53 protein-coding genes (1 of these 53 cut by a window edge) are annotated in these 55,570 nt (G+C 70.4%); 26 read left to right on the plus strand and 27 right to left on the minus strand.

The genetic code is table 11. The features are described 5' to 3' along the window. Positions 1-164 precede the first annotated feature (164 nt). Positions 165-2,570: an endopeptidase La gene (lon, locus tag ABZS64_RS28480; RefSeq protein ID WP_355835595.1), complete on the minus strand. Its 2,406-nt coding sequence runs from the start codon at positions 2,568-2,570 to the stop codon at positions 165-167. A gap of 569 nt (positions 2,571-3,139) precedes the next feature. On the opposite strand from lon, the gene ABZS64_RS28485 reads away from it, so the two are divergent. Then, positions 3,140-3,343: a GNAT family N-acetyltransferase gene (locus ABZS64_RS28485; protein ID WP_355835598.1), complete on the plus strand. Its 204-nt coding sequence runs from the start codon at positions 3,140-3,142 to the stop codon at positions 3,341-3,343. 111 nt (positions 3,344-3,454) lie between these two features. Next, a complete protein-coding gene (locus ABZS64_RS28490; protein ID WP_355835602.1) occupies positions 3,455-3,991 on the plus strand; it encodes a protealysin inhibitor emfourin in 537 nt (178 codons plus the stop codon). Here ABZS64_RS28490 and ABZS64_RS28495 read toward each other — a convergent pair. Then, on the minus strand, positions 3,947-4,825 hold the full coding sequence (locus ABZS64_RS28495) for a rhomboid-like protein (RefSeq protein ID WP_355835605.1): 879 nt from the start codon (positions 4,823-4,825) through the stop codon (positions 3,947-3,949). The genes ABZS64_RS28490 and ABZS64_RS28495 overlap by 45 nt on opposite strands. 340 nt (positions 4,826-5,165) lie before the next feature. Here ABZS64_RS28495 and ABZS64_RS28500 point away from each other — a divergent pair, with 340 nt between their 5' ends. The 4 genes from ABZS64_RS28500 to ABZS64_RS28515 all read left to right on the plus strand — a co-directional run bounded on the left by ABZS64_RS28500 (position 5,166) and on the right by ABZS64_RS28515 (position 11,938). After that, positions 5,166-5,846 carry a spermidine synthase gene (locus ABZS64_RS28500; RefSeq protein WP_355835751.1) on the plus strand — a complete coding sequence of 227 codons (681 nt, stop codon included), beginning with the start codon at positions 5,166-5,168 and terminating at the stop codon, positions 5,844-5,846. 91 nt (positions 5,847-5,937) lie between these two features. After that, positions 5,938-6,675 (plus strand): response regulator transcription factor, encoded by a 738-nt coding sequence (locus ABZS64_RS28505; RefSeq protein ID WP_355835608.1) that lies wholly within the window; start codon positions 5,938-5,940, stop codon positions 6,673-6,675. A gap of 5 nt (positions 6,676-6,680) precedes the next feature. Continuing rightward, complete coding sequence (locus ABZS64_RS28510; protein ID WP_355835754.1) at positions 6,681-7,808, plus strand: HAMP domain-containing sensor histidine kinase; 1,128 nt, start codon at positions 6,681-6,683, stop codon at positions 7,806-7,808. Between the two features lie 290 nt (positions 7,809-8,098). Further along, complete coding sequence (locus tag ABZS64_RS28515; RefSeq protein ID WP_355835611.1) at positions 8,099-11,938, plus strand: multifunctional oxoglutarate decarboxylase/oxoglutarate dehydrogenase thiamine pyrophosphate-binding subunit/dihydrolipoyllysine-residue succinyltransferase subunit; 3,840 nt, start codon at positions 8,099-8,101, stop codon at positions 11,936-11,938. A gap of 69 nt (positions 11,939-12,007) precedes the next feature. Here the strand turns inward: ABZS64_RS28515 and ABZS64_RS28520 are convergent, their stop codons facing one another. The 4 genes from ABZS64_RS28520 to ABZS64_RS28535 all read right to left on the minus strand — a co-directional run bounded on the left by ABZS64_RS28520 (position 12,008) and on the right by ABZS64_RS28535 (position 18,770). After that, complete coding sequence (locus ABZS64_RS28520) at positions 12,008-15,262, minus strand: SAV_2336 N-terminal domain-related protein (RefSeq protein WP_355835614.1); 3,255 nt, start codon at positions 15,260-15,262, stop codon at positions 12,008-12,010. Between the two features lie 4 nt (positions 15,263-15,266). After that, positions 15,267-16,280: an AAA family ATPase gene (locus tag ABZS64_RS28525; protein ID WP_355835617.1), complete on the minus strand. Its 1,014-nt coding sequence runs from the start codon at positions 16,278-16,280 to the stop codon at positions 15,267-15,269. Positions 16,281-16,371: 91 nt separating this feature from the next. Continuing rightward, positions 16,372-18,366: a trypsin-like peptidase domain-containing protein gene (locus ABZS64_RS28530; RefSeq protein ID WP_355835620.1), complete on the minus strand. Its 1,995-nt coding sequence runs from the start codon at positions 18,364-18,366 to the stop codon at positions 16,372-16,374. Beyond that, the gene (locus ABZS64_RS28535) at positions 18,363-18,770 is read right to left on the minus strand and encodes a CU044_2847 family protein (protein ID WP_355835623.1); all 408 of its coding nucleotides are present in this window, start codon (positions 18,768-18,770) and stop codon (positions 18,363-18,365) included. The genes ABZS64_RS28530 and ABZS64_RS28535 overlap by 4 nt, the downstream gene beginning before the upstream one ends. A 157-nt stretch (positions 18,771-18,927) precedes the next feature. Here ABZS64_RS28535 and ABZS64_RS28540 point away from each other — a divergent pair, with 157 nt between their 5' ends. Further along, entirely contained in the window at positions 18,928-19,110 is a 183-nt protein-coding gene (locus ABZS64_RS28540; protein WP_014176503.1) for a DUF6104 family protein, read from the plus strand. A gap of 89 nt (positions 19,111-19,199) precedes the next feature. Here the strand turns inward: ABZS64_RS28540 and ABZS64_RS28545 are convergent, their stop codons facing one another. Then, positions 19,200-20,006, minus strand: a complete 807-nt coding sequence (locus ABZS64_RS28545) for a hypothetical protein (protein ID WP_355835627.1) — start codon at positions 20,004-20,006, stop codon at positions 19,200-19,202. A gap of 185 nt (positions 20,007-20,191) precedes the next feature. Between ABZS64_RS28545 and ABZS64_RS28550 the strand changes: the two genes are divergently transcribed. Together ABZS64_RS28550 and ABZS64_RS28555 are read left to right on the plus strand one after the other, a co-directional pair. Further along, positions 20,192-21,049, plus strand: a complete 858-nt coding sequence (locus tag ABZS64_RS28550; RefSeq protein WP_355835630.1) for a DUF4097 family beta strand repeat-containing protein — start codon at positions 20,192-20,194, stop codon at positions 21,047-21,049. A gap of 1 nt (position 21,050) precedes the next feature. Continuing rightward, entirely contained in the window at positions 21,051-22,001 is a 951-nt protein-coding gene (locus ABZS64_RS28555) for a helix-turn-helix transcriptional regulator (protein WP_355835633.1), read from the plus strand. A gap of 735 nt (positions 22,002-22,736) precedes the next feature. On the opposite strand, the gene ABZS64_RS28560 is transcribed toward ABZS64_RS28555, so the two are convergent. Next, positions 22,737-23,300, minus strand: coding sequence for a Clp protease N-terminal domain-containing protein (locus tag ABZS64_RS28560; protein ID WP_355835636.1), 564 nt, complete (start codon positions 23,298-23,300; stop codon positions 22,737-22,739). Continuing rightward, entirely contained in the window at positions 23,300-23,509 is a 210-nt protein-coding gene (locus ABZS64_RS28565; protein ID WP_018571396.1) for an HTH domain-containing protein, read from the minus strand. The genes ABZS64_RS28560 and ABZS64_RS28565 overlap by 1 nt, the downstream gene beginning before the upstream one ends. Positions 23,510-23,580: 71 nt before the next feature. Here ABZS64_RS28565 and ABZS64_RS28570 point away from each other — a divergent pair, with 71 nt between their 5' ends. Continuing rightward, positions 23,581-24,426 carry an MBL fold metallo-hydrolase gene (locus ABZS64_RS28570; RefSeq protein ID WP_355835640.1) on the plus strand — a complete coding sequence of 282 codons (846 nt, stop codon included), beginning with the start codon at positions 23,581-23,583 and terminating at the stop codon, positions 24,424-24,426. On the opposite strand, the gene ABZS64_RS28575 is transcribed toward ABZS64_RS28570, so the two are convergent. The 3 genes from ABZS64_RS28575 to ABZS64_RS28585 form a co-directional block, all read right to left on the minus strand. Continuing rightward, positions 24,404-25,810 (minus strand): cellulase family glycosylhydrolase, encoded by a 1,407-nt coding sequence (locus ABZS64_RS28575; RefSeq protein ID WP_355835643.1) that lies wholly within the window; start codon positions 25,808-25,810, stop codon positions 24,404-24,406. The two genes, ABZS64_RS28570 and ABZS64_RS28575, sit on opposite strands and share 23 nt — an antisense overlap. Positions 25,811-25,843: 33 nt before the next feature. Next, entirely contained in the window at positions 25,844-26,809 is a 966-nt protein-coding gene (locus tag ABZS64_RS28580; RefSeq protein ID WP_355835645.1) for a zinc-binding dehydrogenase, read from the minus strand. A gap of 228 nt (positions 26,810-27,037) precedes the next feature. Then, a complete protein-coding gene (locus tag ABZS64_RS28585) occupies positions 27,038-28,255 on the minus strand; it encodes an NADP-dependent malic enzyme (protein ID WP_355835648.1) in 1,218 nt (405 codons plus the stop codon). 529 nt (positions 28,256-28,784) lie between these two features. Here ABZS64_RS28585 and ABZS64_RS28590 point away from each other — a divergent pair. From ABZS64_RS28590 to ABZS64_RS28600, 3 genes are read left to right on the plus strand one after another with little or no spacing between them, the layout of a single operon-like run. Continuing rightward, positions 28,785-29,744: an ABC transporter substrate-binding protein gene (locus ABZS64_RS28590; protein ID WP_355835651.1), complete on the plus strand. Its 960-nt coding sequence runs from the start codon at positions 28,785-28,787 to the stop codon at positions 29,742-29,744. Positions 29,745-29,786: 42 nt separating this feature from the next. Then, positions 29,787-30,737, plus strand: coding sequence for an amino acid ABC transporter permease (locus tag ABZS64_RS28595; protein ID WP_355835654.1), 951 nt, complete (start codon positions 29,787-29,789; stop codon positions 30,735-30,737). A gap of 1 nt (position 30,738) precedes the next feature. Next, complete coding sequence (locus ABZS64_RS28600; RefSeq protein WP_355835657.1) at positions 30,739-31,500, plus strand: amino acid ABC transporter ATP-binding protein; 762 nt, start codon at positions 30,739-30,741, stop codon at positions 31,498-31,500. Between the two features lie 90 nt (positions 31,501-31,590). On the opposite strand, the gene ABZS64_RS28605 is transcribed toward ABZS64_RS28600, so the two are convergent. Beyond that, on the minus strand, positions 31,591-32,340 hold the full coding sequence (locus tag ABZS64_RS28605; protein WP_355835757.1) for a class I SAM-dependent methyltransferase: 750 nt from the start codon (positions 32,338-32,340) through the stop codon (positions 31,591-31,593). Positions 32,341-32,432: 92 nt separating this feature from the next. Between ABZS64_RS28605 and ABZS64_RS28610 the strand changes: the two genes are divergently transcribed. Then, entirely contained in the window at positions 32,433-33,062 is a 630-nt protein-coding gene (locus ABZS64_RS28610) for a CGNR zinc finger domain-containing protein (protein ID WP_355835660.1), read from the plus strand. Here ABZS64_RS28610 and sodX read toward each other — a convergent pair. Further along, positions 32,966-33,385 (minus strand): nickel-type superoxide dismutase maturation protease, encoded by a 420-nt coding sequence (sodX, locus tag ABZS64_RS28615; protein ID WP_355835663.1) that lies wholly within the window; start codon positions 33,383-33,385, stop codon positions 32,966-32,968. The two genes, ABZS64_RS28610 and sodX, sit on opposite strands and share 97 nt — an antisense overlap. 150 nt (positions 33,386-33,535) lie before the next feature. Between sodX and sodN the strand changes: the two genes are divergently transcribed. Continuing rightward, positions 33,536-33,931: a superoxide dismutase, Ni gene (sodN, locus tag ABZS64_RS28620; RefSeq protein WP_215095254.1), complete on the plus strand. Its 396-nt coding sequence runs from the start codon at positions 33,536-33,538 to the stop codon at positions 33,929-33,931. 103 nt (positions 33,932-34,034) lie between these two features. On the opposite strand, the gene ABZS64_RS28625 is transcribed toward sodN, so the two are convergent. From ABZS64_RS28625 to ABZS64_RS28640, 4 genes are all read right to left on the minus strand, one after another. After that, a complete protein-coding gene (locus ABZS64_RS28625) occupies positions 34,035-35,210 on the minus strand; it encodes a low temperature requirement protein A (RefSeq protein ID WP_355835667.1) in 1,176 nt (391 codons plus the stop codon). Positions 35,211-35,319: 109 nt separating this feature from the next. Then, positions 35,320-36,249, minus strand: coding sequence for a hypothetical protein (locus tag ABZS64_RS28630; protein WP_355835670.1), 930 nt, complete (start codon positions 36,247-36,249; stop codon positions 35,320-35,322). 78 nt (positions 36,250-36,327) lie between these two features. After that, positions 36,328-36,924 carry a hypothetical protein gene (locus ABZS64_RS28635; RefSeq protein ID WP_355835673.1) on the minus strand — a complete coding sequence of 199 codons (597 nt, stop codon included), beginning with the start codon at positions 36,922-36,924 and terminating at the stop codon, positions 36,328-36,330. A 63-nt stretch (positions 36,925-36,987) separates the two neighbouring features. After that, positions 36,988-38,178 carry an epoxide hydrolase family protein gene (locus ABZS64_RS28640; protein ID WP_355835676.1) on the minus strand — a complete coding sequence of 397 codons (1,191 nt, stop codon included), beginning with the start codon at positions 38,176-38,178 and terminating at the stop codon, positions 36,988-36,990. A gap of 63 nt (positions 38,179-38,241) precedes the next feature. Between ABZS64_RS28640 and ABZS64_RS28645 the strand changes: the two genes are divergently transcribed. Continuing rightward, the gene (locus ABZS64_RS28645) at positions 38,242-39,210 is read left to right on the plus strand and encodes a YafY family protein (RefSeq protein WP_355835679.1); all 969 of its coding nucleotides are present in this window, start codon (positions 38,242-38,244) and stop codon (positions 39,208-39,210) included. Between the two features lie 6 nt (positions 39,211-39,216). Here the strand turns inward: ABZS64_RS28645 and ABZS64_RS28650 are convergent, their stop codons facing one another. Further along, positions 39,217-40,179 (minus strand): LysR family transcriptional regulator, encoded by a 963-nt coding sequence (locus ABZS64_RS28650; RefSeq protein ID WP_355835683.1) that lies wholly within the window; start codon positions 40,177-40,179, stop codon positions 39,217-39,219. Between the two features lie 202 nt (positions 40,180-40,381). Here ABZS64_RS28650 and snpA point away from each other — a divergent pair, with 202 nt between their 5' ends. Together snpA and ABZS64_RS28660 are read left to right on the plus strand one after the other, a co-directional pair. Further along, on the plus strand, positions 40,382-41,035 hold the full coding sequence (snpA, locus tag ABZS64_RS28655; protein ID WP_355835686.1) for a snapalysin: 654 nt from the start codon (positions 40,382-40,384) through the stop codon (positions 41,033-41,035). Between the two features lie 103 nt (positions 41,036-41,138). After that, positions 41,139-41,606: a group II truncated hemoglobin gene (locus ABZS64_RS28660; RefSeq protein ID WP_355835689.1), complete on the plus strand. Its 468-nt coding sequence runs from the start codon at positions 41,139-41,141 to the stop codon at positions 41,604-41,606. A gap of 94 nt (positions 41,607-41,700) precedes the next feature. Here the strand turns inward: ABZS64_RS28660 and ABZS64_RS28665 are convergent, their stop codons facing one another. The 4 genes from ABZS64_RS28665 to ABZS64_RS28680 form a co-directional block, all read right to left on the minus strand. Next, a complete protein-coding gene (locus ABZS64_RS28665; RefSeq protein WP_355835691.1) occupies positions 41,701-42,141 on the minus strand; it encodes a DUF6304 family protein in 441 nt (146 codons plus the stop codon). 49 nt (positions 42,142-42,190) lie between these two features. Beyond that, positions 42,191-42,460, minus strand: a complete 270-nt coding sequence (locus ABZS64_RS28670) for a hypothetical protein (protein WP_355835694.1) — start codon at positions 42,458-42,460, stop codon at positions 42,191-42,193. A 37-nt stretch (positions 42,461-42,497) separates the two neighbouring features. Then, positions 42,498-43,529: a family 2 encapsulin nanocompartment cargo protein polyprenyl transferase gene (locus ABZS64_RS28675; RefSeq protein ID WP_355835760.1), complete on the minus strand. Its 1,032-nt coding sequence runs from the start codon at positions 43,527-43,529 to the stop codon at positions 42,498-42,500. 109 nt (positions 43,530-43,638) lie between these two features. Beyond that, positions 43,639-45,063, minus strand: coding sequence for a family 2B encapsulin nanocompartment shell protein (locus ABZS64_RS28680; protein WP_355835696.1), 1,425 nt, complete (start codon positions 45,061-45,063; stop codon positions 43,639-43,641). Between the two features lie 243 nt (positions 45,064-45,306). Between ABZS64_RS28680 and ABZS64_RS28685 the strand changes: the two genes are divergently transcribed. After that, on the plus strand, positions 45,307-45,897 hold the full coding sequence (locus ABZS64_RS28685; protein ID WP_355835698.1) for an N-acetylmuramoyl-L-alanine amidase: 591 nt from the start codon (positions 45,307-45,309) through the stop codon (positions 45,895-45,897). Between the two features lie 22 nt (positions 45,898-45,919). Beyond that, complete coding sequence (locus ABZS64_RS28690; protein ID WP_355835701.1) at positions 45,920-46,834, plus strand: pyridoxal-phosphate dependent enzyme; 915 nt, start codon at positions 45,920-45,922, stop codon at positions 46,832-46,834. Here ABZS64_RS28690 and ABZS64_RS28695 read toward each other — a convergent pair. Then, on the minus strand, positions 46,816-48,411 hold the full coding sequence (locus tag ABZS64_RS28695) for a Na+/H+ antiporter (protein ID WP_355835704.1): 1,596 nt from the start codon (positions 48,409-48,411) through the stop codon (positions 46,816-46,818). The two genes, ABZS64_RS28690 and ABZS64_RS28695, sit on opposite strands and share 19 nt — an antisense overlap. Positions 48,412-48,469: 58 nt before the next feature. Between ABZS64_RS28695 and ABZS64_RS28700 the strand changes: the two genes are divergently transcribed. The 3 genes from ABZS64_RS28700 (at position 48,470) to ABZS64_RS28710 (ending at position 50,344) form a co-directional block, all read left to right on the plus strand. Further along, positions 48,470-48,730 carry a UBP-type zinc finger domain-containing protein gene (locus ABZS64_RS28700; RefSeq protein ID WP_355835707.1) on the plus strand — a complete coding sequence of 87 codons (261 nt, stop codon included), beginning with the start codon at positions 48,470-48,472 and terminating at the stop codon, positions 48,728-48,730. Between the two features lie 241 nt (positions 48,731-48,971). Beyond that, positions 48,972-49,385 (plus strand): anti-sigma regulatory factor, encoded by a 414-nt coding sequence (locus ABZS64_RS28705; protein WP_355835710.1) that lies wholly within the window; start codon positions 48,972-48,974, stop codon positions 49,383-49,385. Beyond that, on the plus strand, positions 49,382-50,344 hold the full coding sequence (locus ABZS64_RS28710; protein WP_355835712.1) for an RNA polymerase sigma factor SigF: 963 nt from the start codon (positions 49,382-49,384) through the stop codon (positions 50,342-50,344). The genes ABZS64_RS28705 and ABZS64_RS28710 overlap by 4 nt, the downstream gene beginning before the upstream one ends. 407 nt (positions 50,345-50,751) lie before the next feature. On the opposite strand, the gene ABZS64_RS28715 is transcribed toward ABZS64_RS28710, so the two are convergent. Further along, positions 50,752-51,165 carry a hypothetical protein gene (locus ABZS64_RS28715; protein WP_355835715.1) on the minus strand — a complete coding sequence of 138 codons (414 nt, stop codon included), beginning with the start codon at positions 51,163-51,165 and terminating at the stop codon, positions 50,752-50,754. A 70-nt stretch (positions 51,166-51,235) separates the two neighbouring features. Here ABZS64_RS28715 and ABZS64_RS28720 point away from each other — a divergent pair, with 70 nt between their 5' ends. Continuing rightward, positions 51,236-52,204 carry a diacylglycerol kinase family protein gene (locus tag ABZS64_RS28720; RefSeq protein WP_355835718.1) on the plus strand — a complete coding sequence of 323 codons (969 nt, stop codon included), beginning with the start codon at positions 51,236-51,238 and terminating at the stop codon, positions 52,202-52,204. A gap of 319 nt (positions 52,205-52,523) precedes the next feature. Beyond that, entirely contained in the window at positions 52,524-52,781 is a 258-nt protein-coding gene (locus tag ABZS64_RS28725; RefSeq protein ID WP_003953983.1) for a WhiB family transcriptional regulator, read from the plus strand. 177 nt (positions 52,782-52,958) lie between these two features. On the opposite strand, the gene ABZS64_RS28730 is transcribed toward ABZS64_RS28725, so the two are convergent. Then, entirely contained in the window at positions 52,959-54,431 is a 1,473-nt protein-coding gene (locus ABZS64_RS28730) for a PAS domain-containing sensor histidine kinase (protein WP_355835763.1), read from the minus strand. A 375-nt stretch (positions 54,432-54,806) separates the two neighbouring features. After that, positions 54,807-55,397: a TetR/AcrR family transcriptional regulator gene (locus ABZS64_RS28735; protein ID WP_355835721.1), complete on the minus strand. Its 591-nt coding sequence runs from the start codon at positions 55,395-55,397 to the stop codon at positions 54,807-54,809. Between the two features lie 80 nt (positions 55,398-55,477). Here ABZS64_RS28735 and ABZS64_RS28740 point away from each other — a divergent pair, with 80 nt between their 5' ends. Further along, a protein-coding gene (locus ABZS64_RS28740; protein WP_355835724.1) for an SDR family oxidoreductase crosses the window boundary here: on the plus strand, positions 55,478-55,570 show its 5' portion. It continues 660 nt past the right edge of the window; only the first 93 of its 753 coding nucleotides appear in the window; it begins with the start codon at positions 55,478-55,480; the stop codon falls past the right edge of the window.

Here is a 55,570-nt window from a genome sequence, read left to right on the forward strand (position 1 = left end):
GGGCCGTCGCCGTCCACCCCCGGACCCTGGAGACCTTCGACCAGATGGGCACGGTCGGCCCGATCCTCGAACACGGCCGCCCTCCCGTGCCCGAAGGGCTACGGGAGGTGCCCCCAGCACGCGAGCCCGGCAAGATCGGCCGGACAGGGCCTGGTGGAGCGCGGTCAGGCCGCGGCCTGCACCGGCACCTCCGCCGGAGAGAGCGCGATCTCCAGCACCTGGCGGACATCCGTCACCGGGTGCACCTCCAGCTTGTCGAGGATCTCGGCCGGGACGTCGTCCAGGTCCGCCTCGTTCCGCTTGGGGATCACGACCGTCGTGATGCCCGCCCGGTGCGCGGCGAGCAGCTTCTGCTTCAGACCGCCGATGGGCAGCACCCGTCCGGTCAGCGACACCTCACCGGTCATCGCCACATCCGTACGCACCAGGCGTCCGGAGAGCAGCGAGGCGAGCGCCGTCGTCATCGTGATGCCCGCGCTCGGGCCGTCCTTGGGGACCGCGCCCGCCGGGAAGTGGATGTGGGCGCCCCGGTCCTTGAGGTCGGCGACCGGCAGCTCGAGCTCCGCGCCGTGCGAGCGCAGGAAGCTCAGCGCGATCTGGGCGGACTCCTTCATCACGTCACCGAGCTGTCCGGTCAGCGTCAGTCCCGCCGCGCCCGTCTCCGGGTCGGCGAGCGACGCCTCGACGAACAGGACGTCGCCGCCCGCGCCGGTGACCGCGAGGCCGGTGGCCACACCGGGCACAGCGGTCCGGCGCTCGGCCGGGTCCTGTGCGGACTCGGGCACATGGTGCGGCCGCCCGATCAGACGGCGCAGCTGGTCCGCACCGATCGTGAACGGCAGCTCCTGGTCGCCCAGTTCGTGCTGGGCCGCGACCTTGCGCAGCAGCCGGGCCACCGAACGCTCCAGGTTACGGACGCCCGCCTCCCGGGTGTACTCGCCCGCGAGCTTGCGCAGCGCCGAGTCCTCGAGGACGACCTCGCCGGGCTCGAGGCCCGCCCGCTCCAGCTGGCGCGGCAACAGGTGGTCCCTGGCGATGACGACCTTCTCGTCCTCGGTGTAGCCGTCGAGCCTGACCAGCTCCATCCGGTCGAGCAGGGCCTCCGGGATGGCCTCCAGGACATTCGCGGTGGCCAGGAAGACGACATCGCTCAGGTCGAGTTCGACTTCCAGGTAGTGGTCGCGGAAGGTGTGGTTCTGCGCCGGGTCCAGGACTTCGAGCAGGGCGGCCGCCGGGTCGCCGCGGTAGTCGGAGCCGACCTTGTCGATCTCGTCGAGCAGGACGACCGGGTTCATCGAACCGGCCTCCTTGATCGCCCGTACGATCCGGCCGGGCAGCGCCCCCACGTACGTACGCCGGTGTCCGCGGATCTCCGCCTCGTCCCGTACGCCGCCGAGCGCGACGCGGACGAACTTCCGTCCCATGGCATGCGCCACGGACTCGCCGAGGGACGTCTTTCCCACGCCGGGCGGGCCGACGAGCGCCAGAACCGCGCCCCCGCGCCGCCCGCCGACCACGCCGAGCCCCCGGTCGGCGCGCCGCTTGCGCACCGCCAGGTATTCGGTGATCCGTTCCTTCACGTCCTGAAGACCCGAGTGTTCGGCGTCCAGGATCGCCTTGGCGCCCTGGATGTCGTACTCGTCCTCGGTCCGCTCGTTCCAGGGCAGTTCGAGGACGGTGTCGAGCCAGGTGCGGATCCAGGAGCCCTCGGGGCTCTGGTCACTGGACCGCTCCAGCTTCTCGACCTCCTTCAGGGCGGCTTCGCGCACCTTCTCGGGCAGGTCGGCGGCCTCGACGCGGGCCCGGTAGTCGTCGGACTCGTCCTCGCCGCTCTCGCCGTTGAGCTCGCGCAGCTCCTTGCGTACGGCTTCGAGCTGGCGGCGGAGCAGGAATTCGCGCTGCTGCTTGTCGACGCCCTCCTGGACGTCCTTGGCGATGGACTCGGCGACGTCCTGCTCGGCGAGGTGCTCGCGCAGCTGCTCGGTGGCGAGCTTGAGGCGGGCCACCGGCTCGGCGGTCTCCAGGAGTTCGATCTTCTGAGCCGTGGTCAGGAAGGGCGAGTAGCCGGAGTTGTCGGCGAGCTGCGAGACGTCGTCGATCTGCTGGACGCGATCGACGACCTGCCAGGCGCCGCGCTTCTTCAGCCAGTCGGTGGCGAGCGCCTTGTATTCCTTGACCAGCTCGGTGACCGAGCCGGGCAGCGGGTCGGGCACGATCTCCTCGATGCGCGAGCCCTCGACCCAGAGTGCGGCGCCCGGGCCCGTGGTCCCCGCGCCGATCCGCACCCGGCCGCGGCCGCGGATGAGCGCGCCGGGGTCGCCGTCGGACAGGCGGCCGACCTGCTCGACGGTCCCGAGCACGCCGGTCGCGGCGTACGTCCCGTCGACGCGCGGAACAAGCAGCACCGTCGGCTTGCTGGCACCACTGGAACGCGCGGCAGCCTGGGCGGCCTCCACCGCGGCCCGTACGTCGGTGTCGGACAGGTCGAGCGGCACCACCATTCCGGGCAGCACGACCTCGTCGTCGAGCGGCAGCACGGGCAAGGTGAGCGGTGTGGACGTCGAAGCCATGATCTCCCCTTCGGCAGTCAAGTTGAGCTGTATGGACTCAATGCATGAGCCCGCGGAGATGTTCCCCCGGGACCGTTCGCTCTCAGCGATCAGGCCGCGCACCGACAGCCGGAGTGGATGTAATGACCCCATGCAGAGTTCAGCTATTACTTCCGCGTGGGTCGAAGGCTGGGCGGTCAATCGTGGAACCGGGGCCCCGGTCCCCCAGCCCTGGGGCTACCGCATCGACGTCGGACTGCCCGGGCATGTCTTCCGCCATGTGCTCGCAGAGCCCGACGAGGCGATCGTGCGCAAGCTCGGCGAGGCGATCACCGAACCCGGCGCCTGGATGAAGCTCCTCGCACCACCGGAGACGGTGGCCGACTGGCTCCCGGCCGGCTGGACGCTGCCCGACGACCCCGGCTTCATGATGTTCACCGGGCTTCGCCGCCACGAGCCCGGGACGGCCCCCGAGGGCTACGCCCTCCACACGGAGACCCGCGACGGCGTCCTGCGGGTCCGCGTCCACGCCCCCGACGGCTCCCCTCGCCGCCCGCGGCCAGGTCGCCCCGACCGGCGCCACCGCGGTCGTGGACCAGGTGGAGACCGACCCGTCCCACCAGCGCCGGGGACTGGGCCGCCTGGTCATGCGTACGCTCGAAACCGCCGCGGCCGAGTCGGGCTCCACGACAGGCGTCCTGAGCGCGACCACCCAGGGCCTGGCGCTGTACGGCTCACTGGGCTGGCAGTTCCAGGGACCGCTCACCGGAATTGTCCGCGGCCCCGCCGACTGATCTTTTTCCGGGCGGGGACAGGTCGGGTCCTGCCATGTGCGGCTGCGGCATGCTGCAGTACGTGAAGCAGCTCTGGCATGTACTGGTGCGGTACGGACGGCAGGAGGGCGCGTGCGAAGGCTGAGGCGGGGCGGGTTCGGGGCGGCGGGGGTGCTGCTGGCTGTCCTGCTGGCGGCGGGGTGTACGTCTTCCGGGAGCGGGGACGGTGACGGCGGTTCGTCGCCGCCGGGGACCGGCCGCGGCGGTTCGTCGCCGCCGGGGACCGGCCCGGGGTCGGCCTCCGCTTCTTCCGCCCCGACAGCGACACCGACGACGCCCGCTGCCGCGCGCCCGCTGGTCGCCGTGACGGTCACCGGCGGCATCGCCGGCGTACACAACGAGCTCCTCGTCCGGGACGACGGCACCTACACCACGTCCACGAAGACCGGTCCCGGGGGCTCCGGCCGGATGACGCCCGCAGAGCTGACCGCGCTGCGCCGGGCCCTGGAGAAGGCGGACTTCGCACGGCTTCCCCGCGAGGCCACCGGCAGCCCGGTCGCGGACGGGTTCAGCTACCGGATCACGTACGCGGGCCACACCGTGACCACGGACGAGACGACGCGGCTACCCGCCCTGCGGGACGTATTCGCGGCGCTCCCCGAGGAGTGACCGGCGTCCGCCCCCGCGCCCGTGCGACCAGCGGCGTACGGCGGGCCAGCAGGCGACACCGGCCAGCAGGGCGAGCGGATGGCCCCAGTTGGTGAGCGGGTCCTCGAAGGCCAGCAGGTCCTGGACCTGCATCAGGACGACAAAGCCGAGCAGCGTCCCGCGGGGGACCGGGCCGAGCAGTCCGGCCAGGGCGCCGATGCTGGCCATCAGGCCGAAGCTGATGCCGTAGTCGAGCCGGTGCAGGGACGTGGCAGGCAGATGCCCGGCCACGACGGAGACGGCGACCGGTATCTCCGTGGCCAGGGTCGCCGCGACATGACCGGCGAGGAACACCCCGGCGGTGCGCCAGCCGCCTATGCGGCGCTCCAGCGCGGTGAGGGTGAAGAAGAAGGCGATGGCGTACGGGCTGGCGAGGCCGCCCGCGACCCACAGGGCGCTGGCGCCCAGAACGAGTAGCGGGGTGTGGGCCAAATGGGCGACATCGGTGCTGGAGCCCCGCAGCAGCGAGGAGACGGTGACGGGGTCTCCGTACTCCACGAAGAGCGAGGTCGCGAGCAGGACGAGGGCGTAGCAGAAGGTGAACGGCGTGCCGGTCGGCGTGGGCAGCAGCCGCAGCGCCTGGCGCCAGGCCGGCCGTCGTACAGCGGGCCGTCGCACAGAGGGGGCGGGCGCGGGCGCCAGGGCCGGCGCGGGCGCCAGAGCCGGTGCGGGCGCCAGAGCCGGTGCGGGCGGCGCGAGAGCGGGTGTCGCCGGTCGCGTCACCGTCCGCTGGGCCGGGATACCGCCCAGCAGCTTCTGGCCCGTGACCGGATCGCGCGTCGAAAGCTGGTCCACGCGTGAGGCCCCTCTCGTCCAAGCCCCCGAACGAACCCCCACCCAACGCGATCACCATGACCCCCGTCTATGACCTGCGCCACACGAGGCAACCTTTGCACCACCCCGAACGTCGTGCGCACGTCAGGCTGCGCTGACCAGCTGTGAATCCGCTGTGAATCCACTGAGGCGCGACTATGGAACGCGGCCCCAGCCACCCTGGCCCTAGCGGGTGTCTTTCGGATCGTGCCGGGCTCGCGTGCCCTGATCCCAAAAACCCCCTAACCATTTGTCCCTCTCGCCCCACCCCGACACCATGGCCACCGACACGCGTCCGCCCAGTCGCCCGGAGGTCACCGCCATGCCGCTTCATGCCGACGCACCCCTCACCCTCGACCGCCGTGAGGGGCCCCACGGGGAGGTCGTCCTGCGCCGGCGCGGCGAGCACCACGAGATCATCGCCAACGGGTGCTTCCTGATGGACACCTCCGACGGGCGCTCCGAGCGGCTGCTCGTCGACGCCGCGTACGACGCGCTGACCACGGGCAACGCCGCCCCCGCCCTCCTCATCGGCGGCCTCGGCGTCGGCTTCTCCCTCGCCCGCGCCGCCGCCAACCCCCACTGGCGTCATATCGCCGTCGTCGAGCGCGAGCAGGCGATCATCGACTGGCACCGCTCGGGTCCGCTCGCGCGGATCTCCGGCGACGCGCTCGCCGACCCTCGCAGCGTGATCCTGCACACGGACCTCGTCACGCATCTCCGCACGACCACGGACCGCTACGACGCCCTATGTCTGGACATCGACAACGGGCCCGACTGGACCGTCACCGACGACAACGAAAACCTCTACTCACCTACCGGACTCGCCGCCTGTCAGGGCAGGTTGAAGCCGGGCGGAGTGCTCGCCGTGTGGTCCGCACAGCCCTCCCCCGCATTTGAGGATGCGTTGCGGAATGTCGGATTCACCGGGGTTCGGACCGAAGAGATCCGGGTTGCCCGAGGCGTACCCGACGTGGTCCACCTCGCCGCTCGCCCTGCGTAGCCGGGACGCCGTCAAAGCCCTTACGCTGCTGACCTACACACGGGATCTACACCGGCATGCAGCTCGCGAGAACGCGTACAGGGGCGGGGCCATGGAGCAGACACACACCACGCACAACGGCGTCGCGGCCACGCCCGGCGCCCAGCGCCGGGTGCTGGTCGTCGAGGACGACTCGACGATCGTCGATGCCATCGCCGCCCGCCTGCGGGCCGAGGGCTTCCTCGTCCAGACGGCCGCGGACGGACCCGCCGCCGTCGACGCGGCCGAGGCCTGGCAACCCGACCTGATGGTGCTCGACGTGATGCTGCCGGGCTTCGACGGCCTGGAGGTCTGCCGCCGGGTCCAGGCCCAGCGCCCGGTCCCGGTGCTGATGCTCACGGCGCGCGACGACGAGACGGACATGCTCGTCGGCCTCGGCGTCGGCGCCGACGACTACATGACCAAGCCGTTCTCGATGCGGGAGCTGGCGGCACGCGTGCATGTGCTGCTGCGCCGTGTGGAGCGTGCCGCCCTCGCCGCGGTGACTCCGCGCAGCGGCATCCTGCGCCTCGGCGAGCTGGAGATCGACCACGCCCAGCGCCGGGTGCGGGTGCGCAGCGAGGACGTGCATCTCACACCGACCGAGTTCGACCTGCTGGTCTGCCTGGCCAACACCCCGCGCGCCGTCCTCTCCCGCGAGCAGCTGCTCGCCGAGGTGTGGGACTGGGCCGACGCGTCCGGCACCCGGACCGTCGACAGCCACATCAAGGCCCTGCGCCGCAAGATCGGCGCCGAGCGCATCCGTACCGTGCACGGTGTCGGCTACGCGCTGGAGACGCCGGCGCCATGAGCGCCATGAGACGGCGGCGGCCCTGGAACCGGCTGCTGCCCGGTCGCCATGGCTGGCGGAACTGGCTGCGTTCGGTATCCATCTCGATCTCGATCAAGACCAAGCTGGGCACGCTCGTCGTCGTCTCGGTCTTCATCACCACGGGCCTGCTGCTGGTCGCCGTGCGCACCCAGACCGAGCTGCGCTTCATCACCGTCTTCTCGGTGATCGCCACCCTGCTGATCACCCAGTTCGTGGCGCACGGTCTGACCGCCCCGCTGGACGAGATGAACACCGTCGCCAAGGGCATATCGCACGGCGACTACACCCGCCGGGTGCGTGGCGCCGACCGCCGTGACGAGCTCGGCGACCTGGCGTCCACCATCAACCGCATGGCCGACGATCTCGAGGCCGTGGACCAGCACCGCAAGGAGCTGGTGGCCAATGTCTCGCACGAGCTGCGCACCCCGATCGCCGCGCTGCGCGCCGTGCTGGAGAACGTCGTCGACGGGGTCTCCGCCGCCGACCCGGAGACGATGCGCACCGCGCTGAAGCAGACCGAGCGCCTGGGCCGACTGGTCGAGACGCTGCTGGATCTGTCCCGGCTCGACAACGGCGTCGTACCGCTGCGAGCCCGCCGCTTCGAGGTGTGGCCCTATCTCTCCGGGGTGCTGAAGGAGGCCAATCTGGCCGCCGCGCAGCGGGGTCTGACCTCGGGGTCCGGCCATCACACCCGTACTGACGTCCATCTGCATCTGGATGTGTCGCCGCCCGAGCTGACCGCGCACGCGGACGCCGAGCGTCTCCACCAGGTGGTGGCCAATCTGATCGACAACGCGGTCAAGCACTCGCCGCCGCACGGCCGCGTGACCGTACGGGCCCGGCGCGGCCCGCAGGCGGAGTCCCTCGACCTGGAAGTGGTCGACGAGGGCCCGGGCATCCCTGAGCCGGAGCGCCACCGGGTCTTCGAGCGCTTCAACCGCGGCACCATCATCGCTCCGCACGGCAAGGGGAGCGACGGCGGTACGGGCCTGGGCCTCGCGATCGCGCGCTGGGCGGTCGATCTTCACGGCGGGCGTATCGGGGTGGCCGAATCGTCCCGCGGCTGCCGCATTCTCGTGACCCTTCCGGGGATCCCGTCGGCACGCGGTTGACGTAGGGTTCGAACCGGAAGCGCGCATTCTGCGTGTACGCAGTGAGGGCGCGGCCGGAATCCGGCCAGTACGCCCTCCTGGGTGCGAGTCCATGGGTCGCAGCCGCGGTGAGTCATACCCGCGGTAAACCGGAACCGAGCTTGTTTCCCGCCATTCCCTGCCCCGAAACCCGCCGATCGGTGTGACTTGCGCGACGATGGCCCGCCCGGCCTGCACCTCTCGGCCAGGGAGGCGTAGCCTTTATTTCCGCTGTCCATCACCTTGTGAAGCGGAAGAGGGCGGTTGCCGCCGTGTCGTCTCAGTCCCCCAGTAACTCGAGCATCTCGACCGACCAAGGCGGGCAGGGTAAGAACCCTGCCGCCGCGTTCGGTCCCAATGAGTGGCTCGTCGACGAGATCTACCAGCAGTACCTCCAGGACCCGAATTCGGTCGACCGTGCCTGGTGGGACTTCTTCGCCGACTACAAGCCGGGCGGTGCGAATGCCGCCGCCGGGGCGAAGCCGGTCGCCGATGCCCCAGCCGCGGACGGCCAGGCCGCCGCACAGTCCGGCGCCGTAGCCGCGGGGGCTACGGGTGCCACCACCGCAGCCCCGGCCGCGCCCGCCGCACCGGCGGCCGCACAGCCCGTCGCCGCACCCGCCCAGGCCGCGCCCGCCGCACCGGCGAAGCCCGCGGCCCAGGCTCCCGCACCCGTGGCGCCGAAGCCCGCCGCCGCCAAGCCCGCCGCGGCTGCTGCCGGCAAGGCAGCCGAGCCGGCCACCGAGGGTCCGGAGATCGTGCCCCTGCGCGGCCCCGCCGCCGCGGTCGCGAAGAACATGAACGCCTCGCTGGAGGTGCCCACGGCCACGTCCGTGCGCGCCGTCCCGGTGAAGCTGCTCTTCGACAACCGCATCGTCATCAACAACCACCTCAAGCGCGCCCGCGGCGGGAAGGTCTCCTTCACGCACCTCATCGGGTACGCGATGGTGCAGGCCATCAAGGCCATGCCGTCGATGAACTGGTCCTTCGCGGAGAAGGACGGCAAGCCGGTCCTGGTGAAGCCGGAGCACGTCAACTTCGGTCTGGCCATCGACCTGGTGAAGCCGAACGGCGACCGCCAGCTGGTCGTCGCGGGCATCAAGAAGGCCGAGACCCTGAACTTCTTCGAGTTCTGGCAGGCCTACGAGGACATCGTCCGGCGCGCCCGCAACAACAAGCTGACGATGGACGACTTCACCGGCGTCACCGTCTCGCTGACCAACCCCGGCGGCCTCGGCACCGTCCACTCCGTGCCGCGTCTGATGCCCGGACAGTCGGTCATCATGGGCGTCGGCTCGATGGACTACCCGGCGGAGTTCCAGGGCACCTCCCAGGACACTCTGAACAAGCTGGGCATCGCCAAGGTGATGACCCTCACCAGCACGTACGACCACCGGGTCATCCAGGGCGCCGCCTCCGGCGAGTTCCTGCGGATCGTCGCCAACCTCCTCCTCGGTGAGGACGGCTTCTACGACGACATCTTCGAGGCGCTGCGCATCCCCTACGAGCCGGTCCGCTGGCTCAAGGACATCGACGCCTCGCACGACGACGACGTCACCAAGGCGGCGCGTGTCTTCGAGCTGATCCACTCCTACCGGGTCCGCGGCCATGTCATGGCCGACACCGACCCGCTGGAGTACCGCCAGCGCAAGCACCCCGACCTGGACATCACCGAGCACGGCCTCACGCTGTGGGACCTGGAGCGCGAGTTCGCCGTCGGCGGCTTCTCCGGCAAGTCCCTGATGAAGCTGCGCGACGTGCTCGGCGTGCTGCGCGACTCGTACTGCCGCACCACAGGCATCGAGTTCATGCACATCCAGGACCCCAAGCAGCGCAAGTGGATCCAGGACCGGGTCGAGCGCGGGCACACCAAGCCCGAGCGCGAGGAGCAGCTGCGGATCCTGCGCCGGCTGAACGCCGCGGAGGCCTTCGAGACCTTCCTGCAGACCAAGTACGTCGGCCAGAAGCGGTTCTCCCTGGAGGGCGGCGAGTCCGTCATTCCGCTGCTCGACGCGGTCATCGACTCGGCTGCCGAGTCCCGGCTCGACGAGGTCGTCATCGGCATGGCCCACCGCGGCCGCCTGAACGTCCTGGCGAACATCGTCGGCAAGTCGTACGCGCAGATCTTCCGGGAGTTCGAGGGCAACCTCGACCCGAAGTCGATGCACGGCTCCGGCGACGTGAAGTACCACCTGGGCGCCGATGGCACCTTCACCGGTCTCGACGGCGAGCAGATCAAGGTCTCGCTCGTCGCCAACCCCTCGCACCTGGAGGCGGTCGACCCGGTCCTGGAGGGTGTCGCCCGCGCAAAGCAGGACGTCATCAACAAGGGCGGTACGGACTTCACGGTCCTGCCGGTCGCCCTGCACGGTGACGCGGCCTTCGCGGGCCAGGGTGTCGTCGCCGAGACGCTGAACATGTCGCAGCTGCGCGGCTACCGCACCGGTGGCACGGTCCACATCGTCATCAACAACCAGGTCGGCTTCACCGCCGCCCCGGAGTCCTCGCGTTCGTCCATGTACGCGACCGACGTGGCCCGCATGATCGAGGCACCGATCTTCCATGTGAACGGTGACGACCCGGAGGCCGTGGTCCGCGTGGCGCGGCTCGCCTTCGAGTTCCGCCAGACGTTCAACAAGGACGTCGTGATCGACCTCATCTGCTACCGCCGCCGCGGTCACAACGAGGGCGACAACCCGCAGTTCACCAACCCGCAGATGTACAACCTGATCGACAAGAAGCGCTCGGTGCGCAAGCTCTACACCGAGTCGCTGATCGGTCGCGGCGACATCACGCTGGAAGAGGCGGAGCAGGCGCTCCAGGACTTCCAGGGCCAGCTGGAGAAGGTCTTCGCGGAGGTCCGCGAGGCCACCAGCCACCCGGCCCCGGCGCATGTCCCGGACGCGCAGGCCGAGTTCCCGGTGGCAGTCACCACCGCGGTCTCCCAGGAGGTCGTGAAGCGGATCGCCGAGTCCCAGGTCAACATCCCCGAGCGGATCAAGGTCCACCCGCGTCTGATGCCTCAGATGCAGCGCCGTGCGGCCTCGGTGGAGGACGGCACGATCGACTGGGGCATGGGCGAGACGCTCGCCATCGGCTCGCTGCTGATGGAGGGCACCCCGGTCCGTCTCTCCGGCCAGGACACCCGCCGTGGCACGTTCGGCCAGCGCCACGCGGTGCTGGTGGACCAGGAGACAGGCGAGGACTACACCCCGCTGCTGTACCTCTCCGAGGACCAGGCCCGCTACAACGTCTACGACTCGCTGCTCAGCGAGTACGCGGCGATGGGCTTCGAGTACGGCTACTCGCTGGCCCGCCCGGACGCGCTGGTCATGTGGGAGGCCCAGTTCGGTGACTTCGTCAATGGCGCGCAGACCGTCGTCGACGAGTTCATCTCCTCGGCCGAGCAGAAGTGGGGCCAGACCTCCGGCGTCACGCTGCTGCTGCCGCACGGCTACGAGGGCCAGGGCCCGGACCACAGCTCCGCCCGTCCTGAGCGTTTCCTGCAGATGTGCGCGCAGAACAACATGACGGTCGCCATGCCGACCCTGCCGTCGAACTACTTCCACCTGCTGCGCTGGCAGGTCCACAACCCGCACCACAAGCCGCTCATCGTTTTCACCCCGAAGTCGATGCTGCGTCTGAAGGCGGCGGCGTCGAAGGCGGAGGAGTTCATCAACGGCGGCTTCCGCCCGGTGATCGGCGACGACACCGTGGACCCGAACGCGGTCCGCAAGGTCGTCTTCTGCACCGGCAAGGTCTACTACGACCTGGAGGCCGAGCGTCAGAAGCGCGGCAACACGGACACGGCGTTCATCCGTCTCGAGCGTCTGTACCCGCTGCCGGGTGCCGAGCTACAGGCCGAGATCGCCAAGTTCCCGAACGCCGAGAAGTACCTCTGGGCGCAGGAGGAGCCGGCGAACCAGGGTGCGTGGCCGTTCATCGCGCTGAACCTGATCGACCACCTCGACCTGGCGGTCGGCGCGGACGTTCCGCACGGCGAGCGCCTGCGCCGCATCTCGCGGCCGCACGGCTCGTCCCCGGCGGTCGGTTCGGCCAAGCGCCACCAGGCCGAGCAGCAGCAGCTGGTCAACGAGGTCTTCGAGGCCTGACCGGTCGGTTGTACGTCACGGAGGGCCCGGCCCCGCGTTCAGCGCGCGGGGCCGGGCCCTCCGGGCTGTTCAGGCCCCTTCGAGCCGGGCGACTTCCTGCCGGATGAGACTGGCGGTCTGCGTGCGCGCCGCGCCCGCGGCGGACAGCAGGGACAGCACCGCCCGGTGCTCCTCCAGGGCGCGCCCGGGGCCCGCCGTGCGTTCCAGGCGGGCGACCCGCATCCACTGGGAGGCCGCCGCCCGCTCCAGCAGGTCGCCCGTGCCGGGCTGGGCGGCGGCCCGGCGGTAGTGGGCGGCCGCGTCCTGGAGTTTCGGGTGCGATGCGGTGCGCTGGGCCAGCAGGGCCGAGGCAAGAGCGCGGTACCACCAGGCGTAGGCGGCCAGTTCGGGATCGGCCGCCGCCCGGGCCGTGGCTCCGAGGGCCCAGTCAGCCTCGTGCAGATCGGCGACTGTTTCGTCGGCGCGGAAGCGCTCGATATAGGCGTGGCCCAACAGGGCCCGGCGGCGCGGGAGTTCCGGATCGGCCGCCGGTGTCTGCTCGATCGCGCCGCGCAGGGCTCGTACGGCCGCGTGGATGTCGGCCGAGGAGTGCTTGTCCACACCGCGCTCGGCCAGCTGCCTGCCGAGCGAGGTCAGGACCACGGCACGGCCGGGGTCGTGCCACGGCAGCAGCGGCACCGCCTCGGTCCAGGCCGCGATCGCCGAGTCGCGGTGCGCCCAGCCTCCCGTCGACGCGTACCGCTGCTCCAGGACACGGGCCATCCTCAGCAGGATGTCGGCCAGGGCGTCCTCGTCCTTGCCGACATGCTGGCGCGCCTGGTCCAGGGCCTGGAGGATGCGCAGCCTGTCGTCGTCGTCGGGGTTCTCGTGGGCGAATTCGATGGCGTCGGCGTAGTCCAGCCAGGCGCGGCAGAGCTGCGTCTGGCGGACCGTGTCCCAGTCGAGTCCGTCGATGCCCGCGTGCAGGTCCTCGTCGGCGCGCTGGGCGTAGGCGCGGGAGGCGATCCGGTCCTCCTCGTCGGCGGCCCTGGCGACGGGGCCCTCGCCGCGGTGGTGCCGGGCCAGGTCCAGCAGCAGCCCGCCCTCGACGAGCAGCGCGGACTCCGGGCGCTCGTCCGCCAGCAGCAGTTGTACGACGCTCAGCGCGGTCTGCGTGGTCTGGGTGAACCAGTCCTCGGGCCGGACCGGGCCGCGCAGCCCGTACGGGGCGCCTGTGACGGCCAGCCGCCGCAGCACCTGGATCCTGGCGCCTGCCGCGGCCTCTCTGAGCCCAGGCACGTCGTCGTACCGGGGCTCGCTGTCGGTCAGTTCGGCGAGGCCCGCGTCCGCGGTCGCCAGCAGGATCGACGCCACCAGGTGCACATCACCGGAGCCCTCGGCGGCCTGTACCCGTACCCACTCGGGCATCAGAAGGGTGCTCAGCCGGCCCGACTCCACCTCGTCGGCCATCGCTTCGAGCACCTGCGCCAGCGTCAGATGCGCCTGCGGCTTGCCGGTGAGCGCGTTCTGGGCGGCGTCCAGCGCCTCACGCAGGTCCTCGGGCAGCGGCCGCACGAGCCAGCGCCGCAGCAGGGCGCTGGCCAGCTCTCCGTAGAGCACGGCGCGTTCGGCGGTGCGCCGTTCGGCCTGGGTGGCCGAGCCGAGGAGCCTGATCGCCTCGTCGAGGTCGCGTACGGTGCCGTACTCCCCGAAATGCGCGAGACAGGCGCGGGCCCGCGCCACCAGGCCCGCGGGGCCGTCCTTGGGCAGTCCGCCGGGGGGCGCGGCGGGTTCGGGAACGCCGAGCCGCCGCAGCACCTGGGCCGACACCTGGGCGAAGGCCCACTGGCTGCGGCTGTCGGGGCTGCCGGGCGCCGACGGGTGCGGGTCCACCGAACCGGCGAGAAAGGCGGCGGCCATGGCCGGGAAGTTGCGCACCGTACGCCCGTACCGCGTCTCGACGTACTCGGAGCAGTGCTTGAGCACCAATGCCGCGCTGCTTGTGCCCAGTTGGCCGAGCAGCTCCTCGCGGACGCCGTCCAGGAAGGCATACGACGGGCCGCCCTCGTCCTCGGCCGGCCCGTCGTCGTCCCGCCGCAGCAGCCCGCTGAGCAGTACTTCCGCCAGTACGTCGGGGCCGCCGCGGACCAGCATGGCGCGCTGGACGAGCTGCATCACCGGGAGCACCAGCGGGACCGCCGACAGATAGACGGCGAGCTGGGCGGCCGCGGGCGAGGCGGTCCTGCGGAAGGCCCGGACGCGCTCGGCGGGTTCGATGTGGCGGGCCGTGCGGGACCGGGTCGCTGCGGGTTCGTGGCGGGCCCGCACCAGCGCGGCGGCGGCGTTCAGCGACTGCCCGGTCGCGCCGGCGACCAGCCGTGTCCAGGCGTCGAACGAGGAGCGGCGCAGGGCGAGCACCGGCACCGGTATGCCCCGGTCGAGGCTGTCCGGGACGGCCGGCCCTGGTCGTTTCGGGGTGAACTCCAGCCGTCCCGCCGGTCCTTCGCGCCGCCGCAGCAGCCCGGGCCGCGCGGGCAGATGCGTACGTCCCCACATCCGCTGCGGCAGCGGCTGCACGACGGCGACCGGCGCGGTCGACGCCCAGGTGTACAGCAGCCGCTGCATCCGGCCGCTGCGCCACATGGGTCCCGCGCAGTCGCTGAGCACCAGGGTCAGCTGCCGTCCGGTGGGGTCGCCGAGCTGGGCGGGCACGGGCGCGTCCTCGCGGAGACGGTGCACGGCGACCTCGCGGAACGCCCCCGCGCGTTCGCAGACCTGCCGCAGCTCCTCAAGTGCCGTGTCCCATACGACGTTCGACGAGGAGACGTCCATGACGAAGGCAAGGCGTGCCTCGCGCCGCCGGGCCGTGCGCAGCACGGGCACCACGAGGCCGGTGTCGGCGGCCCGGTCGGCCGTCGCGACCTCGTCGAGCTCACGGTGTACGGGGCGCATGGGCGGGCGGTACCGCTGCAGGGGCCGAAGCGCCCGCTGGAGTGCCGGGGCGTCCGGCAGCGCGGCGGCGGTCGGCACCGGAACCCGGCGCATACCGACGGCCGGTACGCCGCCGGGTGCACCCTCCGTCTGCGCGGGGCCGTACAGGTCGACGCGAGGGCTCGGCGCCGGTCCCGTGCGGAAGGGAGAGGGCGCGGGCGGCTGCGCCGCCTCAAGCGGCGGGCGGTCGGCGGGCTGTGTCCCGGCCCTCTCCTCGGGTATCGAGCCGGGCGGCCTGGACGGCGCGGGCGGCACATGGCGCGCCAGCCACAGCGCGTCCGCCAACTCCTCGGCCGTCGGCTTCAGTTCCGTCTCGCGCAGCCGGCCGACGAGCGCGGTCAGGGCGGGATTCACGACGTCACCGCTGCCGGGTGTCGAGGGGACGGATCAGCAGCTCGGCGATCTCCTCGCGCCGCCCCGCGTCCGCGCGAACCGCCTGCTGCGTGAGGTAGATGGCATTGAGCAGCTGGTCGGTGGGCCGCAGTTCGCCGTCGCCGTCCTCGCGGGTGAACTGCCCGATCAGATCGAGGTTCAGCTCGTCCGCCCCGGCCCCGAAGTGAGCCTGCACCATCGCGGCCAGCCGCTCGTCGCGCGGCGGGTCGAGGTGCAGATGGATACAGCGGCGCAGCAGCGGGGCCGGGAAGTCGCGCTCTCCGTTGCTGGTCATCACCACGAACGGGAAGGCGTGACAGCGCACCCGGCCGTCCCTGACGGGCACCCGGCGGCCGTCGTCGGTGAGCACCCGCACCTCGTCGTGGCCCGGCCGGTCGGCCATCCGCTCCAGCTCCGGAAGGGCGAACTCCCCTTCCTCCACCACATTCAGCAGGTCGTTCGGCAGATCGATGTCGCTCTTGTCGAGCTCGTCGATGAGCAGCACCCGGGGCCGCTCGGCGGGCAGCAGCGCGGTGCCCAGAGGCCCGAGCCTGATGTACCGGCCGATGTCGTCGGATCCCCGCTCGGAGCCGCGCTCGGCGAGCTGCGCGTCCTGGAGCCGTCCTATGGCGTCGTAGGTGTACAGGCCGTCCTTCAGCTCGGTGCGGCTGACGATGGGCCACTGAAGGACCCGGCCGAGTCCGAGTTCGTACGCGACGGAGTGCGCGAGCGTGGACTTGCCGGAGCCGGGCTCGCCCGTCACGAGGAGCGGACGCCGTAAGTACAGGGCGGCGTTGATGAGTTCCAGGGCTTCGGCGTCCTGGGCGGGCGGGGCCCCCACGCGCGCACCGAGCCGCCGCGTCGACGAACTGTCGATCGGCGGCGCCGGGTCGGGCAGCGGCACTCCGGAGAAGGCACGCCAGGGAGGCGGCGGGGGCAGTTGCCGGATCCGGGCGGGATCCGGTGCGCCGACGCCTCGGTAGATCAGCCAGTCGTCCATCGCTCGCTCCTCGGCGGCTGGTGGGAACCGTGACGGACCACGGGGGACATGTACCCACCGCCCCGCCCTCCCATAGCTTCGCGGCGGGCCCTCATGGGGAGTCCACCGGTCCGGAATCGTCGGCGGGCAGAGGGCGGCTCGGGTCGTCGTAGAGAATGGCCACCCCCTCCGCCCAGTGCCTGCTGTTCCTCGATCCGCTGATGTCGTCCCTGATACGGCGCAGCCGGTCGGGAAGCTCAATCGCGCCCCCGCTCTGGGCGATGAGCTGGGCCGCGCCCCGCTGCATCTCCTCGCAGAACTCCGTACAGCCGTGGTCGGGATGGCCGTCGGTGTGCCACAGTGCGATGCCGTGCCCAGCCTGCAGCGCCATGCCGATGGCCCGCCGTCCGACGCCGCTGCCTGCGGGACGGCACAGGACCGGCACGGCGGACGGCGGCATCTCCTCGAAGTGCCGGGGCCGCGGGACCTGCCGCTGCGGCGGAGTGCGGGTGGCGGTGAGCGCGCCGGCGGTCAGCGTCCCCTCCCAGCGGCGCTGCCAGACGGCGTCCGGTTTCCCTCGTCTCGCGAGATCACGCAGCACCACCATCCGCCGTACGCCGACATACGCCGGATGGTGCAGCCTGGCCATCTCGGTGAGCTGCCAGCGGTGCACGGCCGTGTCGAAATGGTCGGCGGGCAGGGCGACTTCGAGGGGCGCCGGGGCACCGGGCGAGTCCACGGAGGCGAAGACCTCCTCCAGCGGGCCGCGCAGTGACTGGACGATCTGCTCGGGCGGGACACCGTCGCCGGTCTGCTCCTCGTGCAGCGGTTCGTTCACGTCCTGGCCGTCGTCGACACGGATCCGCCAGTAGAGGCGGGTGGGCCGGGCGTCGCAGACCGGCTCCAGCTCGACGATGACGACGGCGCACCCCTCGCCCGGCCGCGGGTAGCGGACGACGATCCGGTCCTGACCGTCGGCCGTGCGCTGATGGACGAGCCCGGGCGGCAGCGTCGCCTGGGTGACCACGGTGTGCACGATTCGGGGCACTTCCTGGAGCCGCCGGGCCACCCAGTCGGCGAGCGCGACGGGGTCGCCGCCGCGGCTGCGCTCGTACTCCACGACCAGCTGGAGGTAGTGGAGCGCGGCGATGGCGGCCACGGGCTGCCCCGCCTCGTACAGCAGGCCGTGTCCGTCGCGCCAGGTGCGCGGCAGGAGCTGGCCGGGCGGCGCGGCGACGCCGCCGCGGGCCTTCCTGGCGAGTTCGACGACGGGCCGGATGGCGGCCGGCGGATGCACACCCGAGAGCAGGAACAGCGCCTCACGCCGGTCGCGCGGGCTCCACTGGTCGCCGCCGGCGTGCACTCCGGCGCCCGGCAGCTGGTGCTGGCGCTCGATCCAGTTGTGTCCCGTGACCTTCGGGGACTGGCCGTGCCAGCGGTCGTGCGCGGCCATGAGCGTCTCGTACGTGGGACCGAAGCGGCGCAGTGCGGTGGCCGCGATGGCCATGCCGCCGTCCCGGCCGGACCGCCGGGACTTGAGGACGCCGACGACGGCGCCGGTGTGGGCGTCGAGCACCGGTGATCCGGAGCCGCCCTTGGGGAACTCGGCCTCCGGCCGAAAGCGCATCCCGTAGTCGTCGTCGAAGCCGTTGATCCTGGCCCCGGCCTTCCAGCGCACGGCCCGCCGCGCGGTGCCTTCCTCCGGGGTCCCGGGGCGGTAGCCCTGGACGATCCCCCGGCCGCCGGGATAGTCGGTGCGGTCGGTGAGCCAGACGCACTCGTGCTCGACACCGTCCTCGACGAGGCGTACGAGGGCGAGATCCTGCTCGACGGGCACGCGCTGCTCGGCGCGCGGCTCCCCGTCGAGCAGCCAGCACGCGAGCCGGGCATCCAGCGGCTCGCCGTCGTTCAGCTCACTGCCGCACAGGCGGAAGGTCCTGGTCCGGTCGCCCTTGAGGTGTGGGGCGAGTACGTGTGCGCAGGTCAGGACCCAGCCGGGGGCGACGAAGAAGCCACTGCCCCATATGGCGGCGTCTTCGTGGGCGGATGTGAAGTGGACGGTGGCGGCGCGGGTGAGCGCGTCGATGACGGAGTCGGATTCACTCATGTCGTATGGGTGTCCGGCCGGCCTGGGGGCAGGCCTGCGGGCTGCCCCGTGGGCCGGCCTGTCGGCTCGTCCGTGGGCTGGTCCTTGAGCTGCCACGTGAGGGTGACCTGCACGGATGCCTTGGCCTCCCCCGCGGCCAGTACGGCGAGGGCGACGCCGGACTTGGCGGTCAGTTCGACGCCGAAGGTGACGCTCGCCTCGTCGGGTTCGGCGGCGGCCGCGGCTTCGAGGACGGAGGCGCCGACCTGGGTGATCAGCTGCTGGAGCTGCTGGACCTTGGCGGTGGCGTTCTCGACGAAGCCGACATCCTCGTCGTCCTCGCCGTACCCGCCGCCGGGACTGGACAGCCGGGCGAGCACGACGGCTCCCCCGGGCAGTTCGATCTGCTGGACGCGTCCGTTCACGGTTCCCCCCGTCGTTGCACGGCCAACTCACTCCAGTGTCACCGCACTTGGGCGCTGTGCGAATGGCGACGACGTTACTGGCCTGCGCGGTTGCAAGGGAGGGCCGGAAGTCGCCGTAACCTGAGGAGGTAGACCCCTTCCGTACCAGGAGCATGTCTTGTACTTCACCGATCGCGGCATCGAGGAGCTGGAGAAGCGGCGCGGCGAGGAGGAGATCACTTTCGAGTGGCTCGCCGAGCAGCTGCGCACGTTCGTCGACCTCAACCCGGACTTCGAGGTCCCGGTGGAGCGCCTGGCCACGTGGCTGGCGCGATTGGACGACGAGGACGAGGACGAGTAGGGCGCGCAGCGGCGCCTACGCCGCGGTGGCACGGGTGGACCTGGCCGCGTCGGGGGCTGGGCATGCGGGTCGGGGCTGCGGGCTGGGACCTACCCCCGGCGCCCCCGGACCCTGTCGTAGACCAGCCCCAACCCGCCATGCACCACCAGCACCACCCCCGCCACCGCCCACCCCCCGCTTCGCCGCCGTACACCCCACACCACCATCGGCACCCCCGCCGCCACTTGCGCCGCCCCCAGCAGCCTGGCCCTCGGGCCGCGCAGCCACGGGCCGAGCAGGCCCTCCTCGACCGCGTCGAGTTCCGCTCGTACCGCGTCGCGCCAGCCCGACCACTCCACCGGCTCCGCGCCCAGCTCACGGGCGACCGACCGTAGCCGGTCGGCCGGTTCGCCGGGGGCCAGGCCCGTGGGCAGGGCGAGCCCGGACCGCGCCAGGACCCCGATCAGACCGAGCAGCCGGGCCCGCCCGTCCGACGCCGGGTCGGGGAGCGTGAGCGGCTCCAGCGCCTGGAGATCCAGTACGGGATCGAGCCCGAGGCGCGCCGCGAACGTCCGCATCGCCTCGTCCTCGCCGACCGGCGTACCGTCCGCGAGCCAGACATAGCCGACGGGCCTGCGGAACCCTGACGCGAGCGTGAATCCGGCCCGGTCGCCGTCCCACCACAGTGCCAGCACCGGCCAGTTCGCGCCGACGGCAACCGCCGATGCCCAGCCGCCGAGCACCCGGTCGACCGGTTCACCGCCGTCCAGCCAGGGCTTTCCCTCGGGAACGAGCACGCTCCACTGCTCCCCGGCCGGCGCAAGGAGCTGCTGTTCGCGCAGCAGATGGGCCGGAGGCCGTACGGCGGCAGGCTCGGCCCGGCAGAGCAGCAGCGCCCCCACGGATGTCGCGTTCATAGCCCATACGCTAGGCCAATTTGCCCCCGTACGACCGTTAGCAACCACTCGCAACCAGACACGCGCGACGACACGCGACCACACACACGCCCGCCATCGCGCTTGACATCGCGTATTCGCGATATATCGTATCTACCAAGAGACGCGATATGTTGCGTCACGCCGGACCCAGGGAGGTCAGCACCATGGCAGAGTCGACGTGGGAAGTCGCTGAGCCGAAGAAGCTCACCTTCGACGGCCCCGTGACGGCACTCAATGTGCGCATTGTCAACGGAACGGTCAACGTCGTGGGCACGGACGAAGGTTCCGCCCGCCTCGAGATCTCCGCGATCGAAGGCCCTCCGCTGATCGTCACCCAGAACGGCTCCACCCTCACCGTGGCGTACGAGGACCTGCCCTGGAAAGGCTTCCTCAAGTGGCTCGACCGCAAGGGCTGGCACCGCAGCGCGGTCGTCTCCCTCGCCGTGCCGACCGGCTCGGCGGTCGAGGTCGGCGTCGTCGGCGCGGGAGCCTTTGTGTCCGGCATCCAGGGCACGACGGCGGTACGCGGCGTCAGCGGCGACACGACTCTCGTCGGCGTCTCCGGCGCGGTCCGCGCCGACACGGTCTCCGGGAACCTGGAGGCCCAGGCCGTCACCGGCGATCTGCGCTACAACTCCGTGTCCGGCGATCTCACCGTGATCGACGGCGCCGGGTCATCCGTACGGGCCGAATCGGTCAGCGGCGACATGGTCATCGACCTCGACCCGGGGGGCAAGCCCACCGACATCCGGCTGGCCACCGTCTCCGGCGAGATCGCGATCCGGCTGCCGCACCCCGCGGACGCGCAGGTCGAGGCGAACACCGCGAGCGGCAGGGTCTCCAATGCCTTCGAAGACCTGCGGGTCAGCGGCCAGTGGGGCGCGAAGAAGATCACCGGCAGGCTGGGCACGGGCACGGGGACGCTCAAGGCAACGACCGTGTCCGGCTCGATCGCACTGCTGCGCCGGCCGCCCGCGGAGGACGAACCGCACGACGCAGCCCCCACCGGAAAGGTGCTCTGACATGCCGCCCGTCTTCGCTCATGGCCGACTGCGCCTGTATCTGCTGAAGCTCCTCGACGAGGCCCCGCGCCACGGCTACGAGGTGATCCGGCTGCTCGAGGAGCGCTTCCAGGGCCTGTACGCGCCTTCTGCGGGAACGGTGTACCCACGGCTGGCCAAGCTGGAGGCCGAGGGTCTGGTCACCCATGCCACCGAGGGCGGCCGCAAGGTCTACTCGATCACCGACGCGGGCCGCGAGGAACTGGCCGGGCGCGGCGGCGAGTTGGCCGACCTCGAACTGGAGATCCGCGAGTCGGTCTCCGAGCTGGCCGCGGAGATCCGCGACGACGTGAGGGGCGCGGCGGGCAAGCTGCGCAGCGAGATGCGCGCGGCGGCGACGGAGACGCGGACGACGCCCGGCGCGGAGAAGGACTGGGGCGACAAGGAGTCGTGGCGCGCGGCGAAGGAGGAGCTGCGCAAGGCGAAGCAGGAGTGGAAGGAGCAGGCGCGGCGCGCGAAGGACGAGTCGCGGCGGGCACGCGAGGACGCGCAGCAGGCGCGCCGCCAGGCCAAGGAGGCACAGGAGACGGCCCGCCAGGAGATGCAGCGCATCGCCAAGCAGGTCCAGGACCAGGTGCAGGACCACTTCGCGCGGGGCGACTGGCCGACGGGGGTACGGGAGGGCCTGTCGGAGCTGAGCACGCAGCTGGGCGGCCTGGCGAGGGGCACGGCGTGGCCGCCGTACGTCAAGCCGGACCCGGCGGAGGAGCCCCCGGAATGGGCAAAGGACCTGGGCGGCGACTCGGACAACCCGGCCAGGGACTTGGACCGCCTGCTTGACCGCTTCCGCGACGACATCCGCGACGCGGCGAGGGACCACGGAGTCACCCCCCGCCAACTGGGCGAGACCCGCCGCCACTTGTCGACGGCGGCGGCCCACATCGGGGCACTGCTGCGAAACCCGGAGGTGTAGGGGTCCGGGGCGCGGGTCCCTGCCGGGGTCCGGCCCGGGCGCCGTCTGCCGGGGCGCGGGTCCCGTCGGGGGTGCGGGGTGCGGGTCCAGGCCCGAGCGCCGTCTGCCGGGGCGCGGGTCCCGGGCGCACCCGGGGCCGGGTGCGTGCCGTCTGGGGCCGCTCCGGGGCTCGTGTCCTGGGCTGCTTTCCTCACCGCGCTTCGCGCGAGCTGCGCCGCTTTACGTCCAGAACACGACCACTTTACGTCCAGAACACGACCACTGCGCGTCCCCCTGCTCGCTGAACGAGCCCGGTGCACCCGGCGTACAGCACTGCAGGGCGGATGGCGCGATTTCCCTGCGGCGCGAAGCTGCCGCAGGCAGGGGGCAGGCTTCCCCCGCGGCGCGAAGCTGCCGCTCGGGGGTGTGGGGGGCGTCAGCCCCCTTACCCGTCCAGGCCCGCACCTGCGGACTGCGGTACGAAACCGCCCGCACCAGGCCCCAGGGGCGGCCCACCTCCCCCGCGGCACGCAGCGGGGGCTCACCGTGCGGCGCGAAGCTGCCGCCCCGGGGGGTACGGGGGCGTCAGCCCCCGCAGGTCCCGTCAGGGTTTCGGGAAGGGGCAGGGTGGGGGAACAACCCCGCCCGCGGCCCGAAGCTGCCGCATGGGCCCGGCGTCGGCCCCCGCCTTCCCCAGGGGGCCTGGGGGCACCGCACCCAGTTCGGGAAGGGGCGGGGTGGGGAACAACACCGGCCTCACCCCGCGGCTCGCGCCGCCCCACCCCCCACCACCCTCTCCACCGCCTCATACGTCGCCCCGTGCTCCGCCAGCACATCCGCCACCACCCCCGGCCTCGCCGTCAGCGCCAGCAGCAAGTGCTCGCCCCCGATGTGGCGTTCCCCCCGGCCCACCGCAATCCGGAGCGACTTCTCCAGCGTGTCCTTCGCGGACGGGCTGAAGGCCCGCTGCCCCGACCACCACCGTTTCGACTTCTTCCCCACCTGCAGCGCCCCCGCCCCATGCGCCTCCTCGATCTTCGAGACGATCTCGGCGACATCGATCCCGAGCCCGGCCAGCGCATCCGCGTCCGCTTTCGACAGGCCCCCGCGCCGCCGTGCGTCCGCCAGTGCGCCTTCGACGGAGCCGCGCCGGTCGGTGATCCCGAGGGACGCGAAGGCGAACGCCGCCCGCGTCCCCTCCTGGTCGAGCATCGCCAGCAGCAGATGCTCCTCGGTGACGGAGTCCGCACCGGCCCGTTCCGAGTGTTCTACCGAGCCCGTCACGACATCACGGGCGTCCTTGGTGAAGCGCTCGAACATCACTGCCTCCCGTACTTCTTGTGTACGGCCTGCCGGCTGACGCCCAGCTCGGCCGCGATCTCCTGCCACGACCAGCCCTGGTTGCGGGCACTGCGTACCTGTACGGCCTCGAGCTGCTCAAGGAGCCGCCGCAGCGCGGCGACGGCTCGCAGCCCGACCCGCGGGTCGCGGTCGCCCGCCCGCTCGGCGAGATCGGTTGCTTCGGTCATGCATGTCAACCTACATTGACAGTTATCCACTGTCAACCCCAGTTGACATCGCCCCGTCGTACGGTGGTCCCGTGATCGATTTCCGTACGCCCGCACCCGTGACCGGCAGCCTCGATGTCCAGTGGCACGCCGGCTGGCCCTCTCCGAAGCACGACCCCGCTCCGGAGATACAGGTGCATGCCTATTCCGAACACACCGTGATCCTGCGGCAGAACAAGTCCGTGCACTTCGAAGCCCCGTTCCTCTTCCTGCTGTTCGGGAACGAACGGGCGCTGCTGCTGGACACCGGCGCAACCCCGGACCCCGCGTACTTCCCCCTGCGCGCGACCGTCGACGCGCTGACAGAGCAATGGCTGACCCGCCACCCCCGCAGGGAGTACGGACTGCTGGTCGCCCACACGCACGGCCACAGCGACCACATCGCGGGCGACTCCCAGTTCGCGGACCGGCCTCACACCGAGGTCGTCGGGCCCTCGCTCGCCGAGGTGAAGGAGTTCTTCGGGCTGACCAAGTGGCCGGACGGGCAGGCCGAGCTGGACCTCGGCGGGCGGGTGCTCGACCTTCTGCCCGGGCCAGGGCACCAGCAGGCCGCCGTGGTCTTCCACGACCGGCACACCGGCCTGCTGCTGACCGGCGACTCCCTCTACCCCGGCCGGCTGTACGTGCAGGACGCGGACGTGTTCGCCGCCACCGTCGACCGGCTGCTCGCGTTCTGCGATACCACCCCGGTCACCCACATCCTCGGCTGCCACATAGAGATGACGAGAACCCCGGACAAGGACTACCCCCGCGGCACCACGCACCAGCCGGACGAGCCCCCGCTCCAGCTGACGACCGTGCATCTGCGACGGCTGCGCGACGCCCTCGCCGAACGCAGAAGCCACAGCGGGGACTTCATCGTGGTGTACGAGGAGTGACGGTGACCGTGACCCACGCCCCGGGCAGCGCCAGCACCCGTACCGTGCCCGGCAGCCCCGCCGGCACCGTCCGGGTGCCCGTCCAGGCCGGGCCGTCCAGGGTGATACGCCAGTCGGACGCACTCGGCGGCAGCGAGATCTCCGTCGCGCCCCGCCGCCCGTGCGCCCTGTACACCAGGCGGTACGTCCCGGTCGCCGGGTCGTACGAATCGGCCGTCACCCGCCCCGCGACGGCCGCCGCGTACGGCGCCGCGGTCTGCTCCTTGTTCGTTCGGAAGAGACCGCGCTCGTCGACCGCGCAGTAGCCGCCGCCGTAGCACCAGACATAGCCGGCCCAGCCGGAGCTGTAGCGGTTCAGGGAAGCCAGGGCCTCGCGGTAGAAACGGCCCATGTTCGGAAGGGAGTTGTTGAGGGGACCCCACTCACCCACCACGACCGGGATCCGCTGCTCCTTCGGGTAGGCGGTGACGGCCGCCTCGTACGACTCGATCCAGCCCGCCGAGGGGTCGTAGTCCGCGCCCGCCTCCATCGCCGTGTTGTAGAAGTGTGGGGCGTAGACGACCTTCGGGTCCTTGATCCTGCCGAGGCCCGTCGGGACGCCCTCGCCGACGATCGGGGTCGGCTCGACGAAGACCCAGTTGCCGTCGTCGGCCGAACGGACCGCGTCCGCAAGGCGGTTGTACATCGGCGTGAGCTGATCGCGCTCGATGCGACGGGCAGCTGCGGGTAGTTCCTCGCCCGCGCGCAGCTCGCCCATCGGTTCGTTGATCAGGTCGTAGCCGAGCACGGCGGGGTGGTCCTCGAAGCGGTGGGCGAGCACCCGCCACATCCGCGCCTGCGCCTGCCGCAGGTCCTCGTCCTCGTAGAGGTGGGTGAAGGCGCGCTGTACGGCCGGTTCGAAGTACTCCGAGAACCAGTCGTCGGGATGCGAGGTGAAGGGCAGCCCGTCGGTCCGGGTCGCCCACTCCGGGACGCCGCGATGCCCGAAGGCCGGGCCGAAGACATCCTGGTGGGCGTCGAGCACCACCTGGATGTCGTACTTCCCGGCCCAGTCCAGGACCCGTTCGATCTTGTGCAGATACGCCGCGCTGTACTGCCCGCGCCGGGGCTCCAGGTCGTCCCAGAAGACCAACAGGCGGGCGAAGTTGAAGCCCTTGGCGCGCATGTCGCGGAAGTGCTTCTCGGTGACGGCGGACAGCGCCTGGTCACCGCGGTTCGTCTTGTCCTCGACGTTCCAGCCGCGCAGGGTGAGCGTCCGGCCGTGGTCGTCGGTCAGGCGGGGAATGCCGCCCGGGTCCGCCGGGGTGGCGGCGGAGGCAGGAGCCCCCGCCACCAGAAGGAGGCAGCAGCCGATCAGTACCGGGATCGTGCGGCGCACAGGCATGGGAGGAATCCCATCAGCGCACCTGACGGTCCATCAAGAGGGCGTCAGCACGATCTTTCCGAAGAGGTCTCCGCCGGCCATCTTCTCGAAGCCCTCACGGGCCCGGCCCAGCGGCAGGACCTCGTCGATCACGGGACGTACACCCGTCGCCGCGCAGAAGGAGAGGAGATCCTCCAGCTCGTCCTTGGAGCCCATCGTCGATCCGACGACCTTCAGCTCCAGGAAGAAGATCCGGGTCAGTTCGGCGTGCGCGGGGCGGTCGCCGCTGGTCGCGCCGGAGATGACCAGCGTGCCGCCGGGCCTCAGCGACTTGACCGAGTGCGACCAGGTCGCGGCGCCGACCGTCTCGATGACGGCGTCCACGCGCCGCGGCAGGCGTGCGCCCGGTTCGTACGCCTCCTCCGCGCCCAGTTCGACGGCCCGCTTGCGCTTGGCCTCGTCGCGGCTGGTGGCGTACATCCGCAGTCCGGCCGCCTTCCCGAGGACGATCGCGGCGGTCGCGACGCCGCCGCCCGCGCCCTGGACGAGGACCGAATCACCGGGCCGCACCCCGGCGTTGGTGAAGAGCATGCGGTACGCGGTGAGCCAGGCGGTCGGCAGGCAGGCGGCCTGCTCGAAGCTGAGCTCCTTGGGCTTGGGCAGCAGGTTCCAGGTGGGTACGGCGACCTGTTCGGCGAAGGTGCCCTGGTAGCGCTCGGTGAGGATGGAGCGCGGCTCGTCGGGCCCGACGCCGTGGCCGCTCTGGCCGATGACGGAGTGGACCACCACCTCGTTGCCGTTCTCGTCGATGCCCGCGGCGTCGCAGCCGAGGATCATCGGGAGCTTGTCCTCGGAGAGTCCCACTCCGCGCAGCGACCAGAGGTCGTGATGGTTGAGCGAGGCGGCCTTGACGGTGACGGTGGTCCAGCCGGGACGGGCCTCGGGGGCCGGGCGTTCGCCCAGCTCCAGGCCGTTGAGCGGGGCTTCACGGTCGATGCGGGCTGCGTAGGCGGCGAACATGACCTTGACGATAGGACGGGGGCGGGACGCGACGGAACCATGCAGAGGTGTGACACACACCGCGTCCCGCGCGTCTCTCGGCGACCGATCCACCCATACGGCGCAAGCACGCCCCGACATTATTGGGCGCCCCAGCCCGACGGGCCGTGCCGCACCCCATCAGGGGTGCCGCACGGCCCGTCCGGATGATCGGCGGCGCGCTACCGCGCCGCGTGTCGGCGCCTGGTGTCAGCGCCTCGCGACACCCTCCGCGCGCGCAGCCGCAGCCACCGCCGCGGTGACCGCCGGGGCCACCCGCTCGTCGAAGGGGGACGGGATCACATAGTCGGCCGCAAGCGCGTCGCCCACCACGTCCGCGAGCGCGTTCGCCGCGGCGATCTTCATGCCCTCGGTGATCCGGGAGGCCCGGACCTGGAGAGCACCCGCGAAGATGCCGGGGAAGGCCAGGACGTTGTTGATCTGGTTCGGGTAGTCGCTGCGGCCCGTCGCCACCACGGCCGCGTACTTGTGCGCGACATCGGGGTGGACCTCGGGGTTCGGGTTGGCCATCGCGAAGACGAAGGCACCCGGTGCCATCGACGAGACCGCCGCCTCCGGGACCGTACCGCCGGAGACGCCGATGAAGACGTCCGCCCCGGCCAGCGCGGTCTCCAGCGAGCCCGAGAGCCCCGCCTTGTTCGTGATCTCCGCGAGCTCGCGCTTCACGGACGTCAGGTCCTCGCGGTCCCGGCTCACGATGCCCTTGCGGTCGGCCACGGACACATCGCCGATGCCCGCCTCCAGCAGGAACTTCGCGATGGCCACACCCGCGGCGCCGGCGCCGGAGATGACCGCGCGCAGGTCACCCAGACCGCGCCCGGTCAGCTTGGCTGCGTTGCGCAACGCGGCGAGGGTCACCACGGCCGTGCCGTGCTGGTCGTCGTGGAAGACCGGGATGTCGACCTGCTCCTGGAGCCTGCGCTCGATCTCGAAGCAGCGCGGCGCCGAGATGTCCTCGAGGTTCACTCCACCGAACGACGGCGCGAGCCGGACGATGGTCTCGATGATCTCGTCCGTGTCGGTCGTGGCGAGCGCGATCGGAACCGCGTCGACCCCGCCGAACTGCTTGAAGAGGATGGCTTTCCCCTCCATGACCGGGAGGGACGCTTCCGGTCCGATGTCGCCCAGTCCGAGCACTGCGGTGCCGTCCGTCACGACTGCGACGACCTGCGACTTCCAGGTGTAGTCGTGGACGAGCTCCGGCTGCTCGGCGATCGCGGTGCACACCTTGGCGACGCCGGGTGTGTACGCGAGGGACAGGTCGTCCTTGTCTCGCACCGGCACCGTGGCCTGGATGGCCATCTTGCCGCCGCGGTGCAGCGCGAAGGCCGGATCGAAGGGCTCCTCGGGAGCTCCTTCCGCACCGTTTTCGCTGTCGCTGCGAGGATTGACGATCTCCGCTGCCATTTGGTTGACCCCTTAAGTCTTCATCAGTTGAGGGTGGCCACTCCTGGTTGAGGAGGGGTGGGCGGGCACCGCGTAAGTGCCCCGCCCCGGCGGTTGGCCGCCTGGCGGGGGGAGTACATACGCGCGGGCGCGCCGCACACGCGCCCTGAGCCCCGGATGAGGGGTGTAAGCGTCCTTCTTACCTGACCGACGGCCCTGGAGACGAGTCGGTATCCGCTTGCTGACACGACTCATTGCGCCATGTCAGGACACGTCAGCTACGCACCCGGAAACCGGCGCGAAGCGCCGGTCGGGCCGCAGATTTTCCGGCCGAAAGAAGGTATCCCAGTGAAAGGTCCGGCCTTGATGTACCGGCCTCGTGGGGTTCGGGGGTGTCCCGTTACCCGATTTTGACATGCTCGGCCCCCTGATTGGGCTAGTCCGAATGGCAAGATGCCGAAAACACTCAAGGTCGCGACACTCGAAGATGAGTGGAACGACTTGAAATGTCCTATATGGCAGCCCCCTCATCCGCCGGAGGATCACGACCATGACCGCAAGCAACACCTGTCGTACGACCGCCACCAGGGCCCGGATCGCCGCGGTCGGCGCGATCGCGGTCGCCGGGTCGCTGATGCTCACCGCCTGTGGTGACCAGACGAGCTCGGGCTCCAAGGAGTCCACGGGCACCTCGGAGAGCAGCGCCGCGCTGTTCAGCAAGCTGCCGAAGAAGTACCAGGACTCCAAGGTGATCAAGGTCGGCACCGACGCCGCCTACGCCCCCATGGAGTTCGAGGAGGGCGGCAAGATCGTCGGTGTCGACCCCGACATCGCCGCCGCTCTCGGCAAGGAGCTGGGCGTCACGCTCCAGTTCACCAACGGCACCTTCGACGGCCTGATCTCCTCGCTGAACACCGGCCGCCAGGACCTCGTCATGTCTGCCATGAGCGACACCAAGGCCCGCCAGCAGGGCCTGGACGACAAGGGCAAGAAGGTCGGCGAGGGCGTCGACTTCGTCGACTACTTCACCTCCGGCGTCTCGCTCCTGGTCAAAAAGGGCAACCCGGAGAAGATCCAGTCGTTCGACGACCTGTGCGGCAAGAAGGTCGCCGTCCAGCGCGGCACGATCTACGAGACCACCTTCAAGACCCAGGCCACCAAGTGCAGCGCGGACGGCAAGGGCAAGCTCACCATCGAGGCGTTCGACACCGACGCCGAGGCCCAGACCCGCGTGAAGTCCGGCGGCGCGGTCGCCGACCTCAACGACTACCCGGTTTCCGCGTACATCGCGAAGACCGCGGGCGGCGGCAACGACTTCGAGGTCGCCGGCGACCAGACCGACGCCGGCCCGTTCGGCATCGCCGTCGACAAGGACAACGCCCAGCTGCGTGACGCGCTCAAGGAAGCCGTGGCCGCGATCATCAAGAACGGCGAGTACAACAAGGTCCTGGAAAAGTGGGACGTCAAGAACAGCGCCGTCACCGAGGCGACCATCAACGCCGGCAAGTAATCCTGGCGTCAGCCTCAAGCGTTTCACTGAAGGGCAGTCACTGTGACTGACAAGTTCGACAAGACGCCTGCCGACGAGCCCCCAAAGGACTCGGCGGCCGTCGAGGCGGCATCTCACCCTGAGCAGATCAAGGCCATCCCGGTACGGCACTGGGGCCGCTGGATCAGCGGCGTCGTGGTCGTGGCGCTGCTGGCCCTGCTGATCTACTCGTTCTCGCAGGGCGACGTCAACTGGGGCACGGTCGGGGACTTCATCTTCGACCCCCGGATCGTGACCGGCATGTGGCACACGCTGCTGATCAGCGTGCTGTCGATGCTCATCGGCCTGGTGCTGGGCGTCGTCTTTGCGGTCATGCGGCTCTCGAAGAACCCGGTGACGGGTGCGGTGTCCTGGCTGTACATCTGGTTCTTCCGCGGCACCCCGGTGTTCGTGCAGCTGCTGCTGTGGTTCAACCTCGCGCTGATCTTCCCCGTCCTGAACCTCGGGTTCTACAAGGACGAGATGGTCGACGTCATGACGCCGTTCATGGTCGCCCTGCTGGGCCTGGGCCTGAACGAGGGCGCGTACATGGCCGAGATCGTCCGGGCCGGCATCCAGTCGGTCGACGAGGGCCAGACCGAGGCCTCGCACGCGCTGGGCATGTCCAGCGGCAAGACCATGCGGCGCATCGTGCTGCCGCAGGCGATGCGCGTGATCGTGCCACCGACCGGCAACGAGTTCATCAACCTGCTCAAGACCTCGTCGCTGGTCTCCGCGGTGCAGTACACCGAGCTGCTGCGTGCGGCGCAGAACATCGGGTCCACGTCCTTCGCGGTCATGGAGATGCTGCTGGTCGCTTCGGTCTGGTACCTGGCTCTGACCAGCGTCTTCAGCGTCGGCCAGTACTATGTGGAGCGGTACTACGCGCGCGGTTCGCTGCGCCAACTGCCGCTCACGCCGTGGCAAAAGATCAAGAAGAACCTGTCGTTCCGCAGCAGCCCCAGGGGGGTGTGACATGACCGCCATGGTGAAGGCCGAGGGCGTACACAAGTCGTACGGTCTGGCCCACGTCCTCAAGGGCATCGATCTGGAGGTCGCTCCGCAGGAGGTGTTCTGCCTGGTCGGCCCCTCCGGTTCCGGTAAGTCGACGTTCCTGCGGTGCATCAACCACCTGGAGCAGATCAACGCCGGCCGGCTGTCGGTCGACGGTCAGCTGGTGGGCTACCGCCAGAAGGGCGAGAAGCTCTACGAGCTGAAGGACAGCGAGGTCGCGGCCCAGCGCCGGGACATCGGCATGGTCTTCCAGCGCTTCAACCTCTTCCCGCACATGACCGCGTTGGCGAACGTCATGGAAGCGCCGATGCAGGTCAAGGGCGAGTCCAAGGCCGTGGCGCGTGCGCGCGCCGAGCGTCTGCTCGACCGGGTGGGCCTGGGCGACAAGGGCAAGCACTACCCCACCCAGCTCTCCGGTGGTCAGCAGCAGCGTGTCGCCATCGCGCGTGCGCTGGCGATGGAGCCGAAGCTGATGCTCTTCGACGAGCCGACCTCCGCGCTCGACCCGGAGCTGGTGGGCGAGGTCCTGGACGTGATGCGCGGCCTGGCCGAGGACGGCATGACCATGATCGTCGTCACCCATGAGATGGGCTTCGCCCGCGAGGTCGGCGACGCCCTTGTGTTCATGGACGACGGCGTCGTGGTCGAGTCCGGCCACCCCCGCGAGGTCCTGTCCAACCCGCAGCACGACCGCACCAAGGCCTTCCTCTCGAAGGTCCTGTAAGCGGTCCGAAGGTCGTGCAAGCGGTCCGAGCGGCACGGAAAAGGGCGGTACGGACGAGAAGTCCGTACCGCCCTTTCCCTGTCCGCCGGGCTACTTCACGGCCAGCAGCAGCGTGTCGGAGGGCGAGGCCCATACCGCCCTGGCCTCACCGAATCCGGCGGTGCGCAGCGTCTCGGCGTGCCAGCGCACGGACGGCATCTCACCGTCGGCGTGCTCGCCGTAGATCTCGTAGCGCTCGGCGGTCGGACCGGCGAGTACGGGGTCCTTGGCGGCCAAGGCCCACCAGTCGGACCAGTCGAGCGCCCCGGCCGCCTTGCCCCGGTCCATCTGGGCGTGCCGGTGGGCGCGTTCGGCGGCGTTGATACGGGGAGTGTCGCGGTCGATCATGTGGTCGGCGTTCATGAAGACACCGTCGTCGCGCACGAGCCCGGCGATCTGTCCGTACAGCGTGGCCAGCGGGCCGCTGCGCAGCCAGTGCAGGGCGGTGGCGGTGAGGACCGCGTCATAGGAGTCGTACGGCAGCTTCGCCACCCACTCGGGGTCCTTCAGGTCGGCCGTGACGAAGCCGACCCGGTCGTCGCCCTCGAAGTAGCCCCGGGCGATGGTCAACAGAGCGGGGTCCAGGTCGACCCCCGTGCTGGTGGCCTTCGGGAACCGCGTGAGGAGCCTGTCCGTAATACTTCCCGTACCGCATGCGAGATCCAGCACCCGGGGCTCGGGTCCCACCAGTGCCTCGACCATGTCGAGCATCACCCGGAACCGCTCCTCGCGATCGGGCATGTACCACTCCTGCTGCCGGTCCCAGCTCTGCTGCCAGGCCCGCCAGTCCGCTCCTGTCATCGTCTCCGACACCGGAACCCTCCCGTCCGTAATACCCTCGAAGCAATAGCAGCCGTTACGCCGACACTAGACCGCCGCTGTAAGGACTACAAGTGGAACTGGCCCATTACTCGGACTACGCCGTGCGCCTGGTCAACACCGAGGAGCCGGCCCGCAACAAGGACTCCCTCACCTCGGTCGAGGCCGTCCGGGCACTCTTCGGTGTATCCGGCCAGGCCGCGCGCCGTGCCACAGACGCGGACGTCACCCGCTTCCGGTCCGTACGAGCCAGGCTGCGCGCCGTCTTCACCGCGGCCGACGCGGGCGACGAGACCCAGGCCGTCGACCTGCTCAACTCGCTGCTCCTGGAGTTCCCCGTCAACCCGCAGATCTCGGGCCACGACTACCGGGACGAGGACGGCCGCCCCAAGTGGCACATGCACCTGGCCGACCATCCGTCCAACGCGACGGCGGGGTACGCCGCGATCGCCGCGATGGGCCTCGCGTTCCATTTGACGGAGTACGGAGTCGACCGGCTCGGCCTGTGCCAGGCAGCGCCGTGCCGCAACGCCTACCTCGACACCTCGACCAACCGCTCCCGCCGCTACTGCTCGGACCGCTGCGCGACCCGCGCCAACGTGGCCGCCTACCGGGCCCGCAAGCGCCTTGAGACGGAACGGTCGGACAGCACGGGCCGCACCGCCGAGAACGCCCAGGCGGCGACCCCGCGCACGGATCGCTGATCCGGCGCCGGCGGCCGGTATCTGCCGCGTACCCTCCCGAGGAGCAGCTCATGGGGCACCGTGCCGAAGACACGGCTGTCCCCCTCGGCTCCCGGATTGTCCCCGAGTACCCACCAGCCGTCCTCGCGCCGCTCGACGAGGCGCTTGACGATGAGCAGGTCCTGCTGGAGCGGATGACGCAGCACGGCGACATCGCCGGGCCGCACCTCGGCGCCGTAGTGCACCAGCAGTTGATCCCCGTGCTTGAGCGTCGGGTACATGGAAGGACCTGTCACTTCGGCGACTCCGAACGGCACTTTCGGCTCCCGCCCCTGATCGGTCATCCGCCACCTCCGAGTCCCACGGTATGTTCGCCCACCAGTCCCATACTGACCCTGGACTTTTGTCCTAAGCCCTAGGGGGCACTCGCGAAAACACGTCTCTCACGGAGTAATGTCCCACCTGAGAAGACGATCACGAGGAAGGACAGCTCAATGCTCTCCCGCCTGTTTGCCCCCAAGGTGAAGGTCAGCGCCCACTGCGACCTGCCTTGCGGTGTCTACGACCCGGCCCAGGCCCGTATCGAGGCCGAGTCGGTCAAGGCCGTCCAGGAGAAGTTCCAGGCCAACGAGGACCCGCACTTCCGGGCCCGCGCCACGGTCATCAAGGAGCAGCGCGCGGAGCTCGCCAAGCACCACGTCTCGGTGCTGTGGAGCGACTACTTCAAGCCGCCGCACTTCGAGAAGTACCCGGAGCTGCACCAGCTGGTCAACGACGCCCTCAAGGCGCTGTCGGCCGCGAAGGCATCGACGGACCCGGCGACCGGACAGAAGGCGCTGGACTACATCGCCCAGATCGACAAGATCTTCTGGGAGACCAAGAAGGCCTGACCTTCCCGGTCACGTCTTTTTTCACGTAGGCACTTTTCGCGTACGTACGACAGCACCCGGCATCCGCGCGGAACCGGGTGCTGTCGGCGTTCCCGCAGCCCGTTCATGCCGCAACTTCCTCCGCGGACCCCGTCTTCCGGCTGTGGAGGGCCACCATGGCGATCACCGCCGCGGCCAGCAGCGCCAGGGCGAGCAGGGCCGGGAGCAGCACGACCAGCGCGCCCGCGGCCAGGCAGGCCAGGCCGCCGATGATGAAGACCAGGGAGCGGGGGCCGCCGGTGCGGAGGAGGATCGCGGCTGCCGCCAGCAGGAAGATGCCCACTCCTCCGGTGAGCGCCCATGCCACCACGCCATGGAGCGGTTCGGACAGGTCGTAGTGCTCGCTGTCCGCAACCTGGTGGAGCACCTTCTTCATGCCGAGCGCGGTGAGCACGATCCCGGCGACGAGCGGGAGGTGCAGGAAGGTGTACGCGTCGCGGGCCAGGCGGGTGCGGTCGTCGCCTTCCAGGGCGGTCAGGCGGTGTTCGGCGGTGTCGCTGATGTGGCGGAAGTACAGGCGCCACAGGCCGGCCACGACCATCAGGCCCGCCGCGGTTCCGGCCAGCACCGGCGTGGAGATGGGGAGGGCGGACACCCCCACTCCGATCGCGACGATCGACTCGCCCAGCGCGATGATCACGATCAGACCGTGCCGTTCGGCGAAGTGGCCCGGTGAGGCGACCCGCCAGCCCGAGGAGCCGGTGACGTAGATGCCGCCGTAGTCGATGACGACCGCGCCGAGCCAAATGAGCACCTGGGTAAGTCCGGTGAAGGCGCTGCCGACCAGGAGCAGCACGAACGGCGGTGCCACTGAGAGCAGCGCGGTGCGTCGCAGCGTGGCATGGAGCGCCTCGTCGCCGGGGCTGGAGATCCAGTACGTGACGAGGTGCAGGATTCGGACCGCGCCGTAACAGAGGACGAACACCAGCGGTGCGTAGAGCCCGCCCGGGAGATCGTCGTAGACCTCGGGCACCGTCAGTGAGACGACCAGCACCACCGCCATCACGGCGACGAGCACGGCGAACATCGCCCCGGAGTCGGCGCGCACGACATTGCCCAGCCACGCGAAGCAGCACCAGCACCACCACAGCAGGGCGAGCACAACCACCCCGCCGAGCAGCCGCAGCAGCGAGGGGTCCGCCGCCATGAGAGCGGTGACCTGCGTGATCGCGTACACGAACACCAAGTCGAAGAACAGCTCGGCAGGCGTCACCCGGTGGCCGCCCTCCGTGGCGATCATCCGGGAACGCTCTCTACCTGTTGGCACAGCCTCTCCCCCTCCGGCACCCAGCACTGGTCGGCTGATTCCGCGCGGAACGATACCGACCATGCGCGGCCGAAACCGTTCATCATCCGTCCAGAGCCCGCCGGATGTTCGCCCTCACCACATCCAGATCCCGCAGCACCGCCGCATACTTCGCCTTGTTCCGTTCGACGTCGGCGCGCTGGATCGCCGCGCGGGCCTCCCACCACACGCGCACCGTGTCGTGCTTCCGCTTGCACTCGACATCGGCGGTCGCCGTGGCCAACTCCCTGGCCGTACGGGTCGTATTGCCGCCGCTGCCCCGCTTCCAGGCCTTGTCCGCGAACGCCTTGTCCGGGCTCCCGTACCGGCCGAGCCCCTTGTCCACGACGCACTGGGACCAGGTGTCCCACGCCCCGCGAATCCGTTCGTCCTTGGGCTCCGTCTTGGCCAGGCTCACCTCGCGTCCGGAGACGTAGGACCACATACTCCTGGAGTCCTTGACGCCGCTGGTCAGTTGCTTGCTCGCCTCGCCGGAGCAGCCGTTCTCCAGGACCTTGCGGCCGCGGATCGTCGTCGCACCGCCGAGGCGGGTGCCATAGAGGACTCCGTACTCCTCCTCGGTCATCGCACGCCCCTTGTGCTCCGGCAGCACGCTCCTCTTCGGATCCCAGCCGTACCCCCAGCGGCGGGCCTTGTCGAGGTCGAGCATCCCGAAGGGGCTGGAGGACACCGTCACCCACACGATCGGCGCCGCCTCGCGCTGCCGGTCCTTCGGGTCCAGCGGGAAGTCGGCGTAGCCGAAGCCCACCATGCAGCGCTGCACCAGACGGTCCTGCGCCCGGTCGAAGCGCTTGTACTCCAGGGTGCTCAGCTCATAGCGGTCCAGGGGCAGTTGGGGGATGTCCGCCCCGGTGGCCGCGAAGGGAGCCTTCGCGTCGTCGGTAAGGAGCCCGCACCCGGTGAGTGCAACGGCGGCGAGCACCAGCAGAGCCCCCCACCGTGCGTGGCGTACGAGCGCGGTCGTCGGGCTCATCGGAGCTCCCGCTCAAGATCGGTCATACGGCAATGATGCAGGCCGCCGCCGACACTCGCCCGGGCCTGTGGAAAACCTTCAGCTCCAGTCCGTCCGATAACCCGGCGGCCGCAGTATCCGCAGTAACTCCTCGTCGCTCGCCCGATGCGTCCGCGTGAGCAACTGCCGCAGCCGATCCTCGTCCGTGCGCACGCCGTGCGCCGTCACGCTGAACACCCGGTCGCCGCGGCGCTGGTAGAGCGCGAGCGAGGGATCGCTGTTGCCGCTCCGGCGCGTGACGACCTCGATGATGCCGTCGCCGATGTCCTTACAGGTGAGGATCTTTGTCGCTCCGCAGCTCGCGCCGTCGACGGCAAGTGCGCCGCCGTCGGACGGCTGGTGCATCCGGTACGTCACCAGGGCCCGCGGGTCCGTGGCGGTGGCGAGAGGCAGGCTGACGCTGAAGCCCGTTTCGTAGGCCTCTCCCGTGGCGCCCTCCCGCGGAGTCCCGTCGGGGACACGGAGTTCGTCCCTGGGCCAGGGCGCGGGACGGGTCAGGTCGGCCAGGTCCCGGCGGTCCTTTGCCCGCTCAAGTCCGGCGTGTACGCGGTGGAACACCGTCCAGCCGCCGGCCGTGACGACGAGCGCGGCCACGACGACCGCGGCGGCACGGCGGGGGCGGGGTATCCGGGCCATGGCGACGATCATGCCAGCCGGCGATCGCCCGCCCCAGTCCGCAACCCGCCCCGGACGGCGCGATCAGGCCAGCGTACGGAAGAAGGCGCGGACGTCCTCCGTGAACAGCTCCGGCTGCTCCAGCGGCAGGAAGTTGCCGCCCCGCTCCAGCTCCGACCAGTACGTGATGTTGTGCTCGCGCTCCGCGAAGCGGCGTACCGCGATGTCGGTGGTGAGCGCGACGGCGACACCCGTGGGGACGGTGCCGCGCTCCTTCGGGGCCCATGCGCCCGGGTCGTGGGCGGCCTCGTAGTAGAGGTTCGCGGAGGATCCGGCGGTGGCGGTGAACCAGTAGAGGCTCACATTGGTGAGCAGGTGATCGCGCCCCACCGCGTCCTCGGGCAGCTCGCTCGCCGCATCCGTCCATTCCTTGAACTTCTCCACGATCCAGGCGAGTTGCCCCACCGGCGAGTCGTGCAGACCGTGCGCCAGAGTGTGCGGGCGGGTCGACTGGATAACGTTGAAGCCCATCATGTCGTCGCGGAAGTTCTGCAGCCTGGCCAGCCGCCCCTGCTCGGCCTCGGTCAGTCCCTCGAAGTCCGCCGGGTTGTCGGAGGGGAAGACGATGAAGCCGTTGGCGTGGATACCGATGACGCGGTCGGGGGCCTGACGTCCCATCTCGGTGGCGATCCAGGCGCCGCCGCCGGTGCCCTGGAGGCCGTAACGCTCGTATCCGAGACGGGACATGAGCTCGGTGTACGCGGCGGCGATCCGGCCGTTGTTCCAGCCGGGGCTGCTGAGAGGGCCCGAGAAACCGACGCCCGGCGTGCTGGCCACGACGACATGGAAGTCGCGGGAGAGCGGGGTCATCACCTCGACGTACTCGACGATCGATGCGGGCCAGTCGTGCATCAACAGCAGCGGCGTCGCGTCCGGGTTCTGCGAGCGCAGGTGCAGGAAGTGGATGTCCTGGCCGTCGATCTCGGTGATGAACTGCGGGAACTCGTTCAGCGCGGCCTCGGCCTTGCGCCAGTCGTAGCCGTCCGCCCAGTACTCGGCCAGGCCCTTGAGGTAGTCGGCGGGGACGCCGCGGCTCCAGCCGGTGCCGGGGACTTCGGCGCCCCAGCGGGTGCGGCGCAGGCGGTCGCGCAGGTCGTCGAGGTCGGCCTGCGGGATCTCGATGCGGAAGGGGCGGACCGCTTCTGTGGTCTCTGCGTGGGCGCCGCTCTTGGCACCGCTGTTGCTGCCGCTGTTCTTGCCGCTGTTGGTGTCCATGAGTAAGACAGTAGAGTCCTATTAGGCACGATTGCTTCCTGAATTACGGGCAGGCTCGACTTCATGCTGGAAACCTCCGCGCGACTGCTGCGCCTGCTGTCCTTGCTCCAGACGGCCCGCGAGTGGCCGGGCGCCGAGCTCGCCGAGCGCCTCGGAGTGAGCGGCCGCACCGTACGCAACGACATCGACCGACTGCGGGAGCTCGGCTATCCCGTGGACGCCGCGCGCGGCCCCGCGGGCGGCTACCGACTGGCCGCGGGCACCGCGATGCCGCCGCTCCTGCTCGACGACGAGGAGGCGGTCGCGGTGACGATCGCGCTGCGTACGGTCGCGCAGGGCGCGCTGTCCGGCATGGAGGAGACCTCGCTGCAGGCGCTGGCCAAGCTGGAGCAGGTGCTGCCCGCGCGGCTGCGCCGCCGGGTGAAGACGCTGCAGACGTACACCGTGCCGGTGCCGCCGGACCGGCCGCAGCCGGCCGTGGACACCGAGGTGCTGACGACGCTGACCGCCGCCTGCCGGGACCATGAGCGGCTGCGCTTCGACTACCGCGACCACAAGGGCTCGGCGACCCGCCGCACGGCGGAGCCGCACCGGGTCGTCAGCTGGGGGCGGCGCTGGTATCTCGTGGCATGGGACGTCGAACGCGGGGACTGGCGGACCTTCCGCGTCGACCGGATCGAGCCACGTACGCCGACGGGGCCGCGCTTCACCCCGCGCGCCCTGCCGAACGGCGGCGATGTGGCGGCGTATGTGGCCCGCAATGTCTCCGCCGCGGCCTGGAGCCATCGCGCCCGTGTCACGGTGCACGCCCCGGCGGATGCCGTCGCGGAGCGCATCAACCCGGCGGTGGGCGTGGTGGAGGCGGTCGATGACACTTCCTGCCTTCTGGACACCGGCGCCGACTCCCTCGACACGCTCGGCGTGTATCTGGGCATGCTGGGCTACGACTTCGACGTCACAGGTCCACCTGAACTGCTGGCTCACCTCAGAGAGCTGGCCCGGCGCTACGGGCGCTCGACGCCCACCCGGTGAACGGGTTCAGGCCGCGGGCGCCTGCAGCAGCGGGCTCTTGTGCCGCAGCAGCCACTGCCGGTACGCGGCCGCGCGCAGCGCCGCCTCCCGGTAGGCGGCCGACAGGTCCGCGTACACCGCCTCGTACAGCTCGTCGCAGTCCCCTGGTCTGCGGAACAGCAGCAGCCGTACGGCAAGCGGGTCGCCGCGCAGCGGTCTGATCGCCATGTCCTCGCGCGGGCCCGAGGTCGGCTGGCAGGGAGCCACCGCCTCGCCGATCGCGATCAGGGATGCGGCCGTGAGGTAATCCCCGTGCAGGACCGGCGGGTTGAGCCCGGCCGCGTTCAGCACCCGGCGCAGCCCGTCCCACTCGCCGTCCACCGTCGGGTCGACCATCCAGCGGTCCTCGGCCAGATCGGCGAGTTCCACGACGGGGGCTGCGGCGGCCGGATGGTCGCGGGCCATGGAGATGAACTGCGGCTCGCGCTCGACCAGTACGCGCGACGACAGGGCCTCCGGCACCAGCAGCGGGCACCCCTCCACCTCGTGCACGAAGGCGACATCGAGCTGGCCGGCAGCGACCATCCTGAGCAGCGCGTTGGCCGAGACGTCCATATGCAGCGCGATGTCGGTGCCGGGCAGCCGCCCGCGTAATCGGCGCATCCAGCCTGCGAGCGCCCGGCTGGCGGTGGAGCCGACGCGCAGCCGGGGTCCGCCCGCGCGGGCGGCGCTTGCCTTCGCCTCGACGACGAGGGCGGCCATGTCGGCAACCAGGGGGCGGGCACGGCTCAGTACGGAACGGCCGAGCGGAGTCGGCCGGCAGCCGGTGCGTTCACGCGTGAAGAGCTCGGCGCCCAAGGAGTTCTCGATCCGGCGCAGTTGGGTCGTCAGCGACGGCTGGCTGACGCCCAGTTGCCGGGCGGCTTTGTGCAGGCTGCCGGTGTCCGCTATGGCACACAGCGCACGGAGGTGCCTCACCTCGAGCTCCATGACCCGAGAGTAAGCCGCGCCTCAACTGTCACACCAGACACCGTTGTCGGTGCACAAGGGACTGACCGGGAGGGACCGACCGGACTGACCGGGACAGGGTGATGGGCTCGTGTTATCGGCAATTGGCATCATCCGCGAGAGGGGCGGGCTCCCCGAAACTCCGTACCGAACACGTTCCATCGAACGAGTAGGAGCCCCCCACATGCGTCACCAGAGCACGTTACTCTCAGCCGCCCTCGGCATCGGCCTCGCCGCCGCCCTCGGCACCGTACCCGCGACCGCGGCGACGACGGCCTCCCCCACGGCCGCCGCCTCCTCGTCCTACACCGCCTACGCAGGCTCGTCGGAGGACGCCAGGGCCACCCAGGCCTTCTTCGACGCCGTCGTGAAGTCGGTCGCCGAGAAGCGCGCCGCGCACCCTGGCGTCAAGGCCGTAACCGTCGTCTACAGCACGAGCAGCGCACCCAGCTTCCGCAGCCAGATAGCCCAGAGCACCCAGATCTGGAACAGCTCCGTCAGCAACGTGAAGCTGCAGGAGGGTTCGGGCGGAGACTTCTCCTACCGCGAGGGCAACGACCCCCGCGGCTCGTACGCCAGCACCGACGGGCACGGGCGCGGCTACATCTTCCTCGACTACGCGCAGAACCAGGAGTACAACTCCACCCGCGTCACCGCCCACGAGACCGGGCATGTGCTCGGCCTGCCGGACCACTACGAGGGCCCGTGCAGCGAGCTGATGTCGGGCGGCGGCCCCGGCACGTCCTGCCAGAACGCCAATCCGGACGCGCAGGAGCGCTCCCGCGTGGACGCCCTGTGGGCGAACGGCCTGGCAGCGGCGATCGCCCGTGTCTCGTGACCATAGGCTGATCGTCTGCTGACCGGATCTCCAGAAACACCGGGGGCGTCCCTCCACGAAAGTGAGGGACGCCCCTCCGCCGCTTCGCGCTTAGGGTGGCCGTATGACGACGAGTCCCAGTGAGCGTCCCGAGACGCTGTACGAGGCCGTGGGCGGTACGGACGCCCTGCGGCGGCTGAGCAACACCTTCTACGAAGCGGTCCTCGCCGATCCGCTGCTCGCCCCCGTCTTCGCCGACTTCACGCCCACCCACATCGAGCATGTCGCGGTCTGGCTCGCCGAGATCTTCGACGGCCCGGCCCGCTTCACCGCCGAGCTGGGCGGCCACCACGCTCTGCTCCACGCCCACCTCGGACTGTCGATCACCGAGGAGCAGCGGCTGCGCTGGATGGAGCTGATGACCGAAGCGGTGGAGAAGGAGCTCCCGGACGACGCGCTGCTGCGCCGGCGGGTGGTGGAGTACTTCGACTGGGGTACGAAGATCGCCCGCCAGGTCTCGGCCGAACCGGTGGGCACGGACCTCGGTGATCCCGGCCCGACCCCGCGCTGGGGCTGGAACGGCAAGCGCTGAGGTCCGGCCGCGCGGTGGGCGGTCGCGGGCATGACGGTTCCGGCATGACGGTGCCGGGCATGCCGGTCAGGGTGTGGCGGTCCCGGTGCCGCTGTCAGGCGCCCACCGGCGTCCGCGTCCCGAACTCCGCGCCCGGCGGCAGCTGCTTCTCTATTCGGCTGAGCGCATCACCGAAGTCGCCCCCGGCGACACCGGATTCGTACGCCGTCCCGCCGTAGTGCAGGGTCAGATTGAGGTCCGCACGGTCCAGCAGGCCGTCCTGCTGCGGCTCCCCGAGCGTCAACAGGCAGCTGAGCGTGGCTTGTTGGACCGTCCCGTCCGAGTGGACGGGCATCGGCATGTCCCACTCCAGTACGCAGGAGGACAGCACCCCGTCCGCGCCCACCGGCTCCAGAGCGGCGAAGGTCGCTCCTTCGTACTCAACACCCCTGATACGCGTGCGCAGTTGGCGCCCGATCGCGGCGATCGTGACCGCTTCCGCGCCCGTGCGGTCGCGGTACCAGCCCGCCCACACTTCCGTCGACTCCGATGACATGGCGCGGACTGTAGCGGTACGCACTCCTCCGCTGAACAGGCGGGATCCCTCAAGGGCTCCCGACGGCGGCGCCGGACTCGCCGCCCGCCTCACCGCCCGCCTCACCGCCGGGCCGCTCGGGCTGCTTCGCGCCCCGGTGCTCGCCGCGGTCGACGTACTCCGGGCATTCGGGATTGTGGCAGGGGCCGGGGCCCCAGAGGGGGACGAATGTCCCGAGGGTCTTGTGGCGCTTCACGACCGTGGTGACAGGCTGTCCGCACGCCGGGCACACATGCTCGGCCTGCGGGTCGTGGAGGATCTCACGTCCTTGGCTGCCCATACCCCCAGGATATGGCGGTATGGGCAGACCGGACAGCTCAGCGCGTACGCCGGGTGACGAACTCCGCCAGGGACAGCAGATCGCCCGCCGCTGCCAGATCCGGGACCGCGCGCGCGAGCTCATGGACGGCCCGGGCCATCCGGTCCGCGGCCTGCAGCTGCGCCCAGTCGCGGCCGCCCGCCCGGTCGACGGCCTCGGCTGCGCGGCGCACCGCCACCGCGTTCATGGGGCCGCGGTAGAGCTCGGCCAGTTCCGCCCCGGCCGGGGTGCCCGAGGTCAGGGCAGCGACCACCGGCAGGGACTTCTTGTGGGCGGCCAGATCAGCGCCGGCCGGTTTGCCAGTACGCTCCGGGTCGCCCCAGATCCCGATCAGATCGTCGATGAGCTGGAAGGCGAGCCCGGCCTCCCGGCCGAAGGCGTCCATGGCGGCGGCCTCCTCGTCGCCGGCGCCCGCGTACAGCGCGCCGAGCGCGCACGCACAGCCCAGCAGGGCGCCGGTCTTGGCGGTCGCCATGGCGAGGCACTCGTCGAGCGAGACCTCGTGCGGCGCACGCTCCTCGAAGGCACAGTCCGCCTGCTGCCCCGCGCACAGCTCGATCACACAGGCGGCGAGCCGCTCCGAGGCGGCGGCCGCAGCGGGGTGGCCGTCCTCGGCGAGCAGCCTCAGCGCGAGAGCGAGCATGGCGTCGCCCGCGATGATCGCGTCCGGGATGCCGAAGACCGTCCAGGCGGTGGGGCGGTGCCTGCGGGTCGGGTCCTCGTCGATGACGTCGTCGTGCAGCAGCGTGAAGTTGTGGGCCAGCTCCACCGCGGTGGCCGCCCGCACCGCGTGCTGCGGTTCCCCGCCGAGCGCCCGGGCCGCGGCCAGCACGAGCGCCGGCCTGATGGCCTTGCCCGCCGAGCCCGCGGCCGGGGTGCCGTCCGCGTGCTCCCAGCCGAAGTGGTACATCGCCACGCGGCGTATGGATCCGGGCAACGACTCGACCGTCGTGCGCAGTTGGGGATTGACGGCGGTACGGGTGCGTTCGAGGAGGGCGACGGCCTCACGGGCCTCGACGGTCTCCGACATGGTCAACGGGGCAGTCCTTTCCGAGCGTTGGACCAGGTGCTCAGGGAACGCGGGGCGAAGCGGCGCGGCCGGGGGCGCGGATGCGGCGCCGCGCCCCCGGCCGGCCGGGTCACCGCCAGCGGCTCACCTCGACGTTCTCCAGGACTCCGAGCGCGTCGGGCACCAGCACGGCCGCCGAGTAGTAGGCCGTGACGAGGTAGGAGATGATCGCCTGCTCGTCGATTCCCATGAAGCGCACGGAGAGACTGGGCTCGATCTCGTCGGGAATGCCGCTCTGCTGCAGCCCGATGACGCCCTGGTCGGCCTCGCCCGTACGCATGCAGATGATCGAGGTGGTCCTGGCCTCCGTGACCGGGATCTTGTTGCAGGGGAAGATCGGAACACCGCGCCAGGCGGGCACATGGTGGCCAGCGACCTCCACGCTGTCGGGGAGCAGACCGCGCCTGCTGCACTCACGCCCGAAGGCGGCGATGGCCCGCGGGTGGGCGAGGAACAGCTTCGATCCGCGCCGCCGCGAGAGCAGTTCGTCCATGTCGTCGGGACTGGGCACACCGTCGTGCGGCTGCAGCCGCTGGCCGTAGTCGCAGTTGTTCAGCAGGCCGAACTCGCGGTTGTTCACCAGCTCGTGCTCCTGGCGCTCACGCAACGCCTCGACCGTGAGCCGCAACTGCTGCTCGGTCTGGTTCATCGGCTGGTTGTAGAGGTCGGCGACGCGGCTGTGAACCTTCAGGACTGTCTGGGCGACGCTCAGTTCGTACTCGCGTGGCGCCGCGTCGTAGTCGACATAGGTGTGCGGGACGACGGCTTCGCCGACATGGCCCGCGGACAGGTCGATCGCCGCCTCGCCGTACTTGTTGGTGCGCTGGTGCGGAATGGACGCCAGCCCGTCGAGATGTGTACGCAGCGAATCCGCGCGCTCCGCGAGGTTCAGCACATCGGCCCGGGTCAGCACGAGCACGGTGCAGGCGGTCGCCGCGCGGGCCGTGTACTCCCAGGGAGCGTCTCCGTCCAGGAGCGCGTGATCGCCGAAGTACGCCCCGTCGGCGAGCACTCCGAGCACCGTCTCGTCCCCGTACGGACCGGTACCGATCTGCTCCACCCGGCCGTGGGCCAGCAAATAGACACGGTCCGCCGCCGCGCCGGAGGCGGCGAGCACCTCACCGGCCGCGAATTCCCGCTGCTCGCAGCGGTTCGCCAGCTCCGCGAAGACCGCGCCGTCGCCGAACTCCCGCAGGGCGGGCAGCTCGGCGAGCTCGGCCGGGATCACGGCCACCCGCTCGCCGGTCTGCACAAAGGTCACGCGTCCGTCGCCGACGGAGTAGCTCAGGCGGCGGTTCACCCGGTAGGTACCGCCCTGTACCTGCACCCACGGCAGCATGCGCAGCAGCCACCGGGAGGTGATCTCCTGCATCTGCGGGGCGGACTTGGTGGTTGTCGCAAGGTTCCGCGCAGCGGCCGTACCGAGACTCTGCTGCGTCGGCGTCTGCTGCTCGCGCACCTCGTCGCCGACAGAACCAACCGAACCAACCGACATAGGACTCCCTCTCGATCATGGATCTGACCTGCGTCGGCCAACCTTTCATTACGGAGAGTCCTCGCACCATTACACAAACGGATGGGACTAGTTCGCCGTCGGTGGGGCAGGTTGGCCGCCTCCTCGGCCTGACCGGATCGGCTCGCACGCCGTACGAACGGATGGTCATTCCGCTGGAGTTGGGGGTAAAAGCGCGGTACGGCACATTTCACGCGCTTCCCCTCACATCCCCAAGGAGACATCGTGTCCCCACCCATGTCCGCGAGCAGTTTCCTCGACACACTGCGCGACGAGGGTCTGACCGTCGTCGAAGTCGGCGAATGGCGCACGCACAACCGCAATCACAAGGGCCCTTGGGGGCCCGTGCACGGCGTGATGATCCACCACACCGTCACCAGAGGCACCGCGAACACCGTCCGCATCTGCCGCGACGGCTACGAGGAGCTGCCAGGTCCGCTGTGCCACGGAGTCATCGCCAAGGACGGCAAGGTCCATCTCGTCGGCTACGGCCGCGCCAACCACGCGGGGCTCGGGGACGACGACGTACTGCGCGCCGTCATCGCGGAGAAGGCACTCCCCCCGGACAACGAGGCGAACACGGACGGAAACCGCCATTTCTACGGCTTCGAGTGCGAGAACCTGGGCGACGGCAAGGACCCCTGGCCGGCGGTCCAGCTGGAGGCGATCGAGCGGGCGGCAGCCGCGATCTGCCGCCACCACGGCTGGACCGCCCGCTCGGTGATCGGCCACCTCGAATGGCAGCCGGGCAAGGTCGACCCCCGGGGCTTCACCATGAACGCCATGCGCGAACGCATCCACGACCGCCTGAAGTGATGTCCCACGTGACAATGGGTGCGTGACCAGGGAAGCGCTCGACCTCACCACAGCCCTGCGGCCGCGACTGCCGTCGCCGCTGCAGCCGGTCGAGGACGAGCGCTTCTCCCGGCACGGGATACAGCTGCTGCTCAAGCGCGACGACCTGATACACCCGGACCTCCCGGGCAACAAGTGGCGCAAACTCGCACCCAACCTTCAGGCGGCCGCGGGCCGCCCGCTGCTGACCTTCGGCGGCGCCTACTCCAACCATCTGCGCGCGACGGCAGCGGCGGGCCGTCTGCTGGGCTTCGAGACGATCGGCGTGGTCCGCGGCGACGAACTGGCCTCCCGGCCGCTGAACCCGTCCCTGTCCCAGTGCGCGGCGGACGGCATGCGCCTGGTGTTCGTCTCCCGCTCGCTGTACCGCCGCAAGTCCGAGCCGGACGCTCTGGTCGCGATCCTCGACGTGGTCGGGGAGCCGGGCGACATCTATGTCGTCCCCGAAGGCGGAAGCAACGCCATCGCGGCCCGCGGCTGCACCGCGCTCGGCCGCGAACTCAAGGGCCAGGCCGACGTCGTGGCCGTCGCCTGCGGCACCGGCGGGACCCTCGCGGGGCTCGCCGCCGGGCTCCGGCCCGATCAGCGCGCCATCGGCTTCCCCGTACTCAAGGGCGGCTTCCTCGGCGAGGAGATACGCACCCTCCAGCGCCAGGCCTTCGGCGCTCCCGCCGGCGACTGGTCCCTCGACGAGCGCTTCCATTTCGGCGGATACGCCCGTACCACTCCCGAACTCACCGCCTTCGCCGACGACTTCGAAGCCCGTCACGATCTTCCGGTTGAGCGCTTCTACGTCGCCAAAATGCTCTACGGCCTGACCTCGCTGGTCACCGAAGGCGCCTTCCCGCGAGGCACCGACCTCGTCGCCGTGATCACCGGTCAGGACTCCTCGCGGTAGGCCGCCGCCTCCTCCAGGTCCAGCCGGCGCAGCAGCGTACGCATCATCTCGTCGTCGATCCGGCGCTGGTCACGCAGTTGTACGAAGACCTCGCGCTCGGCACTGATCATCTCCCCCGACAGCCGCCGGTAGGTGTCGTCCGCCGACTCGCCGGTCAGCTCGTTCACGGCCCCGAGCCGCTCCCAGACGGCGTTACGGCGCCGCTCCAGGACCGTCCGCAGCCGGTCGGCGAGCGGCTGCGGCAGTGCGTTGCGTTCGTCCGCCAGCAGCTCGTCGAGCCTCCGCTCCGCCGCCTGGGATGCCTCGCTCTGGGCCTGCGCCTCGGCCAGCGTCTCGGCGTACGCATCACGCCCCGGCAGCTTCAGTGCCCGGATCAGCGGCGGCAGCGTGAGCCCCTGGATCACCAGCGTCCCGATCACCGTAGTGAAGGTCAGGAACAGCACCAGGTTCCGCGCCGGGAACGGCTCGTCGTCCGCCGTCGCCAGCGGGATCGAGAAGGCGATCGCGAGCGAGACGACGCCGCGCATCCCGGCCCAGCCCACGATCACCGGCGCGGTCCAGTTGGTGTCCGGTTCGCGCTCTCTGATGCGTTTCGACAGGCCGCGCGGAAGGAACGTCGCCGGGAAGACCCAGATGAACCGCACCACCACCACCGCGACGAAGACCCCGACCGCGTACCAGAGCGTTTCGCCGACGCTGTACCCGCCGAGATCCTCGATCACGTACGGCAGCTGCAGCCCGATCAGCGCGAAGACGGACGACTCCAGGATGAACGCGACCATCTTCCAGACCGCCGCCTCCTGCAGCCGGGTCGCGAAGTCGACCTGCCAGGCGCGGTGACCGAGATAGAGCGCGACGACGACCACGGCGAGCACCCCCGACGCGCCGACCCACTCGGCGGCCGCATAGGCGACGAAGGGGATGAGCAGCGAGAGCGTGTTCTGCAGGAGCGCTTCCTTCAGATGCGTACGCATCCAGTGGATCGGCACCATCAGCACCAGCCCGACGCCGATGCCGCCGAGAGACGCCAGCGCGAACTCCGCGATGCCGCCGGCCCAGCTCGCGCCCTCGCCGACGGCCGCGGCGAGCGCCACCTTGTACGCGGTGATCGCGGTCGCGTCGTTCACCAGGGACTCGCCCTGCAGGATCGTCGTGATCCGGTTCGGCAGCCCCAGCCGCCGGGCGATCGCGGTCGCGGCGACGGCGTCCGGCGGCGCGACGACCGCGCCGAGGACCAGGGCCGCGGTCAGCGGCAGATCCGGCACCAGCACATAGGCGAGGTAACCGACAGTGACGGTCGCGAAGAGGACATAGCCGACGGAGAGCAGCGCGACGGGCCGCGCGTTCGCGCGCAGATCGAGATACGAGCTGTCGACCGCGGCGGAGTGCAGAAGCGGCGGCAGGATCAGCGGGAGCACGATGTGCGGGTCGAGCGTGTAGTCCGGCACCCCGGGCACATAGGCGGCGATCAGCCCGGCGGTCACCAGCAGCAGGGGCGCGGGCACCGGTGTCCTGCGGGCCGCCCCGGCGATCGCGGCGCTCACCGCGATCAGCGCGACCAGTGGCAATGCGTCCATCTCGCCGTTTCCTCACGTCCGTACGTACGTCCGCAACCCGCGTCGTAATCTGGCAATCATGAGCGAGTGTCCACACCTGGCCGAACTGCCCCGCCCCCAGCCGGCTCCGCTGAGCGAGACCTGCCTGGAGTGCCTGGCGACCGGCAGCCATCCCGTGCAGTTGCGAATCTGCCTGGTGTGCGGGCATGTGGGGTGCTGCGACTCGTCGCCCCACCGGCATGCGAGCGGGCACTTCAGGGAGACAGGACATCCGATTATGCAGAGCATGGAGCCGGGCGCTCCCTGGCGATGGTGCTCGGTCGACGGTTCGATCGTCTGACGCGTGGGTACGTCAACCCTCCGCCGGTTCCTCGCAATTGGGGCCCGCAGACCTCTAGCCACTGTGTGTACTCATATGCTTACCATGAGTGACAGCCACCGACTGGGGGTCCCGGCGACAGGGCACCATGGATCGCGATAGCGTCGCCGGGCCAGTACCGGCTACGTAGGACTACGTAGCGACGGCTTCGGGATCTCCCCTCCCGTAGCCCCGTTGAGCTTGTGCCACCTTGGAGGTGAGGGTGTCCCAGATCGCAGGCGAGCCCGCGACCCAGGACTTCGTGGAAGTCCGGCTGCCCGCTGCGGGTGCCTACCTGTCCGTGCTGCGTACGGCCACGGCCGGTCTCGCGGCGCGCTTGGACTTCACCCTCGACGAGATCGAGGATCTGCGGATCGCAGTCGACGAGGCATGCGCGATCCTGCTCCAGCAGGCCGTTCCCGGTTCTGTCCTCAGCTGTGTGTTCCGGCTGGTCGACGACTCGCTCGAGGTCACGGTCTCGGCGCCGACGACCGACGGACGCGCACCGGAGCGTGACACCTTCGCCTGGACGGTGCTCTCAGCGCTGGCGGGCAAGGTCGACTCGACGGTCGCCGATGACCGTACGGTCTCCATCAGCCTGTACAAACAGCGCGGCGCGGGACCCGGGCCGGCGTGAGGAACGGGGAGGGTCCGGTGCGGAACGAGCCACCCGCGGTGACGGGCTTCCCGGAGCAAGAGGCGCGGCCGCACCCGGAGGACGGACTGGACGGCCGGACGGCCGCGGCTGAGCAGGCGCAGGTTGGGGGTACCTCCCAGGCGAAGCTCTGGGGGAGGGCGGACCGTATGAGCGAGCACGTGAACGAGCAGCAGCACCACGATCCACATGACCGCAGCGGGGCGCGGGCGATGTTCATCGAGCTGAGCAAGCTGCCCGACGGCTCGCAGGAGCGTGCGGAGCTGCGCAACCAGCTGGTGCGGATGCATCTGCCGCTGGTCGAGCACCTGGCCCGGCGCTTCCGCAATCGTGGCGAGCCGCTGGACGATCTGACGCAGGTCGCGACGATCGGCCTGATCAAGTCGGTGGACCGGTTCGACCCGGAGCGCGGTGTCGAGTTCTCGACCTACGCGACACCGACGGTGGTCGGCGAGATCAAACGCCACTTCCGCGACAAGGGGTGGGCGGTACGGGTGCCGCGCCGTCTCCAGGAACTGCGGCTCGCCCTGACAACGGCGACGGCGGAACTGTCCCAGCAGCACGGCCGCTCCCCGACGGTCCACGAGCTTGCCGAACGCCTGGGCATCTCGGAGGAAGAGGTCCTGGAGGGCCTGGAGTCGGCGAACGCGTACTCCACGCTGTCCCTGGACGTCCCGGACACGGACGACGAGTCCCCTGCGGTGGCGGACACGCTGGGCGCGGAGGACGAGGCGCTGGAGGGCGTGGAGTACCGGGAGTCCCTGAAGCCGCTGCTCGAGGATCTCCCACCGCGGGAGAAGCGGATCCTGCTCCTTCGTTTCTTCGGGAACATGACCCAGTCGCAGATCGCGCAGGAGGTGGGCATCTCCCAGATGCACGTCTCCCGCCTGCTGGCCAGAACGCTGGCCCAGCTCCGGGAGAAGCTCCTGGTGGAGGAGTAGCAGCACTCCCCGGCGCCCCACGTGGCGGCGCGGCCCGCACCCGGGCTCCGCCGCGACGTCCGGCGCTTCGTCGGCCGAGGGGGATCTGCGCGGCGATTCGTTCCATGACGCAGCAGCAGACCGGCCTCGTCGGCCACCGCGACACCGTTCGACGCCGCACTCGCCGCCGTCCTGCTGTTCACCGTCACCAGCAGGGTGATCAGCCCGCAGTACCTGGTCTGACTGATCGGCCGCCGCGGCCTGTCTCACCTCCCGGCACACCACGCAGCGCCCGGTGGCGTTCCTGCTGCCACGTTCGGCGCGAGCGGTGCGACCGACCGGCCGGCCGAGGTCTGAACACGCGAGAGCCCGGCATCCCGATGATCTCGGGGTGCCGGGCTCTCGTGTGGAAAACGCCCGCGTTGCCGCTACGCGTCGCGCGTCGGGGCGCGGATTCCCAGGGCGTTCGTCGTCGTCTGGCTGACCAGCAGCACCAGGCCCGTCACCGCGATCGCCGCCAGCGCGATGCCCACCGGGATCAGCCCGCCCGACGCGCGCAGCAGGGTCCAGGACGGGATCAGGGCCATCAGGTGCGTGATGATCGCCGGGCCCCGGCTCCAGCTGCGCCGCAGCAGCAGACCCCTCGCCGCGATCAGCGGAATCGCGCCGAGTGCGATCAATGTCACTCCGCCCATCTCCGCCTGCGACGGACTGTCCGGCCGGCCCAGCAGCCCCTGCACGAGCATGTAGAGGCCGCCGGCGACCAGTGCCAGCCCTTCCAGGCCGGACACCGCGGCCGCGGCGGTCAGGCGGGCGGGACGGGGGGTCTGGTCAGTGCTCATTCCAGCAGGGTAGCCGTCGTGCGAAGCCCTGGGCTGGGCCAGGTACACACCACTGGGTACGCTGCTGCGCATGCGCGCACTTCTCGTGGTCAATCCGGCAGCAACCACCACCAGTGCCCGCACCCGTGACGTGCTCATCCACGCCCTCGCCAGCGAGATGAAGCTGGAAGCCGTCACCACCGAGTACCGGGGACACGCCCGCGACCTCGGCCGCCGGGCCGCAGATTCCGACGACATCGAGCTCGTCGTCGCCCTCGGCGGCGACGGCACCGTCAACGAGGTCGTCAACGGTCTGCTCCACAACGGCCCCGACCCCGACCACCTCCCCCGCCTCGCCGTCGTCCCCGGCGGCTCGACCAATGTCTTCGCCCGGGCCCTCGGCCTGCCGAACGACGCCGTCGAGGCGACCGGCGCGATCCTGGACGCGCTGCGCGACCAGACCGAACGGACGGTCGGCCTGGGCATCGCAGCCGGTACCCCGGGCACCGAGGACGAGTCTGTTCCACCCCGCTGGTTCACCTTCTGCGCCGGACTCGGTTTCGACGCGAGCGTCATCGGCCGGGTCGAACAGCAGCGGGAGCGCGGCAAGCGCTCCACGCACGCCCTCTACATGCGCCAGGTGGTACGCCAGTTTCTGGACGAGCCCCACCGCCGGCACGGCCCGATCACTCTCGAGCGCCCCGGCGAGGACCCGGTCAGCGATCTCGCGCTGTCCATAATCTGCAACACCTCCCCCTGGACCTACCTGGGCAATCGCCCGGTGTACGCATCCCCCGAGGCCTCCTTCGACACCGCCCTGGACGTCGTCGCGCTGTCCAAGCTGTCGACCCCCGCCGTGGCTCGTTACGCGACCCAGCTGCTCACCTCCACGCCCGAGCGCGGACCACGCGGCAAGCACGCGGTCACTCTCCATGACCTGACCGACTTCACCTTGAATTCAAAGGTCCCGCTCCCGTTCCAGATGGACGGTGACCACCTGGGACTGCGTACCAGCGTGACGTTCACAGGCGTACGCCGTGCACTGCGTGTGATTGTGTGAGCGGAAGGGCCGGAAGTCCTTTATCTCGAACGTACGGACTGGACTCCACCCCATAGAAGTACGGCTGTGACCTAGTCGACACCGAGGAATCAAAAAAAAGTTTCCGGAAGGGGTTGTATCCGCCGCCGAGGTTTGCGAATCTCTACATGGCGATCGGGACGGCCCGCAACATCGGCCCCACAGACCGCCAGAACCCCTCCTCAAAACCTCAGGACCACGCCAGTGCAACTGGCAGTCGGCCCTTCCGTTGCGGGGGGATTCGTGAAAGCGTTCACATTCACAAGCAACCCGCATGTAATACCAAGGAGAGGTAGCAGCCATGGACTGGCGTCACAACGCCGTTTGCCGCGAGGAAGACCCGGAGCTCTTCTTCCCCATCGGCAACACTGGTCCTGCGCTGCTGCAGATCGAGGAAGCCAAGGCCGTCTGCCGTCGCTGCCCCGTCATGGAGCAGTGCCTGCAGTGGGCGCTCGAGTCCGGCCAGGACTCCGGCGTCTGGGGTGGCCTCAGCGAGGACGAGCGCCGCGCGATGAAGCGTCGTGCCGCTCGCAACCGGGCGCGTAACGCCAGCGCCTGACGCCCCTGATACGAGCCTGAGCTCTGGCGGCGCGTACAGAGAGTACGCACTCACCGCCCCCGAGCCGCAGCGCGCAGTGCCCCCGATGCGCATCGCAAATCGCAGCGTGAGCAAATACAAGCTTCGAGCCCCGGACCGTTCCATACGGTCCGGGGCTCATCGCTGTCACCAACTCGCTTATTTATCGCCCTGGACCGGGATGTCGAGCACCACCCGCGTGCCCCGGCCCGGCTCCGGCACCCGCACCATGTCGAAGCCGCCGCCCAACTCCCCTTCCACCAGGGTCCGTACGATCTGCAGACCCAGATTTCCGGCCCGCTGCGCGTCGAAACCCTCGGGCAGTCCGCAGCCGTCGTCCTGCACGGTGATCAGCAGCCGGCCATCGGTGCGCTGATCACTTCGTACGGCCGAGACCTCGACCGAGCCGCGCTCGCCCTGCGCGAAGGCGTGTTCCAGCGCGTTCTGCAGCACCTCGGTCAGGACCATCGACAGCGGGGTTGCGACCTCGGCGTCGAGAATGCCGAAGCGGCCCGTGCGGCGGCAGTCGACCTTGCCCGGGGAGATCTCCGCGACCATCGCGATGACGCGGTCGGCGATCTCGTCGAACTCGACACGCTCGTCCAGGTTCTGGGAGAGCGTCTCGTGCACGATCGCGATCGAACCTACGCGCCGCACCGCCTCGTTGAGCGCCTCGCGGCCGCGTACGGAATCCATCCGCCGGGCCTGCAGCCGCAGCAGCGCTGCCACCGTCTGGAGGTTGTTCTTCACTCGGTGATGGATCTCCCGGATGGTCGCGTCCTTGGTGATCAACTCGCGCTCGCGGCGGCGCAGTTCGGTGACGTCGCGCAGCAGTACGAGGGAGCCGATGTGGGTGCCCTTGGGCTTGAGCGGGATGGTGCGCAGCTGGATGACGCCGTCGTTGCCCTCGACCTCTGTCTCGCGGGGCGCATAGCCGCTGACGAGTTTGACCAGGGCCTCGTCGACCGGGCCGCGGGACGGGGCGAGTTCGGCGGTGGTCTGGCCGAGGTGGTGTCCGACGAGGTCGGACGCGAGGCCGAGGCGGTGGTACGCGGAGAGGCCGTTGGGGCTCGCGTACTGGACCACACCGTCGGCGTCGAGCCGGATGAGTCCGTCGCCGACGCGCGGGGAGGCGTCCATGTCGACCTGCTGGCCGGGGAAGGGGAAGGAGCCCGCGGCGATCATCTGGGCGAGGTCGGATGCGGACTGGAGATAGGTGAGCTCCAGCCGTGACGGGGTCCGTACGGTCAGCAGATTCGTATTGCGGGCGATGACGCCGAGGACGCGGCCGTCGCGGCGTACGGGGATGGACTCGACCCGTACCGGAACCTCCTCGCGCCACTCCGGGTCTCCCTCGCGCACGATCCGACCCTCGTCGAGCGCGGCGTCGAGCAGCGGGCGCCGGCCGCGGGGAACGAGATGGCCGACCATGTCGTCCTGATAGGACGTGGGGCCGGTGTTGGGCCGCATCTGGGCCACGGAGACATAGCGGGTGCCGTCGCGTGTGGGGACCCACAGGACGAGGTCGGCAAAGGAGAGGTCGGAGAGCAGCTGCCACTCCGAGACCAGCAGATGGAGCCACTCGAGGTCGGATTCACTGAGGGCTGTGTGCTGGCGTACGAGGTCGTTCATGGAGGGCACATCAGCGAGCGTACCTGCGGTGTGAACCGGTCGAGTTGCCCGCCCGTGCTGGAGGATGGGGCACGAACTATGCTCTGCAGATGGATGGACAGCGAAGAATGGTCTAGTCCACAATGAATCACTAGAGCCTCCGCCCTCCCCGCACAGGAGGGTGGACCGAGGTCCCCGGCGCTCTCTGCCCTGACTGCGTCGAGACCTCTCACACGGCCGCGCGGGACCGCACACCTGCCGGCCGGAGCAACTCCGGGCTGCGGTGCCGGACGGGCTGAGGGTCCCGTCAGGCGCCGCGGCCCGCGGGTGCCACCACTTTCTGCGCCCCTCCCACAGCCCGGCCGCCCAGACCCGGGCAAGGCCTCAGGTCGCGGCTCAGGGCCACGCGCGCATCGACAGTTCGGCCAGCGCCTCCAGCTCCTTTGCCGTCGCGCCGTCGCGCGCCTGCTGGGACATTCCCTGCATCACGGCTCCGGCGAAGCGCGCCAGGGCCGTGGCATCGGTGTCCGGCGGGAGCTGGCCCCACGCGATGTCCGCGCGGATACGGCTCTCGAACGAGGCAAGGATGCCGTTACGGCGCTCGCGCAGGGCGGCCGCAACCTCCGGGGTCGTGCAGTTGATCGCCGAGCTGATCATGAGGCAGCCGCGGGGGTGAGCCGGGTCGGTGTACTCGCTCGCCGCCTCGCGCAGTAGCCGTCCGATGCCCGCGCGGGCGGTGGGTCCGCCGTCGATGGCGCGAGGGCCGAACGAGCCGTACTTCCCGGCGTACAGCTCCACGACCTCGTCGAAGAGTGCCTTCTTGTCGCCGAAGGCGGCGTACAGGCTGGGCGCGCCGATACCCATGAGGCGGGTCAGATCGGCGACTGACGTCGCCTCGTAACCGTGCTCCCAGAAGGCCATCGTCGCCTGTTCGAGGGCCGCTTCGCGGTCGAAGGAGCGGGGGCGGCCGCGCTGTTTCGTCGCCATGAGCTCATTTTATAGCGGCCGCTAGATAATCTGCTACGGTCATTTCTGTAGCGACCACTAGAGAAAAGGGGGGCGCAGCCATGGGCGCGCTCGTGGGGAAGACGGCGCTGGTGACGGGTGCCAGCCGGGGTATCGGTCGGGCCATCGCGGAACGGCTGGGGCGGGACGGGGCG

It is taken from the genome of Streptomyces sp. NPDC005408, assembly GCF_040606445.1.
Classification (GTDB): Bacteria; Actinomycetota; Actinomycetes; order Streptomycetales; family Streptomycetaceae; genus Streptomyces.

Excerpts from the sequence above, each read along its gene's own strand:
- lon (WP_355835595.1), bottom strand. The coding sequence starts at position 2,570 with ATGGCTTCGACGTCCACACCGCTCACCTTGCCCGTGCTGCCGCTCGAC.
- ABZS64_RS28500 (WP_355835751.1), top strand. The coding sequence starts at position 5,166 with ATGCCGCTTCATGCCGACGCACCCCTCACCCTCGACCGCCGTGAGGGG.
- ABZS64_RS28505 (WP_355835608.1), top strand. The coding sequence starts at position 5,938 with ATGGAGCAGACACACACCACGCACAACGGCGTCGCGGCCACGCCCGGC.
- ABZS64_RS28510 (WP_355835754.1), top strand. The coding sequence starts at position 6,681 with ATGAGACGGCGGCGGCCCTGGAACCGGCTGCTGCCCGGTCGCCATGGC.
- ABZS64_RS28525 (WP_355835617.1), bottom strand. The coding sequence starts at position 16,280 with ATGGACGACTGGCTGATCTACCGAGGCGTCGGCGCACCGGATCCCGCC.
- ABZS64_RS28530 (WP_355835620.1), bottom strand. The coding sequence starts at position 18,366 with ATGAGTGAATCCGACTCCGTCATCGACGCGCTCACCCGCGCCGCCACC.
- ABZS64_RS28545 (WP_355835627.1), bottom strand. The coding sequence starts at position 20,006 with ATGAACGCGACATCCGTGGGGGCGCTGCTGCTCTGCCGGGCCGAGCCT.
- ABZS64_RS28550 (WP_355835630.1), top strand. The coding sequence starts at position 20,192 with ATGGCAGAGTCGACGTGGGAAGTCGCTGAGCCGAAGAAGCTCACCTTC.
- ABZS64_RS28555 (WP_355835633.1), top strand. The coding sequence starts at position 21,051 with ATGCCGCCCGTCTTCGCTCATGGCCGACTGCGCCTGTATCTGCTGAAG.
- ABZS64_RS28560 (WP_355835636.1), bottom strand. The coding sequence starts at position 23,300 with ATGTTCGAGCGCTTCACCAAGGACGCCCGTGATGTCGTGACGGGCTCG.
- ABZS64_RS28565 (WP_018571396.1), bottom strand. The coding sequence starts at position 23,509 with ATGACCGAAGCAACCGATCTCGCCGAGCGGGCGGGCGACCGCGACCCG.
- ABZS64_RS28575 (WP_355835643.1), bottom strand. The coding sequence starts at position 25,810 with ATGCCTGTGCGCCGCACGATCCCGGTACTGATCGGCTGCTGCCTCCTT.
- ABZS64_RS28580 (WP_355835645.1), bottom strand. The coding sequence starts at position 26,809 with ATGTTCGCCGCCTACGCAGCCCGCATCGACCGTGAAGCCCCGCTCAAC.
- ABZS64_RS28585 (WP_355835648.1), bottom strand. The coding sequence starts at position 28,255 with ATGGCAGCGGAGATCGTCAATCCTCGCAGCGACAGCGAAAACGGTGCG.
- ABZS64_RS28590 (WP_355835651.1), top strand. The coding sequence starts at position 28,785 with ATGACCGCAAGCAACACCTGTCGTACGACCGCCACCAGGGCCCGGATC.
- ABZS64_RS28600 (WP_355835657.1), top strand. The coding sequence starts at position 30,739 with ATGACCGCCATGGTGAAGGCCGAGGGCGTACACAAGTCGTACGGTCTG.
- ABZS64_RS28605 (WP_355835757.1), bottom strand. The coding sequence starts at position 32,340 with ATGACAGGAGCGGACTGGCGGGCCTGGCAGCAGAGCTGGGACCGGCAG.
- sodX (WP_355835663.1), bottom strand. The coding sequence starts at position 33,385 with ATGACCGATCAGGGGCGGGAGCCGAAAGTGCCGTTCGGAGTCGCCGAA.
- sodN (WP_215095254.1), top strand. The coding sequence starts at position 33,536 with ATGCTCTCCCGCCTGTTTGCCCCCAAGGTGAAGGTCAGCGCCCACTGC.
- ABZS64_RS28625 (WP_355835667.1), bottom strand. The coding sequence starts at position 35,210 with ATGATCGCCACGGAGGGCGGCCACCGGGTGACGCCTGCCGAGCTGTTC.
- ABZS64_RS28630 (WP_355835670.1), bottom strand. The coding sequence starts at position 36,249 with ATGAGCCCGACGACCGCGCTCGTACGCCACGCACGGTGGGGGGCTCTG.
- ABZS64_RS28635 (WP_355835673.1), bottom strand. The coding sequence starts at position 36,924 with ATGGCCCGGATACCCCGCCCCCGCCGTGCCGCCGCGGTCGTCGTGGCC.
- ABZS64_RS28640 (WP_355835676.1), bottom strand. The coding sequence starts at position 38,178 with ATGGACACCAACAGCGGCAAGAACAGCGGCAGCAACAGCGGTGCCAAG.
- ABZS64_RS28645 (WP_355835679.1), top strand. The coding sequence starts at position 38,242 with ATGCTGGAAACCTCCGCGCGACTGCTGCGCCTGCTGTCCTTGCTCCAG.
- ABZS64_RS28650 (WP_355835683.1), bottom strand. The coding sequence starts at position 40,179 with ATGGAGCTCGAGGTGAGGCACCTCCGTGCGCTGTGTGCCATAGCGGAC.
- snpA (WP_355835686.1), top strand. The coding sequence starts at position 40,382 with ATGCGTCACCAGAGCACGTTACTCTCAGCCGCCCTCGGCATCGGCCTC.
- ABZS64_RS28660 (WP_355835689.1), top strand. The coding sequence starts at position 41,139 with ATGACGACGAGTCCCAGTGAGCGTCCCGAGACGCTGTACGAGGCCGTG.
- ABZS64_RS28665 (WP_355835691.1), bottom strand. The coding sequence starts at position 42,141 with ATGTCATCGGAGTCGACGGAAGTGTGGGCGGGCTGGTACCGCGACCGC.
- ABZS64_RS28670 (WP_355835694.1), bottom strand. The coding sequence starts at position 42,460 with ATGGGCAGCCAAGGACGTGAGATCCTCCACGACCCGCAGGCCGAGCAT.
- ABZS64_RS28675 (WP_355835760.1), bottom strand. The coding sequence starts at position 43,529 with ATGTCGGAGACCGTCGAGGCCCGTGAGGCCGTCGCCCTCCTCGAACGC.
- ABZS64_RS28680 (WP_355835696.1), bottom strand. The coding sequence starts at position 45,063 with ATGTCGGTTGGTTCGGTTGGTTCTGTCGGCGACGAGGTGCGCGAGCAG.
- ABZS64_RS28695 (WP_355835704.1), bottom strand. The coding sequence starts at position 48,411 with ATGGACGCATTGCCACTGGTCGCGCTGATCGCGGTGAGCGCCGCGATC.
- ABZS64_RS28700 (WP_355835707.1), top strand. The coding sequence starts at position 48,470 with ATGAGCGAGTGTCCACACCTGGCCGAACTGCCCCGCCCCCAGCCGGCT.
- ABZS64_RS28715 (WP_355835715.1), bottom strand. The coding sequence starts at position 51,165 with ATGAGCACTGACCAGACCCCCCGTCCCGCCCGCCTGACCGCCGCGGCC.
- ABZS64_RS28720 (WP_355835718.1), top strand. The coding sequence starts at position 51,236 with ATGCGCGCACTTCTCGTGGTCAATCCGGCAGCAACCACCACCAGTGCC.
- ABZS64_RS28725 (WP_003953983.1), top strand. The coding sequence starts at position 52,524 with ATGGACTGGCGTCACAACGCCGTTTGCCGCGAGGAAGACCCGGAGCTC.
- ABZS64_RS28730 (WP_355835763.1), bottom strand. The coding sequence starts at position 54,431 with ATGAACGACCTCGTACGCCAGCACACAGCCCTCAGTGAATCCGACCTC.
- ABZS64_RS28735 (WP_355835721.1), bottom strand. The coding sequence starts at position 55,397 with ATGGCGACGAAACAGCGCGGCCGCCCCCGCTCCTTCGACCGCGAAGCG.